Origin of the sequence: uncultured Sphaerochaeta sp. (genome assembly GCF_963676625.2) — a bacterium.
Lineage (GTDB): Bacteria > Spirochaetota > Spirochaetia > Sphaerochaetales > Sphaerochaetaceae > Sphaerochaeta.
The window spans coordinates 1-57,521 of sequence record NZ_CAXXYB010000001.1 but is presented as its reverse complement, the minus strand read 5'-3'; the positions used below and the strand labels follow the sequence as shown (position 1 = coordinate 57,521).

Sequence of the window (57,521 nt, the reverse complement as noted above, 5' to 3'; positions counted from 1 at the left end):
GGTTGAATCAAAGGATTTGATACCGATTGACTATTCATAAAAAAATAGAGACATTATATTTAAACGAAGTACGGGAGACTATTATGGCTGAAAAGAAAACTTCAACGCTTGGTAATGTGTATGCACGTGAACGCAGTATCATCAAGAATGTGTATCTTTGGATGACTGCAGGCCTTGGATTGACAGGCCTTGTAGCGTTTTTTATTGCAAGCAATCCTTCCTTGATGAAAGTTCTCATCGGAAACACGATGGGGTTCATCCTTCTGATAGTTGGTGAATTTGCCCTTGTGTTTTATTTAAGTGCCCGTTTGGATAAGATGAGCCAGACCAGCGCCATAGCTGCCTTTTTGGCTTATTCTGCCCTGACAGGAGTACTGCTCAGTACCATATTCGTTGTATATACGGGAGTTGTCATTTATAAGACGTTCCTGACTACTGCCTTGATGTTTGCCGGTATGAGCGTATATGCAATGACTACCAAACGGGATTTGTCCGGACTTGGGTATTATTTGCGAATGGGTCTTTGGGGGCTTATCATTGCCTCTGTAATAAACATGTTTTTTCGCTCAGCGGGAATGGACTATATCATCAGTTTCATAGGAGTGGCCGTGTTCCTTGGCCTTACTGCCTATGATACCCGCAAGATCATCCAGATGAACAACCAGTACGGAAGTTCCATGGATGAGGAAGAATTTACGAAAGTCAGTATACTCGGAGCTCTTTCCCTCTACTTGGACTTCTTGAATCTTTTCTTATATCTCTTGAGAATCTTTGGACGTTCAAGTAAATAATCTGATTGGAAGTTGATTAATCAAGTATAAACTGAGGCCAGTAATCTCTCGATTGCTGGCCTCAATGATGCAAGAGGGTATGTCCGAACCCGCAAGTAATATGTTAATCTGTCATGATAAACGGTTTTTTTATTACTTCTTAGCAGTTATGCAGCATTGCTAATACCTGTAAATTGCTGCAACACCTGTTGTGCTGGGCATCTTATCCTTAGGCAGAACCAATACATTGCCTTTTCTCATAAATGTCAGCTCAGCTAGATCATCCAGAATGTCGTCACAATCGAGATCATTTCTTGCCCCAGGTATCAATGTCCCCGTATCGTAATCGATTTTTCCAGGTACTATCCTGTTTTCCTCAAGCAGAATTGTTTCGACTCGACTGTCGAAAGCGGCTTTGGCAACCTGCACTAAATCTGAAGAACCCAATGATTCGGCCTCTGCTTTTTTATAGGATTCGGCTAAGATTTGTATCTTTTTCAAATTGATAGGTTTGATTATTTCCAATGCTTTCGTTTTAAGCTCATCTATTTTCAAGGAATCGTAAGAATTATGTATGCCTTCTTCAATTAAATAAGGATTGCTGCTTATATTTTTAAATTCTGTATGATATTCCATCAGCGAAACCAGAATCAGTGGCAATTTCGATGGTTTGGAATAATTTTCCATCACAAAGTGATCCACATACCTAAAATATTTCTCGGTATCGTTATCAATCTCTGGTTTTGCACCTCCGTGACCATGGTACACGGTATGGCCTCCTGTACCCCCAGATCCAGATGCTAAATATGGATCTGTCAGTTGTTTCCCCAAAACTTCCTCTAGGGTCCTTGGAGTATCCAAAGGCAGTACAATTTCTGAAAATCCATTTCTGTTACCTTGATAGAGAGTGAAATTAGTACGGCTCAATCCCAGCAATTGGTAACTTTCCATAGATTGAAAAGCCTTGATCAACGGCTTGATATGAAAACTATTGGCTACCGTGGTAAATTTTTTCACAATGCCTTGGAGATTATATATTATGCACTTGTCCTTACTTGCAAGGACAGCAATCCCCTCTGAAGTATTATTCCAGAAATATTCATCTTTCTCGAGTTCATAGAACGGTTTCATGATTGAAATTACGAAATCCTTTTCGTATTTCTGGCGCAAGGAATTCTCAATCACTCGAATTAAATTCTTGAACATTATTGGATCTTGTCTGTTTTCCGGAAAATGCCTATGGGTAGGTTGATAAAGTGAAATAAATGGGCCTTCTTCTTGATAAATAATATCATTTGGAAAACTATTTACAATTTCATATGCCATGATGAACTCCTTTTTTTCCTAAAGTATTCTTTTTTTAATAGACTTTAGACGTGCTTTTTCTGAATACGGTTAATCAGAATTCTATATTTCTTAACATAATGCTAATTGAGACCCAATTGCATTTCTTTATAACTTATATTTTTAGTATACTCTTTTATGCGAGATTAATATACCGGGGTCGCTACTTCTGCATACCTGGCTCATTCTTTTCGATCCTGTGGGCAGTTTTTTTGTCATGAAGAAATCCTCCTTCTTTGTTGCAGATGAGGAGGTTGCCAAATCAAAGTCGAAATCTTTTTTCGGAGGTAGGCTTGTTTGCAAAAGTAGGTATCAGTACTCGACGGAACATTACCTGCGATAGGTAACTTTTCCCGATTCAAGTGCCTGTTTGAGACCTGAATACGATAGTTCTTCCATTTCCAGATAACAGGCACGGCGTCCTACGTGTTGCAAGTAATGTGCATCTGAACCGGTCAAGATAGTTTTTCCGTGAGTATCGGACGCGACAGGCAATCTGATGGCCTCCAGGGCACTATAGGGAAGATCAGGAAGAAAACCCAGATTTGAGAGAGCACTGTTGGCACTCCTGTCTATGTGGGCTGGTATAACCAGGGCATCCCTGCTCAAGCCTTCCTCTATTACATCATTGAAGCTGATCCCGCTGGTAGAGATGAGTAATTTTTCTACCTTTCCCGTCACTTCTCCCTCCAGGTTGACAATGTGCTGGTTTCCGAAGAGATGGGGATCATTATTGATGGGGGGCAACAGAAATTCGATGAAGGATCCGAATTCCATTGCATCCTCAAGTTTAGCGAAAAGCACCAGGACATGGACATCCTCTATGGTATTCACTTCAATACCAAACAACGGGAATATCTCGCATAATTCACAAGCCTCGGCAAAGGCTGGAAGATTGCGTGCGCTGTTGTGGTCGGTCAAGGCAAGGATTTGGATTCCTTGTTCCATTGCCTCAACGGCCAAGAGGGCAGGAGTAAGGTCATCACTGCCACAAGGAGAAAGGCAAGAATGATTATGGAGGTCAATTTTTACGGTCATTGACCTTTCCAAGCAGTACCGCGACTTTGCAACTGGCTGCAAACTGGGAATCAGTAGTAGCGAAAACAGAAATATCTTCTTCTTTCGCGGCGATGAGCATATCATCGGGGGCTGTTCTTCCATTGCATATGACTATTGCATGTATTCCTGCCAATGAAGCGACCGCCACGGTATTCTTATGGGCCTGGATGGTAATCAATACACTATCGGAGGGGGCGTTGCCCATGACATCGCTGAGCAGATCGCCTGTATAGGCATCGGTAATCTCGACATTTACATTGTTCAAGGTCAGGGTCTTATAGCCCTGAAGTGTTGACAAGTCATTCACTTGCATTATTGTTCTCCTTTGGATGCAGTAATATGGTGGATATGACGGTGGTTCCGTTCATGTCACTATCGATGGAAAACTCATCGGAAACCGATTTTACATTGGGAAGCCCCATTCCGGCTCCAAATCCCAGGGATCTGATCCATTCGGAAGCCGTAGACCAGCCGGGAGTCATTGCGTTGGTGATATCAGGAATGCCCGGGCCACTGTCCCTTGCTGTAATCTGTACTGATTGCGGGGTGTATTCGGCAATCAACTCCCCGCCGTCGCTATGAACTACCAAATTCATCTCCAACTCATAGGACGCGATAGCTGCCCTGCGAATGACATGGGGCGCAATTCCCCCTTTCTTCAGTCTTTTCTTGATTTCCGTACTAGCATATCCTGCATTCTCAAAATCATTTTTCAATATTGAATAAGTATGGATTTCCCCATTCATTTCATCGCTGAGCGAAGACGTGCTGGTTCTCTTTTCCAGTTCCTCGATCTCCCTGTTGATTTCCACGAGCAAGGTACTGGTGATATCCCTGCTGGTTATCATGCCCACCAATTCCTTGTGCTTGTTCAGTACGGGGAAGCGATGGTAGGAAAACCGGTCAAAATAACTGATTGCAAATGATACAGGCATATCATCTTCCAGGACAATAAGGTTTCTGGTCATATGATCCTGGGCTTTTTCCTCGATATACCCTTTATCCAGTGCCTGTATGATATCGTCCATGCTGACGATACCTATCAATCGCTTTCCTTGCACTATGGGAAGTCCTGTAACCTGTTTTTCACGCATGATATGCTGAATTTTCCTGAGAGGTGTGTCCTTTGTGGCAGTCTCAAGGTCCTTCGTCATGACGTCCTTTACTTTCAGGCGATAGATAAGTTCCAAAATTACGTTGGGCGATGTATATGTGTTGATAGGTATTTCTTGCATGAAGTAAGTATACAATAGTAAACATCCCTTGGGAAGAAAACTTGCCTTCGGTTTTGTATTTTCCCAAAAGAGTAAAGTATGAAAGCAAGGAATCCTTTTTCGATTTTTAATGAACCTTTCGCGCTTTTTTGCTATATTGATAATATATGGAAAAAGACTTTACCCTTTCAGTTGTGCATGAGGATCCTGCTTTTCTTGTAGTCGATAAGCAAGCACTTTTACCTACTGTACCCCTAAAAGATGATGATCCAGGAAAACTGACCTTGCTTTCATTGGTTAGCAGACAATATCCTGAGGTCTTGGAAGCATATGGTCAGAATACTTGGGAGGGAGGGGTCCTGCATCGTCTTGACACAGCCACCAGTGGGCTTGTTGTCATCGCACGCACCCAGCAAGCCTATCAAGAGTTGAAACATGTCCAGAAATCAGATTTGTTCTGGAAGGAATATATAGCCCTTTCCTCAGCACATCGAGATACTCCTCTTCCTGGGTTTCCCCAGTTTCCCTATAGCGACCCGTATGCTTGTGGAGGAAAAGAAGTAACCATAGGAAGCCTTTTTCGACGCTATGGGGAAAATCGCAAGGAAGTCAGACCTGTTACCCTTGATAGTTCAAAACAACTTAGGGATAAGACCTCAGGGGCTTGGTACCTGACCAAGGTTTGTTTTAGTGGAAAAACTGAAAACGGCGCCAACCAATTTACTTGCAGGCTTTCCTCGGGGTTTCGGCATCAGGTACGGGTTCATCTTGCCTGGAGTGGCTGGCCTCTAGACGGTGATTTGGTTTACCAAGGCAAGGAAGCAGCAAACTTGGGGCTCAGGGCTGTTGCCGTACGGTTCTTGCACCCTACGACCCAAGAACAGATAGAAATTAGAATTCAATAAAATAAATAAATATAGAGGAAATTGTATGGCTGACCAAAGAGAACAAAAACTAGCCAGGTTGCTGGTAACCTATTCCGTTAATTTGCAGAAGGGCGAATCCTGCCTTATCAATGCTGTCGATGTGCCTGTCTCGATGACAGAAGCCCTGATAAGGGAGATTTATGCTGCAGGGGGATACCCTGTAGTAAATATTTGGAACCAACGGCTTGAACGCGCAATGACCGAAGGCGCAACGCAAGAGTCCCTGGATGTATGGGCCGATGTCGATACCTATCGTATGAAGAAGATGGATGCTTTCATTGGCATAAGGGGAATCGCGAACGTCCGAGAGTTGGCGACAGTCGGGGAAAAGGCAAATCTGGTAAGTTCATTTTACAATACTCCGGTCCATATGAAGACAAGGCTTCCTTTTACCAGGTGGGTTGTTCTTCGATACCCTACGGAAACCATGGCCATGCAGGCCGGGCAAGGGACCTTGGAATTTGAGGATTATTTTTATCGGGTTTGCACTGAAGTCGATTATCAAAAGATGGCAACGGCAATGAATCGTGCCAAGAAATATTTGGATACCGTTGATAAAGTCCGTATTCTTGCACCAGGTACCGATCTTTCTTTCTCTGTGAAGGGAATGGGATTCATTCCCTGTGCCGGACAAATGAATATTCCTGATGGAGAAATTTACTCCTGTCCTATCAAGGATTCGGTCAATGGTACCATACGATACAATTGCAACAGTACGTATCATGGTCATTGTTTCAGCAATATTTCCTTTGAGTTCAAGGATGGAAAAATAGTCGAAGCCCATAGCGATGATGACTCCTTGATAAACCAGATTCTCGACATCGATGATGGAGCGAGATATATTGGGGAGTTTGCCTTGGGGTGCAACCCTCAAGTGCTTTACCCCATGGATAACACTCTTTTTGATGAAAAGATTTCTGGGTCCATACACTTTACCCCGGGAAATGCCTACGATGATTGTGACAATGGAAATAAATCGTCAGTTCATTGGGATTTGGTTCAGATCCAACGCAAGGATTATGGCGGTGGTGAGATCTGGTTTGACGACCAACTCGTACGAAAAGATGGCGTTTTCCTTCATCCTGAGTTGCAGGCTCTCAATTTTGTAAAGGTTTGATTGCTAACTGAAAATATTTATTTACGTTTTTTATATTTTTAAGATGTTTTATATTAAGGATATATTTTATTTATATTTCTAATTCCATTACAAAATGCTTTTCTTGTGATTGACAAAAACATCGGTTTGCAGATATAAACTGAGCATACGTCAAAGGCGATGTGGACTATTGTTCACATCGCCTTTGCTATTTTTCCAAGCTTAATCAGCTTGGCGTACGAAGGCGTACGTGTTGGGAAACCAATTCGTGCGCCTTTTCGCATTTTTTCACCTGGGAGGGAGAAATATGTATTCATCAGTAGACACGATTTGGGTACTGCTAGGTGCCGTGCTGGTATTCTTCATGCAAGCCGGCTTCGCGATGGTTGAAACAGGGTTCACCCGAGCGAAAAACGCCGGTAACATCATTATGAAGAACCTGATGGACTTTAGCCTGGGAACCCCGGCTTTCTGGATCATTGGTTTTGGCTTGATGTTCGGCCAAACCAAGGGAGGGATTTCCTTACCCTTCATCGGTGTACCTGACTTTTTGGTCAGGGGCGATTATGGTGCCTCATATCCCACGTATGCCTTTCTGATTTTCCAGACGGTATTCTGTGCAACTGCCGCTACGATCGTAAGTGGTGCAATGGCTGAACGGACAAAGTTCATATCCTATTGTATCTACAGTGTGATCATCAGCGGATTGATTTATCCTATCAGCGGTCACTGGATATGGGGCGGCGGTTGGTTGGCTACCCTTGGATTCCATGATTTCGCAGGTTCCACGGCTGTTCATATGGTTGGTGGAGTCGCTGCCTTGGTTGGCGCGAAATTCTTGGGACCACGTATCGGCAAATTCGGAGCTGACGGCAAACCTCATGCCATTCCCGGTCACAGCCTGACTCTCGGTGCCTTGGGTGTATTCATTCTTTGGTTCTGTTGGTTCGGGTTCAACGGCGGCTCAACTGTCTCCATGACCGGAGATGACACGCTTGTTTCAGCTTCCAAGATTTTCGTAACGACAAACCTCGCTGCCGCTTGTGCTTCGATTGCAACCATGGTCTTGACTTGGTTCAGATACAAGAAGCCTGATGTATCAATGACTCTCAATGGTTCCTTGGCTGGCTTGGTTGCCATTACCGCTGGCTGTGATGCAGTTTCTCCTGCCGGTGCCGCCCTCATTGGTATCATTGCCGGTGTCGTCGTAGTCTTCTCTGTTGAGTTCTTTGAGAGAGTATTGAAGATTGATGACCCTGTCGGTGCTATTTCCGTGCATGGTATCTGTGGAGCTTTAGGAACTCTGCTTACGGGGTTGTTTGCCCTTGACGGCGGTCTCTTCTACGGTGGTGGATTCTCGATGCTTGGCGTACAGGCCCTTGGCGTAGTTGCTGTCATGGCATGGGTAGGAGTTACCATGACTGTTGTTTTCTATGTAATCAACAAGACTGTGGGACTTCGAGTCAGTGCAGCAGAAGAAATTGCTGGATTGGATATCGAGGAGCATGGATTGGTTTCCTCTTATGCTGATTTCATGCCTGTCGTAAATGGCTTTGTCACTGAGGATGCAAGTGCTTCAGTTGTTCCTGCAACGGCCACTGGTCCTGTATCGTTAGAGGATGCAATTCCTGTAAAGGCTGTCTCCACGGGAACTGGCAAGAAGGGTGAAGTCAAGATGACCAAGGTCGTCATTGTCAGTCGCCAGAGCAAGTTTACCGATTTGAAGAGAGCCCTCAATGATATTGGTGTAACCGGTATTACCGTAACTCATGTTATGGGCTGTGGGATGCAGAAAGGTCGCAGTGAATACTATCGTGGTGTTCCTGTCGATATGACCCTGCTTCCCAAGATGCAGGTAGAGACCGTAGTAAGTAAAGTGCCTGTACGTACCGTAATAGAAGCGGTAAAGAAAGCTCTGTATACAGGTCATATCGGTGATGGAAAGATTTTCGTCTTCGATGTAGAGAATGTAATCAAGGTCAGAACTGGGGAAGAAGGCTATGATGCACTACAGGACGAAGTAATCGCTGAATAGGAATATTTTGAATAATGCTCTGACAGAGAAGGCCTATTACGGGCCTTCTCTGTCGTATATGCATATATATGTTGAAAACCAAGGTTTTTGCGAGATAAAAAAACAAGAGCCCGTACGACTCTTGCTACTATATATCCAAGGATAGTTACCCTTATGTCTTGAAATGAAAACGCCTCAGCGTTCTACATCAAAGACAATTGTCCTGTTTTTCCAGATGATGATCCGGTTTTCAAGATGAGCCTGAACGGCACGAGCCAATACCCTTCGTTCTACATCCTTGCCAACATCCCTGAGACCATTGGGAGTCAATTCATGATTTACCCTCACTACGTCCTGTTCTATGATGGGACCTTGGTCCAAGTCCTCGCTGGCGTAATGGGCTGTCGCCCCAATCATTTTTACACCTCGTTCATATGCTTTCAAATATGGATTGGCACCTTGGAAAGCAGGAAGAAAGCCATGATGTATATTAATGATTTTGCCCTGCCAGGCATTGGTGAAGGCAGGAGAGAGTATTTGCATATACCTGGCAAGGACAACCAAGTCAATATCAAAACGATTGAGCAATGAGAGGACTTTTTCCTCTTGGCTCTCTTTTGTCTCGGCGGTTACCGGCAAGTAATAAAAAGGAATCCTGAACTGATTGGCGATCAATTCAAGATCAGGATGATTGGAGATTATCAAGGAAATCTCGCAATTCAAATCACCTTCATCCTTGCGTGCAATCAAGTCATACAAACAATGGCTGGTCTTGCTGACCATGATGGCGACTCGGGATTTGTAGTCGCTGTAGCAACATTTCCATTGAAGTTGGTTTTCTTTGGCAAATAAGGAAAATTCATCTTCCATCTCTTTGCGAGTGGTTTTCAAGTCTTTCATATCCAGCTCAATACGCATGAAATACTGGCCGACGTTATTGTCGGTGTGTTGTTGACAATGCAGAATATTATAGGAATGGGTATAAAACCAGGTTGCCGTAGATGCCAGGATCCCTTTTTTGTCCTCGCATTGGATGAGAAAAATAATTTTTTTCTGTGCTGATGCCATCTTATCGCCTCTATTAAAATTCGGTTATTTCTGCATTATCAGGGTTTTCGCCCAGTACGATTTCAACTTTTCTCTTGGCTTCGGAGAGGCTCTTTTCCAGTTTTCTGGATAAGTCCATTCCCTCTTCGAATAAGGTCAGGCTTTCCTCAAGGCTTGTATCGGAAGCATTGAGTTTTCTTGCAATTTCTTCGATCCTGGATACATCTGATTCAAAACTCATTTTCTACTCCTGTACGAGTACTTTTCGGTACCCATCTACAAATGTTATTTTTACAGAATCCCCCACCTTGGTTTCTTTCTTGCCACGGATGATGTTTCCGTCGAAATCAGTCACGACTGAATAACCTCGCGCCAGTATAGCAAGAGGGGAAAGGGCTTGCAACCTTCCTGTTGCCAGTTGAAATCGTTGGTCCTTTGTATGCAGAAGGAACTTTTCGGCTGTTTGAAGGGTATCTGTTGCATTGGCAAGCAAATATTCCCGCCTCTCCAATTGCAAGGAAAGTCCTCTGGTAAGGTTCTGTGGTCTTACTGTTGCCAGCTTCTGGGCAGCCAATTGTAAGCGATGTTCCATCGAAGTTTTGATATTCTTGGTAAGCAATCCTATGGTATTTGCATTGTCCAGATACCCTTGGCTCACCAGTTCCGCGGCAGCTGAAGGAGTAGGGGAACGCATGTCGGCTACGAAATCCGAGAGTGCCCAGTCTATTTCATGTCCAACAGCACTGACTACAGGAATGTCGGAAGCATGGATTGCCTCGATTACGCAGGGGTCGGAAAACGGAAGGAGATCCTCAAGGGAACCACCCCCACGGCCTACGATAAGGACATCGCAGAGCAAGAGTGCATTGGCCTGTTCAATTCTCATGGCAATGGTTCTTCCCGCAGTTTCACCCTGGACCGTTGCCGGCAAAACCAGTACATCCAGGGAAGGAGCCCTTCTCTCGAGTATTTGCAGGATATCCTGCAAGGCAGCCCCTGTCGGGCTGGTAACAACCCCGACTCGTTTTGGGTTTTTTGGCAAGGGTAATTTAGTATTTTCGTCAAAGTAACCCAAAGAAGCATAATACTGTTTCCTGTCTTCCAGCAATGCTAATATATCCCCGTTGCCGGAGCGTTCCATCGTCTCGCATTTGATCTGGTACGTGCCTCTTGATCCATAGACATCCAAGGAACCTTTTACCGTAACCCGATCACCTTCCTTGGGAGCAAAACCAACTTTCCAGGTACTTCCCTTGAACATTACAGCGGAAATGGCACATTGGTTGTCCTTGAGCGTAAAGAACCAATGACCGGTTGAAGAGGGCCGGAAATTGGAAATCTCACCTGTGACTTGCAACCCATAAAATCCTTCTTCCAAGGTTGCCTTGATAAGGTTGGTCAAATCTGATACGGTCAGTTCTCCCTGAAAGAGCAAATTCTCATTATTCATGGTTTTTTATACGTTCCTTTCCTTTCTGTATGGAATGGATTTGTGTAAGAATGCCCAGTGCAGTAAGGATAAGGGACCAAAAAATGAACATCCAGGTTGAAAGGTACCAGAAGCGAGTAATCAGATAACTGACCAGCAAACCTCCTGCAAGGGAAGTTTCGACGGCAAAGTAATAATCAAATCCCTTAAGACAGGCATAGAGTATGAAGATAAGGCAAATAGTTGCAAACAGAATACTTAAGGGAAGGCTGACCAAGGAACGTAATAACAGGAAAATAACCAAAGCCATGCTTAGTCCTGTAAGTATTTTGACAAGTTGCCCTATGTTGCTGTTTTGCTTTCGTGAAAAATAAAACAGCAGAAGCCCTCCCAGAGAAAAGCTCAAAAGATAGATTATGGGGAAGATGTACGTACCATTTGCCCAAAATAAACGCTCCAAAGCTCCGAAAGGATCGCTTTGTGCCAAAGAGACAAGAAGTGCTTGTCTATTGATTACGAGAAGTGCAAGCCCCAGACTGATAAAGGCACCGGAGAGAACACTTCTCAGGGGCAAAAGCCATTTCCTGGCGTAAGTGCCATAAAAGCAGAGAAAAAAGCCGATTGCCAAGCCAACGAACATAGTCGCAGCCCCTAGTGTAGGTAAATCTGTATTCATTAAACCTCTAATTTCAAAAAAAAAGAGACAGCCTGATACGCTGTCTCTCAACCTATGCGGTTTTTCTTACTCCTGAATGATGGCACCGGTCGGACAGACATCGGCACAAGTACCACAATCAACACAGGTAGCTGGATCGATTACATAGATGTCTCCCTCGGAAATAGCACCGGAGGGGCATTCTGACTGGCAAGTTCCACAAGCCACGCAAGCATCAGTGATTTTGTAAGCCATATTTATTGACTCCTTACTTCATTTTCGTTGTCTTAGACTATATACCGCAGGAGCTTGTGAGTCAAGAAAGATGGAGGGATTGTGGTATTTGGCGATAAATAGAGTTTTAAGAATACAATACCATAATGAAAAAAAATAATCCCTAAAACCTGATTATTGGTTGTTGTATCTTTATATATGCATAAAATAGAGCATTTTACTTGTTTTTGAAATTGCATATGAATGCAAAAATATCGAGAAGGTCTCAAGAACGAAGTGTGTTTTTATAGCTTATCAGAGAAATATACTGGGAATTGGTATCGCTGGACAAGTCCATTGATAAAAAAGATGCGTTATGTGTAAAAATGATGTTTTACAAGTAATTTCATTTCATCAAAAATAGATTTGTATTTGGATGATAATAAATAGGGTAGTTATGCAAAAACGATATGATGTAAAAGACTTTGGAGCCTTGGGAGATGGAAGAACCCTTTGTACGCAATCGCTGCAAAGGGCAATAGATACTGCTAGTGAAGCAAAATGTCCCGTATATATCAGTGAAGGGACTTTTTTGAGCGGTTCATTATTCCTCAGGGAAAATACGAGACTTGTATTTGAAAAAGACGCCATTCTTCTGGGATCCCAGGATCTTTCCGATTATGCCATTGAAGAAACTCGCTTCGAAGGAAGAATCTGTATCTGGCCAATTGCGTTGGTCAATGCCAAGAATGTGAACAATATTTCAATGGAAGGACAAGGGATCATCGATGGAAATGGATTGCCTTTTTGGACGCAATTCTGGAACCAAAGGGCTGCGGCTATCAAGCAGGATGAACCCTTTTCCAACCGTGACGTTATGCGGCCCCGTCTCTTGTTCTTTGAAAATTGCAAGAATGTATCAGTTTCTGGAATTACGTTGCAGAATGCTGCTTTTTGGCATTTTCATCTCTACCTTTGTCAGCATGTATGCATTGATTCCATAGCTGTAAGAGCTCCCCATAAGGGAGTTCGCGCTGCTAGTAGCGATGCAATTGATATTGATGCCAGTAGTGGGATAACAATCAAGAATTCATTTTTCGAAACTGATGATGATTGTATTTGCCTAAAAAGCGGTAAGGGACCAACCGCCCATCTTGTAAATCCTCCAACAGAACAGATAGTTATCGAGAACTGTATTTTTGGATTTGGACATGGAGTCGTTACACTGGGAAGTGAGGCTGCCCTGGTGAGAAATATTACCGTTAAAAACTGTCAGGTCGTGGGGGAAAACTCTCTTGTTCGTTGCAAATTCAGAACTGATACGAGGCAAGAATTTTCCAAGATTCTTTTTGATGGGATAACAATATCAAATGGTGGATGGTTGTTTGATGTAAGAACTTGGAATAGCCGTCAGGATGAAATACTTGCTCTTGGAAGACAGCCTTCCTTTCTGACAGATATGATAGTACGAAATATAATTGTAAAAGGTCTTGTGTCCCCCGGAATTCTTGGAGAACCTAATACTCTCCTTACCATGAAAGGCATTCTTTTGGAAAATATCAGTATCACGTGTTTAACCGATGGATCCTTGGGCCTGACACGCTCGGATTCCTTGGAACAACAAACAGGAGGTTTGCCTGGATGCCTAACCTATGATATCCAACAAGATATTTCGTTTACCAATGTCATGATAAATGGAAAACCGTTATGAATGGATTGTCGAAAAAGTATTTGAGAAAGATAAGGGCATTAAAATAGATTGTTTATGGGACAAGGAATACAATTATTTTTCAGAAATGAGCAAGGAGATAAATATTGCAACTAGTTCTTTCTCCTTAAGTTTTTTATTGGGATTCCCCCTTCTATGATATATTGGGTTCGAAAGGACGGGTTTTAGATTCCTGTCGTCTTATAAATAGGAGAAAGCATGAAAAAGTTGACAATGCGACAAAGGTTTTTTAGAAAAAACCTCATTGCTTTTTTACCTCTCCTTTTTATTCCTATCGTTCTTATGGGATATTCTTCTCTTTATCTTATTCAAAATTCATACAAGAAAAATCTGGAGAATGATTCTCATGTGCTTTTTGAACAAGTCATTGGAAAAGCTGATTTGGTAACTAGGGGATTCGCTCCTTTGATTTTATCTGCTGATATAGATGGTCAGACATCCTATATTGCAAAAAAATTACTTAATTCGGTTCAGTTGGATTATACCGATTTGTATTTATTGAATTCGATAAAGGATCAGCTTACCTCTATTCGTAATACTTGGGAGTATGTGCAATCCATCAATATTTATTATGAAAATGAAAATCAGTATTATCTTTCCGATATCGGGAAGCAGGTAATAACCACGCGTGATGATTTTTGGTTTAAATCTTACCTGCAAAACAGGAAAAAGGAAAAATCCTGGACAACCCTGACAGAACAGAGTCTTCCTGGAAATATGAAAAGATATATAGTTTCTCTTTTCTACATCCTAGGAAAAGGTGAGGGAGTAATTGTATTTAACTTACACAAGGACGAATTGGAAAAAAAATTATTGAATGATTCCATTACTCCTGGTCATACTATCGCGATTTTTAACAAGGATAATGATCTGATCTTGGGATCTTATCCTCCACATGTAGATGATTGGGAAAATTTATATTTAACCGAAACGTCTATCCATAAAGGTACTGGCTGGAGATATGTATTGTTTTCTGAAAAAAAAGTGGTATTCCAAGTGTACGATAGGATTTTTCTTTTAATATTTTTAATGCTAGGTCTTTCTCTTATTGTCGGAATACTTCTTTCAATTATACTTACAAAAAGAAGGACTCGACAGATATATGAAATAATAGATTCTATTAAAAAGGCGGAAAATAATGAAGCATTACCGATTATTCCCGATGGAGAATCGACAACCTATGCATATATAATCAAGAAAATTGTTGATTCATTTATTTCCCAAAGTTATCTAAAATCTCAACTTGAAGCAAGAAAATATAAAGAAAAAACAGCTCAGCTAATTGCTCTGCAAGCACAGTTAAATCCTCATTTTCTCTATAACACATTGGAAACACTTAATTGGAAAGCCTACCAACTCTATAATAAGCCGAATGTCATAAACGACATGATTAATAATCTTTCGGAATTGCTTCGTTATTCTTTGGATACAAAAGGGGATACTGTTAGTCTGAAAGAAGAGCTCTATTATATTGATTGCTATCTTTCAATTCAATTGTATCGGTATAAAAATAGATTCGATATTGTTTGGGATAATCCGCCAGAGTGCCAGAATGCACTCCTTCCGAGAATGGTTTTACAACCAATAGTAGAAAATGCAATCATTCATGGGATTGGTCCGTTATCAAAGAAAGGGGTTATTACACTTTCAAGTAGACTTGAGAAGGATTTTCTTTTTTTGACTATTACCGATGACGGAGTAGGACTTTCTGAAGATGAGCTTGAAAGTCTATTTATTGAGCTAGCAAAAACAAATTTTGATATGAATGAACATATAGGTCTCAGAAATGTTAATTCCAGACTTATTCTTCGCTATGGAATACCCCTTTCTATAAAGAGCCTTGTAGGAAAGGGTACTAGTATCATTATGAAAATCCCTCAATCTGGAGAAGAAAATGACGAATACCTTATTAATAGTTGATGATGAAGAAGAAATTCGTAATGGACTTTTTAATTATTCTTGGGAAAATCTTGGCTTTTCGGCTGTTGCCGCTTTATCTGATGGTAAGGAAGCTCTTACCTATTTATCAACTCATTCGGTAGATGCCGCTATCTGTGATATTCGAATGCCCGGAATGAACGGATTGGAACTTGCCCGGAAAATGAAAGAACTGAAAATTTCCACGCATATTGTTTTCCTTACAGGGTATAAAGATATGGAATATATCCGATCAGCGATACATGCAGAATGTTTTGATTATCTGTTAAAACCTACACATTTCAAGCAATTGGAAGAAGTCTTTGTTGCATTGAAGACCAGGCTTGAGCAAGAGTGGAAGGATAAATTTCTTGATAATTGCGATTTCCAGGATGCAGGAGATGATTTCTTTATTCAGGCAGCTCTTAAATATATTTCTTCACATTTATCAACTGCCAGTCTGGAAGTCGTATCTGAGTTCCTTAATATTTCCCCTAATTATTTCAGTAGAATTTTTAAGGCACGAACAGGAATTCTTTTTTCTGTATTTTGTCAGCAACAGCGTCTTGGAAGGGCAAGAGAATTATTGAAAGATCCAAATAATCAAATTCAAGATGTTGCCTTGCAGGTCGGATATAGTATTTCAACAAATTTCAGCAGAGCTTTTAAACTTGAATATGGAATGTCTCCAGGAGAATTCAGAAGCCATATCAATCATAGAAATTGATTCAAAAAGAAAAAAAATGAACATAGTTTCCTCCTGAACAATCAAGGATAATTATTTTGTGGAGTTCATTGATTCAAAAGGAGTAAACAATGAAAAAAAGTGTATTGGTGCTAATTGTCGTTTTGGTATTGTTTGCCAATCAGAGTGTATTCTCTGCAGGCAAATCTGAGGTCAAGGATAAGAAAGATGATCAGGTAACTCTTCGGTTCTCTTGGTGGGGAGGGGATAGTCGGCATGAAGCCTATATTGCGGCGGTTCAACGATATATGGAAATGAATCCAAACGTGAAGATCATCGTTGAGTATAGTGGTTGGGATGGTTATCGTGAGAAATTGTATACGCAATTAGCTGGTGGCAATGCTCCTCAGATTTTCCAGAATCACTATTCTTGGCTACTTGAACAATCTGAATGGGCAGGAAAGGAAGTTGTAAAGGATCTTTCCCAATATAAGGATTATTTGGATTTCTCCATATATCCAGAAAGTTTGCTAAAGGATAATGTAATATTTAATAATAAGATATTGGCCTTGCCTTCATCTATTAATGCCGATGCAATCGTTGCTAACAAGGCTCTATTGGATTCAATTGGTTTTGATTACGATAAACCCATGACTTTTGACGATTTCTTTAAATATAGCAAAAAATTAAAGGAAATAAGCCCTGATTCTTATTTTGAAAATGGGATGGCAGCCGTTGATATTCATATGTACTGGTTTCTGGCATATCTCGTACAGAAAACAGGAAAACCGTTTGAAACTGATTATACCCTGAACTATACGGAAGATGAGGTTACCGAAGCCTTTGCCTTTATCAAGAGATACTTTGATGAAGGAGTTGTTGAACCTCTTGGTACTTTGGAACTATATACCGGAAATTATGCCCAGAACCCTAAATGGGTCAATGGGAAGAGTGCCATTCTCTACGGCATGTTATCTACCATCGAAAACTATGTGAATGCCTTGGGTGATAATCAAAAAAATGCTACGGTGATTCCCTTGCCTGTGATGACCGGAGCAAAAGATCCCTTTTTCCAGACAAAAGTCGGACAGGTTTTCTCCATTGCTGCAACGGCCACTGATCAAGAGGCCATAGAAGCAGCAAAGTTCCTCAATTGGTTCAATACCGATAAGGAAGCAGGTACCTTACTTAAATTGTCGAGAGGAATTCCTGTAAGCCAAGTACAAAACAGTGCTTTGAGTGAAGCTGGACTTTTAAATCCATTGGTTGTAAAGGCCATGAACTATGCAACTCAGACCGGACAAGGCATCGGACAAGGTTCACTGATCAGGAATAATGAAATTTCCAGGATTGGGGCTGATTTGATCTCGATGATTGCGTTCAATAAAACCACCCCCCGTGAAGCAGCAAAAGAATATATCAAGCTTATAAATAAGAAATTACAAGAATTAAACCCTGTAAAATAATAAAAACAATTCTTTCCGGCAATGAATTCATTGCCGGAATATTGGGAATGATCATGAAAAAAAGAAAATCTCTCTCTGAAGGATATTATTATATCTTGCCATGGTTTATCGGGTTTTTAATCTTTGGTTTGTATCCGTTGGTATCATCACTTTATTTTTCTTTTACCGATTTTACTATGTTTAATAAGCCCAAATTAATAGGCTTTTCAAACTATGTTTATATGTTTACCAGTGATAGGGAGTTTTTTCCTTCTTTGCTGGTTACCTTCAAATATGTGCTTTTTTCCGTTCCGATGAAAATAGTATCAGCTTTGTTTTTCGCTGTGTTGCTGAATAGAAAACTAAGATACATCAATCTCTTCACAACAATCTATTATTTGCCCTCGATATTAGGAGCAAGTGTATCGATTTCAATTCTTTGGCGCTTTATGTTTTCTTTGTCAGGACTGGTGAATACAATTTTTTCAAAAATTGGCATGAAACCTATCCCCTTTCTGGAAGACCCCCGTTATGCTTTGTTCTCGATCAGTCTCTTGGTAGTATGGTCTTTCGGTTCTTCAATGGTAATTTTCCTTGCTGGTCTTAAGCAGATTCCAAAAGAGCTTTATGAAGCGGCAAGTATTGATGGAGCTTCAAAATTCAAGGAGTTTTTTTTAATTACATTACCTTTGTTGACTCCATCTCTATTTTTTAACCTGATAATGCAATTAATAAACTCATTTCAATCCTTTACAAGTGCTTTTGTAATAACTCATGGTGGTCCTATGAAATCTACTTATTTATATATGATGAAATTATATAATGAAGCTTTTTCAAATTTTAAAATGGGTTATGCCTCGGCACTATCCTGGTTTTTATTTCTTGTCGTTCTTTCCGTTACTTATACAATATTCAAGAAATCAGACAAATTTGTCTACTATATGGAATAGGAGTTTACTACTGTGTCAAATAAGAAAAATAGAATTGCAATCAAATCTTATATATTTCTTTCGCTTGTTGGCATAATAATGATTTATCCACTTATTTGGTTATTCTTTTCATCCTTTAAAACAAACCAGGAAATATTCAGTGGACTAAGTCTGTTTCCCAAGGAATTTAATATTTCGGGATATATAAAAGGATGGAAGGGTACTGGTCAATATTCATTTGGAACCTTTATGCTAAATACTTGCAAGATGGTTATTCCGACAGTTCTTGCAACAATGTTTTCAAGTACCATTGTTGCCTATGGATTTGCACGATTTGATTTTAAAGGCAAATCTTTTCTCTTTGCCCTGATGATATCTACAATGATGCTGCCCAACGCAGTCCTTATTATTCCCCGTTATTTATTGTTCAGGAATTTTGGGTGGCTTGATTCTTATAAACCCTTTATCATTCCACAAATACTTGCATTCACTGCTTTCTTTAATTATATGATGATTCAATTTATCAGGGGAATACCAAGGGAACTTGATGAGTCAGCTAAAATAGATGGGCTTGGTTCTTTTCGAACCTTGTTCCTTATTATTTTGCCTTTGTGCAAATCTGCTTTGTTTTCAGTCTTTATTTTTCAATTCATGTGGACTTGGAATGACTTTTTCAATCCGTTGATATATATAAATAGCATAGCTAAATATCCTGTATCCTTAGCATTGAGGATGTCGATTGATGCCCAGTCAGCTATTGAATGGAACAAGGTTCTTGCGATGTCCTTTGTCTCGATCTCTCCTATTGTCTTTTTATTCTTTTCAGCGCAGAAGTATTTTGTCGAAGGTATCGCAACGACAGGTTTAAAGGGATGATATGAATAGACCTAATATTGTTATTATAACGACAGATCAACAGAGATTTGATGCGCTTGGGGCCATGGATAATCCAATAATCAAAACACCTCATTTGGATAGGCTTGCAAGGGAAGGAGCTCTGTTTGAGTCGGCTGTAACGCCCTGTCCTCTTTGCATGCCTGCAAGAGCATGTCTTGTAACAGGACTTCCTGCCAGTGAATTAGGTATTTTGGAGAATGAAATACCATCAGGGGGTTACCAAAAGGATTCCATTCCTACTCGGTTGCATTCTTTGGGATATTGGTGCCAGGCAATTGGTAAGATGCATTTTTCCAATATCCCCTATGCCCAAACTTATGGAATGGATAATATGATTCTTTCAGAAGAAACAAGGGGCATCCGTCTTGCGAAGCATAAGAAAGATATCTGTCTGGATGACTATGATAGATTTCTCCATGAAAATAAAATGTGGGGTTGGGATAAACCCCCTGAAATTGGTTACAATGAAATAAAACCACTTTTAAATCCATTACCAAAAAAGTTTCATGTAACACAGTGGTGTGGTGATCAAACGGTCAGCTGGATAGAAAACGATAGACCAAGGGACAAACCATTTTTTCTGTGGTCTTCTTTTGTAAAACCTCATGTACCTTATGATTGTCCTGAACATTTAAAAGGATTGTATGATAATGCAGAATTTCAGGAGACGTGGGATCCTGATCAAGAGAGCAAGTCTGAAAATCCATATTTTGCTTCTTATAGGAAGGGGAAGGAGTTTGATCTTTATTCTAAACAAGCAAAAAGACAAGCTCTGGCAAATTATTATGCAAATATTACATTTATTGATGAACAGGTAGGCCGAATTCTGGATGTACTTGAGAAAGAAGGTCTTTCTGAGGATACACTGGTTATATTCACCTCTGATCATGGTGATTTGATGGGAGATCACGGATTATGGTATAAATCATTTGGATATGAAGGTAGCCTCCGTATTCCCTTGATTTTACGCTGGCCTGGGCATGTTACTCCAAACGCAAGGTGCAAGGAGATTGTTTCCCTCCTGGATATCTATCCGACTGTTTTATCAGCGGCAGGAATTGTGGTAGAGGAAACGAATAGAAAAGGACATAATTTATTTTCTTTGCTTGATGGGACAGAATCTTGTAATTTTGCCTTCTCCGAAGTAATGAATGCACCGTATTACATGGCCCACGTCAGAACAAAGGACTGGAAGTATTTATTTTATCAAAATGGAGGGTTTGAAGAATTATATCACCTTACCGATGATCCCGATGAACTTCTCAATTTAGTGAATGATTCTGGATATGAAGAAATAAAACTGAATCTTCGCAATCAGGCAGAAAAATATATTTTATTTCACGGGGATAATTGCAATGTCTTGGATACACATAAAAAACTGAAGGTTCTACCTTATAAAGATAGTCAGGAATCTACCGACAGGCCTTTTTCAAGAATGCCATGGGACACTCGAATTCCAAGAAGCTTAAGTAAAATGGAATCTCTTTTTTGGCAGAACGAGGATTGGGATTGGTTGGATGTACTACAATAACATTGTATATATGACTTTAACGTAAAGCAAAAAAATTCTTATTGTTTTTATCCCTTTCTAAGCAACCTATTGGAAAGGCTTCCTACCGGACAGGCTGCACACCAAAGTCTTGGCCTCCAGAGTCTCGAAAAAATGATTCCCAGTATTGTGGAACTGAGCATCAAAGAATAAAGCCTATAGGAGAGGTGCAGCAAAAAAGGCGGAGCTGATACCTGCAGGAGTTGAGGAAGTGGCCAGAGGGGGATGACAATGAACAATCGTACAAAGGCCATACTTTCCATCTTGCCCAAGGCTACCCTCATCGTCGAGCCTACTATGAACAGTAGATTTATTCCTAGATAGATCAGCATCCATCTTCGCATTGACCCATCGGTGAAGACCTTTGGAGGCTTTCTCCATTTTTTCTTGGCTCTTCCTGTGAGGCTGATCAAGGAAGCACGTGGACAATAATTCCGGCACCAGGTCTTCTCTTTAGTCTTGGCTAGGAGAATGAAGGGAAGCAGGATGCAGATAAAAGCTGATAAAGCCGAATAAATCGATACAAATCCAAGAGTGAAAAAAAGAAGTGGCCATATAAAAAGAGCGGGGATGATACCCCGCCTTGCATGTCTTGCATCAATCAACGTTATTTTTTCTCCATGGACAACGCCTTGAAAGCACAGTAATGGGAACATTTTCCGCAACTGGTGCATTTACTGTAATTGACGACAGGTGCTGCAAAGCCTTTCTGGGTCAAGGCACCACTGGGACATACCCGTACGGCAGGACATTTATGGCTCTGGGGGCAACGTTGGCTCTTTACGACAAGTGTTTTGACTCCACCGTCATCGGCATCACTTTTGCCTGTTAAAAATTGTAAAAGATCAAATGACATAGTTCATCTCCTTGGCTTGTTTCAAAGTAGAAACAGGTCGGTAGTATTGTTCGGATTTTCGTTCACTGCAGGGGAACTGTCGTTAATCTAGCAAAAAAACGGAAACAAGTCAAATAGTTGCTAATAACAAATAATATTTTTATTGTTTGTTTTGCATCATTTCTTCTTGATTCTCCAGATTCCCGAAATTTATTCATCTTGCTCCTTTGGTAGGGTTGAGGGTATAGTTTTGCTCAGGGGGACCATGAATTGAAGAAACTTGTTCTTGCTGAAAAACCTAGTGTGGGAAGGGAACTTGCCCGTGTGCTTGATTGTCGGATACGTGAGAAAGGATATTCCGAAGGAGAAGGGTATGTGGTGACCTGGGCACTGGGGCATCTTGTTGAACTGGCCCAACCAGCTACGTATAGTGAGCGTTATCGGCGTTGGTCACTTAGGGATCTTCCGATGCTTCCTGATACCCTGGAACAAGAGGTTATCAGCCAGAGCCAAGAACAATTTGCGGTGGTCAAAGCCCTTCTCAATAGAGATGATATCGATAGCTTGATAATTGCGACAGATGCAGGACGGGAAGGGGAATTGGTTGCCAGATGGATCATGAAGCTCAGTAATTTTACGAAACCTGCCCAACGTCTTTGGATCAGCAGCCAAACAGATGCCGCGATAAAGGAAGGTTTTTCCAATCTCAAGGATGCCTCTTTGTATGACAATCTCTTCTATGCCGCTGAAAGCAGGGCAGCTGCCGATTGGTATGTAGGCTTGAATGTAACACGTGCCTTGACCTGTCATTATGATGCGAAACTTTCCGCCGGTCGGGTACAGACTCCAACCCTGGCTCTGATGACGAATAGGGAAGATGAAATTGAAGCCTTTTCAGGCCAGTTCTATTGGACTTTGAAAGCTGACTTTGGATCTTTCAGTGCTTCCTGGTACAGTACGGAGGATTCCATTCGGATCTCATCCGAAAAACAGGCGCAGGAGCTTGAGGCTTTGCTTCCTGGCAAGACCGGCACGGTGACCAGTCTTGTTACTGCCGAGAAGGGCGAACAACCTCCTCTTGCCTATGACCTTACGGAATTGCAGAGGGATGCCAACATGTTACTGGACTTCAGTGCCAAGCAGACTCTCGATACGTTGCAACGCCTCTATGAACAATACAAGATAGTAACCTATCCTCGTACCGATAGCCGTTACATTACACATGATATCGTGGCCACGATTCCCCAACGTCTCAAGGCCTTGGCCTCCACCCCGTTTGGGTCCAGTGCCGCTGCCTTTGTCGAAAAGGGATTCCGAATCGATGAACAACGTTTTGTCCAGGATTTGCAAGTTACCGATCATCATGCAATCATCCCAACAGAACAGCGAGTTGATATCGCACGTCTTTCCAACGAAGAACGATCCCTTTGGGAATTGATAGTCATACGGTTTCTGGAAGTACTCTCTCCCGATTATGAATACCGTACGACAACGCTGGTAGCCGAGGTTGAAGGCCAGAAATTCCAGACCAGGCTTACCATTCCTACCAAGCAAGGGTGGAGGGATGTTGCCAGGATCATAGGCCGACGCAGTGCTGCCACCAATGTAATGGATGAGGGAGATTTCAACGCGTCCCTCGCTTCCCTTATTGAAGGAGCCCCTGTTCAGATACAGACAATAAAACTCAGGAAGATGACCACCAGTGCCCCTGAAAGGTATACGGAGGCTACCTTGCTTTCAGCGATGGAACATGCAGGACGTTTCGTTGATGATGCAACCTTGAAAAAAAGACTTTCCAATGGGTTGGGAACGCCTGCAACTCGAGCAGATATCATCGAAAAGCTTATCCAGAATAATTATGTCGAGCGAAAGGCAAAGGAATTGGTTCCCACGGCAAAAGGCAGGGAAGTGGTCCGTCTGGCACCTATGCAACTCCGTTCCCCTGAATTGACCGGACAATGGGAAGACAGGCTTGCAAAGATTGCGGAAGGAAAGGAAGCGAGTGGTCCTTTTATTGCAGATATAAAACAAAATACCCGAGATCTGGTCAAACAAGTAATCCAAAGCGGGGAAGTCTTTGCCCCCAAGTACACCAATATGAAGGTATGCCCTTTTTGCAAGGGTCCCATGATGAAGGTTGTCGATGAAATTGGTCAGGATCATTATGTGTGCCAGAGACTTTCCTGTTCCTATGAGGAAATGGAAGTCAAGAAACGCGTTCCGGTCAGTAAACCTCAGGTGGAAAAGAAAGAGAGTGCAGTTGCGCCCAAGACTGTGGTCAAGGTTGTTGCAAAAGCCAAACCGGTGACCGATTCTACTGGAAAGAAAAAGGTGTTGCTCGTAAAGAAGACCCTACCAAAGACTTCTCACCTTGAGTCTTTTTCCCTACCTGATGATAAGGTTGACAAGCAGGAAAGAACCTATACCTGGGAGACTGTTACTGAAGTGGTACGTCCCAGCAAGCTTGCCTATCGTGGGGAACAATACCAAAGGGAGTCGACAAGACCCCAGGCCAGGGAAGATCGTCCCTGGGGAAATAGTGGGAAGAGTACCTTGGAACCTGATGGTTCCACTGCTGCTGGAGGGACCTTTGCTGATTTTTTGAAGGCAAGCAAGGAAAGAAATAACCGTGAACATGAAAAGAAACGGAAATAAAAGTTTTAAATAATAAGTTTATGTTATAATAAAAACATTTTGTTATTGTGTAGACAGTGCTGTAGTTTTTCTGGTATCCTTCACTTGTATTTGGAGGAGATTATGCGAATCGCAATTGTTGGATATGGAAAGATGGGGAAATTGATCAGGACGGAAGCCCTTTCTTGTGGACATGAAGTGGTGGCCGTCATTGATCCCTGGTCCCCGGCTCCTGAGATTACTGCGTTGAATCTTGATGCCGCAACACTTGGAGGATGTGATGTTGCCATCGATTTTACCCATCCTGCGACCATAGTGGACGATATAGTCCTCTATGCTCGTCTGGGAATTCCCGCTGTCATTGGTACGACAGGATGGTATGACCGTCTCGATGAAGTCAAGGATACCGTAGAAGGTCTGGATTGTTCCATTATCTATAGCGGAAACTATTCGATGGGCGTGGCTGTGTTCTTGCAGATTGTAAAGAAAGCAGCCCTGCTGTTTGACCGGGTTGGAGGCTATGATTCCTTTATACAGGAAATACATCATGCACAGAAGGCGGATAGTCCTTCCGGTACAGCCTCCATGCTGGCTCAGATCTTGCTTGACAATAGTTCATCCAAACAGTCGATTGTCGCTGAAACCTTGCATCGTAAGCGTGAAGATGATGAAATACAGGTGGGCTCAATCCGTAGTGGCTATTACCCCGGGACCCACACCGTTTGTTTTGACAGTCCTGATGATACGATTGAATTGACCCATAGGGCACGTTCCCGTGAAGGCTTTGCCGTAGGGGCAGTAAAGGCAGCCCAATGGATCGCCGATGGCAGAAAAGGATTTTTTACCCTTTCTGATATGCTTGATGACGTATTTAAAAATATGGAGGATGAGTGATGGCTGAAAAACTCTTTCAAGGAGTGTTCACTGCAATGATCACTCCTTTTACCAAAAAGGATAATCTTGATGAGGAAGCTCTTCATCAAATCATCGAAAAGCAGATCGTAAGCGGTGTAGATGGATTGGTACCTTGCGGAACTACCGGAGAAAGCCCGACCTTAAGTCATGACGAACATGATCGAACCATAGCCTTGACAGTTAAATATGCAAATGGAAGAGTCCCTGTCATTGCCGGTACTGGTTCGAATGCGACCACTGAAGCCATAAGGCTTTCCAGACATGCCCAGGAAGTAGGGACCGATGCAGTACTTTTGGTCAATCCTTATTACAACAAACCCACTCAAAAGGGATTGTTCCTTCATTTCAAGGCTATTGCCGATAGTGTCGATATTCCCTGCATTCTCTACAATATCAAGGGAAGAACCGGAGTGAATATCGAGACCGATACGCTCATTGCCCTCAGTGAAGCTTGCCCCAATATCGTCGGGGTAAAGGAAGCAAGCGGAAGTATCGAACAGATTCAATCGGTAATTACCAGATCTCATTCAGAATTTACAGTGCTAAGTGGTGATGATAACCTTTCGCTTGATCTGATCGAGGCCGGTGGGGACGGGGTGATTTCTGTTGGCTCCAATATCTGTCCTGCCTATATATCAAAGATGATTCACCTTGCCCTCAAGGGAAATATGGTTGAGGCACGGCAAATGGAAAAGAATCTCAGTGGATTTTTCAGGGCCTGTTTTTTGGAGACGAATCCTATTCCCATTAAATCTGCCATGGGGCGCTACAATTGGTGCGAGGAATCATTCAGATTACCTATATGCACCTATGAAAACGAAGAGAATCGTACGCTTCTTTATGCAGAACTGGATAAACTTGATAGCCTTGGTGCAGTTGGGAGACGATAGAATGGCGACGATCAATCATAATTTTACAAAACTATCCAGTGGATATTTATTTCCCGAAATTGCCAGACGGACTGCTTTGTGGCAGAAAGCGCATCCTGAGGCAACTGTCTTGCGATTGGGAATAGGGAACACCACCGAAGCTTTGAGTCCTGCGGTCTGCAAGGTTTTGCATGACAAGGTTGATTTGCTTTCCCAACGTGATACCTATAGTGGCTATGGAGACGAACAAGGAGACACCTACCTCAGGGAAGCCTTGGTTACGTATTATAAGCAGCATGGAGTAGTTCTTGAACCCACTGAGTTTTTTGTAAGCGATGGGGCCAAGAGTGATGCGGCAAATATTCAGGACATCTTTGGACAGGACAATATTGTTGCCATCCAGGATCCAGCCTATCCTGTATATGTCGACAGCAACGTAGTTGGGGGTAGAACCGGGGAATTCAATAAAGAGCGACTTTGTTATGATGGCTTTGTCTATCTTGCCAGCAATGAAGGAAATGGTTTTGTTCCTGAACCCCCTACACAGAAAGTGGATCTCATTTATCTGTGCAGTCCCAATAATCCTACCGGGGCGGTTGCCTCCAGGGAGCAATTGAAGGCTTTTGTTGACTATGCCCTTGAAAACAAGGCTGTCATTATTTTTGACAGTGCCTATTGCGAGTATATAACCGAAGAAAATTATCCTCGTTCCATCTATGAAATCGCAGAGGCAAAAAAATGTGCCATAGAGATCAACAGCTTCTCAAAATTCTCGGGATTCACCGGGGTGCGACTTGGTTGGACAATCGTTCCCAAGGCTCTTGAATGTGAGGATGGACCTGCAGGATTGCTTAACCAGATGTGGAATCGCAGACAGTGTACTTTCTTCAACGGAGCAAGCAATATTGCCCAGGCCGGTGGCTATGCGGTCCTTTCTGGGGAAGGTTTGAAACAAAGTCAGGCCTTGGTTGCCTATTATATGGAAAATGCACGGATTATCCGAGAAGGGCTCTCCCAGGTAGGTTTGACGGTATATGGGGGAATAAACAGTCCCTATATTTGGGCACGAACTCCAAACGATATGCTCAGTTGGGATTTCTTTGACCTGTTGTTGGATTCTTGTCACGTGGTGGTAACTCCTGGTAGTGGATTTGGTCCTTCTGGAGAACACTATATTCGGGTCTCCTCTTATGGACATCGAGAAAACGTCGTAAAAGCCATGCAATCAATCGAGGAGAATCTGCAGATATGAGCGAAAAAAAATTACCGTTGTCATCTGAAAAATTGCTTGCCTTGGGGGCTGCCCTCCAAACCCCTTTTTATCTGTACGATGAAAAGGCGATCGTGGAGAACGCCCGCAATTTCCAGAAACTATTCAGTTGGGTTCCCGGGTTTTGTAATTACTATGCAGTAAAGGCTTGCCCCAATCCTACAATTCTTTCCATTCTTGGCAAGGAAGGTTTTGGTTCTGACTGCTCTTCCCTGCCTGAATTGTTGCTGAGCAAGGCAAGTGGAATCACTGGGGAACAAATCATGTTTACCAGCAATGATACGCCTGATGAGGAATTTATCGAGGCGTATGAAGAGGGTGCCATCATAAACCTCGATGACATTACTCACATAGAAGCCTTGGAACGGTCCATAAAAAAAGTTCCTGAGCTGATTTGCTTTCGGTACAATCCGGGTCCTGAGCGAACAGGCAATGCAATAATCGGCAATCCTGTCGAGGCCAAGTATGGAGTCACTGCCGACCAAGTAGTCGATTGTTACCGAATAATGAAGAAAAAGGGTGTGAAGCGATTTGGTTTGCATACCATGGTGGCTTCCAATGAGCTTGATGGCACCTATATCGTCGAGACTGCCAGGATGCTCTTTGAACTCTGTGTCCGTATCAAGAAAGAAGCTGGGGTCCGTATCGAATTCATTGATATGGGCGGAGGTATAGGTATTCCCTATAGACCTGAGCAAGACGGTATGAACTTGGAGAAGGTAAGTCTTGGCATGAAAGCCTTGTACGACCAGATTGTCGTTCCTGCTGGCTTGGACCCCTTGAAGATTGTGTTCGAATGTGGCCGTTGCATTACGGGGCCCTATGGATATCTCTTTAGCAGGGTCTTGCATGTCACTCAAAAATATAAGCACTATGTAGGACTTGATGCCTCAATGGCAGATTTGATGCGGCCAGCCCTGTATGGCGCGTATCATCATATTACAGTGGTGGGGAAGACAGAAAAGCCTCTTGACCATATCTATGATGTCACTGGTTCCCTATGCGAAAACAACGACAAGTTTGCCATCGATCGGAGTCTTCCCAAAATTGAGGAAGGCGATTTGCTTGCCATTCACGATGCAGGTGCGCATGGACATTCCATGGGATTCAATTACAATGCAAAATTACGCCCGGCAGAGTATTTGCTCAAAACCGATGGTTCGATAGTGATGATTCGACGAAGACAGACTTATGATGATTATGTTTCAACCCTTAGATTTGAGGGCGCTTTGGTGGAGGTTTGATGTTTCGATTTCCTATACGTGTGTATTACAGTGATACTGATTGCGGAGGTATAGTCTATCATGGACGATATCTGGACTTTGCCGAGCATGCACGAACAGAATTGCTCAGGCTTGTGGCAAAAACAGGGGACGAAGGCTCTCAGAGCCGACTGCTGGAGACCCAGGATCTGGCGTTTGTTGTCAAATCGATTGCCATTGACTATCAAAAGCCCGGCAAGTTGGATGACCAGCTTTTTGTTGAGACCTCTGTGCTGGAAGCAAAGCATTTTTCACTGACGTTTTTGCAGACAGTCTTGCGGGGTGAGGAGACGCTTTGCAGCATGCAAGTCAGGGTTGCCTCCATCAATACCAAGACGCTTCGGCCGGTTGTGTTGCCCCCTTGGTTATTGCCTGCCGTACAAGCTTTGTAATATTGCAAGGCATCTTGGTAAATTTTTTTGGTTCCGTAATTTACACTTTTCTACTTGGTTAGGGAGAAAAAACCAGTCGTTTCCTTGAACGGCTGGTTTTCACTATCTGCTGGGGGATGCCTATTTCTTCCAATTTTTTTACCTTTGAAGAGAAATACCCTCTTATTTAACAGGCATGCTTACCAAAATCGTTGAACTTCCGATACTGCCCAGAGCATCTGTTTTTACGATGATGTCGTATCGATGAGTACCTGGAGAAGGGACGCAAGTATAGCTAAACCCATTGGCAGGTAGAATATCTCCTTCACAATACCAGGTGGGTGTAATCGATTTTAATGTGAGTCCGGCAGGAAGATTTTCAACAGTGAAGGTCAGACAAACTTCTTGTCCTGCTTTCGGGACTTCTGGAACACACGTGACCGATCCTTTCAAAGGCATCATGGTCTCATTGATTATGGTAATCTTGAAAGTTGTCGAGAGGTCTCCTATTACCATATTCATTGATCCGAATGTGAGACTGTTCTCGATGATTCGCACTGCTTCCGCTGCGCCGCTTATTGCAATACCTTGGCTATACAGCTTTGCATAAAGCATATAGGACCCTGCCGGAAGGGATTTTAGGGCAAATGAGGCGGATCCTTGTGCCTTGTTTATAGTTAGTGCAGGCAGGGTAATGGTAGTTCCCTTCTGATTGACCAACGAAAGTTCAAGATTAGTATCATTTGCAACTTGCTCCGGATCCCAGGAAAATCCTACCGAAAGGCTACCGTCTCCTCCCAGTTCATCAAGAGTCAGTACAGCAGTTGCCGTGGATTTCGAAAGAATGGCAACAGAGGATCCTGTTGCCAGGATGTTTTTCTTGCTGTTCAAGGCCAGGGCTTTCAAGTTCCAGGTTCCGATGGCCAGATTACCCAACGTGATGGGACTCGAAGCAGAATCAATATGTATTGTGGCTCCGCAAGGACCTGTTCCATCAATATGATAGGAATCGATTTCCATGGTTTGTGAATCTGGCGACAGAGCTCGTTGAGTTGATGAGAGTGTATCGCAGGAAAGTTTCAATAGTAAGTTACCGACTTGTGGTCCCTGGCCATCGCAACTGGTAAAAAGCGTTAGCACACCGAGTAGGGTGAGTGCTATACAAAAGTCTTTTTTCATTTGATCCTCCTCTTGGATGTTTCTTCATAAGAGAGAGAATCTACATATTTACTTCAAACCCCGATTGGAAAATCCCCTCGTTGTCGGCTATACTGCTCGCGGAGGAAGGTATGGAAGAGCAGATGTTGGTACATGTCCCAAAAGCTGATATATCATGTGGGGTTCCTTTGTTGCTTGAACCTCAATGGAATGAACAGGAAGGTGTTCAGGTCTCCTTGAGACTTAGCCATGATGAACGATTTCTCTTGGTCAGGTTTTCAGTTGTTGAAAAACAATTGTTGCGGATGTGCACCAAGCAAAATGACCCTGTCTATACCGATAGTTGCGTTGAGGTCTTTCTTCAGAAAGAAGGCGAAGCGGACTATATAAATTTTGAATTCAGTGCCTCGGGAAACGCTTTGGTAGGAAAGGGAAAAGGCAGGCAGGGAAGAACTTTGTTCCCTGTGGAGGTAATTGACCAGATTCCCATTTCTGTAACTATCTTGGAGAACACCCTGGAGCAAAGCTTCTGGAAACTTGAAGCTTCCCTTGATTTGTTTAAATTTGGTCTTGCCATCGAGGGCCAGGCCCTGGATTCCCTTCGCTTGAAAGGAAATTTCTATAAATGTGGCGATAACTTGAAACAGCCTCATTATCTTGCCTATGGTCCGATTGGGACGGTCAAACCGGATTTTCATACGCCCTCTTTTTTTGTCCCTATCGTTTTGATGTAGTGTTGCTGACTGCTTCCCCATGGAGTAAATCTCCTCCAAGAATCTGGTCGAGGGCAATATGGGCAAGTGTCTGCCCAAAGATTGCGGTAATGGTGGGTAGGCTTCCCAGAATATTTCGTTTTCGTCCTTGTCTTTGCTCAAGATTGCTGGAATCCGGATCATATTCTTCTTGAGGATCCTGGTAGGTAAAACGGACTCTTTCTGGTGAAAATACGACTTTGATTCCAGTGCCCACCCCGAGTTTGCGAAGATTTGAGCGAACCTGTTTTGCCAAGGGACAGCCAAAAGTATCCATCAGGTCTGCTGTCCGTATCAGGGAAGGGTCCCTCCGTAAAGCAGCTCCCATGCTACTGACGATGGGAATGTGTTTTTCATAGGCTTTTTGCAGAAGCGAGCATTTTGGCCCCAGGGAATCGATTGCATCGACTATGAGATCCGTGGGGTTTTCCAAAAGGCTATCCAGGTTATCTTCCTGGACGAACATCTGGAGAAGCTCGACTTTGCAGTCGGGATTGATTGATTGTATGCGTTCCTTTGCTACCTCGGTTTTCTTTCTTCCCAAGGTTTCATAGGTTGCCAGTATCTGACGATTCAAATTGGTGATTCCCACAATGTCGAAGTCAACCAGTCTCACCTGTCCGATTCCACTTCGTACCAGCGATTCCATACAAGTTCCTCCCACAGCACCCAAGCCGACGATGGTAACTGTTTTTGTATGGAGGTTTTCTACGACCTCTTCACCGAGGAGTCGTGTTATTCGCAAGAATTGATCTGCATTCATAACCTTTCCTTATCAACTGCTCCACTGGTATTCCCAGCATGGAGGAAATGTTTTTGTATTGGTTTTCCAAAATTTGGGTATAGGGTAATGTACCTGGTCCTTCGTAATCGGTTTCTATAGCAAGGGGAAAGTCTTTCAGGGCAGAGAGGTGTTTGCCAATTCTTGTTTTTCCGATGGAAAGACCGAAAGAGAGGATACATCCTTTTCTTGATACTTCTCTGGCAGTTTCGATGCTACCGGTAAATCCATGCCAAAGGAGTCTGGGTAAACGGTTCCCGGCTGCCTTGATACAGGTAAGGGCCAGTCCATCTGCCTGGACAATATGCAAGGTAAGGCTTCTGTCCAGTTCGAAGGCCAGATCGAGGGTGGCGCTGAGAAAGGCTTCCTGACTGGCCATATCTGCAAACCTTCGGTCCAGTCCGACTTCCCCGATTTGGATGGTTGGATGGGAATGCAAAAAAGCCTGCAAGTCCTCCAGAATCGAAAGAGGGGTATTGCCCAAGGCTCCTGCAGCTCCAATTGCAATTGAGGAGAGAGAGTCCAGTACTTCCCATTCTTTTTTGCTTGAGGTGCAATACAGGGCATCGCTTGTTTTTTCCTGGGCTACAAAATGTCGGTGTGCATCGAACATATGGATATCCTAGATTTCCTTTCCCTGCAAGTCAAGTTACAAAAGAAGAACGAGGTAGGTTACCAAGACACTGGCAAGAATGGGAAATATCATACCACGTTTATAATAGGCAATTAAAAAAGAGGCCGCAATTCCAAGTAATCCTGCATACCATTGTCCATGGAAATCCGTTATGACTCCAGGAAAAATCAAGGCACCCAGTGCGGCGATGGGTAACAGACGTAAACATTTACCGATGAATCTTGGCAATCTGTCGAGAAACGAAGCATAATACGGTAAGGCACGCACCAAGAATGTAGCAAAGGCTGTCACAAAAATATATACGAATATAGGGATTTCTGTCGTCATGGTAATTCCTCGATATCTTGATCAGGCGAAACCAAGGCCCCAAATACTGCAGACAGAAGCATCGCAATGACAAAAGCCCAACCGGTCCCAAGATGAAACAGACAAACCAGAAGACTGTTCAGCAGTGCCGAGATACCTGCAATTGCCAATACCAAAATTCCCTTCTGTCGTAATTCCTGAGCAAAAAGGGAACTGAACATTGCATATAGGGTAACGCCCACTGCCAACTGAAGTTCATGGGGGAGTATCATTCCAATCAAGAAACCTACGATTGTTCCGCTTACCCAGCCAGTATAGGATGTCAGCTCCAAGGCAAGTAGGTAATTTGAAGAAAGCAATCCATTGTGAAGGATGGCCACAGAAAATACTTCATCGGTCGTTCCATGGGCGATCAGGATTCTTTTGATTCCCGTGATACCCGTATCAAGTTTTAAATTGAGTGCTGCGCCCATGAAGGAATACCGTATATTGATAAGAAGGACACTGATGAATATCTCGAATAGCAAGGCTCCCGAGGATAAGAGATTGATTGCGAGGAATTGTCCGCTTCCTGCAAAATTAGTCAGGGAGAAAAGTGCTGACTCTCCCAAGCTGAGTCCAATATTCCTGCAAATCAAACCGAATGCCATTGCCGTGGGAAAATAACCAATGAATATCGGAAAACCATCTTGTATTCCTTGTTTGGCAGTGAGATTCTCTATTTGTTTCTCAATTTGCATAGGTAGCCGATCATATCGTTTTGTTATCTTTCCCGCAAGTGGGGAATATGGTACACTGAGTCATCAGGAGATGAATGATGGCTGTTTATGTAGAAAATTCCGGTATGGGGTTCTTGGTGAAAGAGGGTTCACTCGACCAAGATAGATTATTGCAATGGTTCAAGGAATCTACACGCATTGCCGCTGTGCAAGGTGCTTATTATAGTAAGTTGTTCGATAGCGGATTGGAGATTCTGTTCAGAACCGTCAACCAGGGGGATGATCTTCAGATAGTGGGAGTTGATATGCACATGAGCGGTCGTTGCATATGGCAAGCGAAACCTCTTGCGACCGTAGGTCTGGGAGAACCACTTCTTGTATCGCTCTTGATGACAAATCCAGATGAGACTTGCGCTTTCATTGCCGATATCGTCCATGCCGCAACCATAGAGAAAATTGACGAGGATACTATTCTTTCTTTGCAAGTCTGCGCGTTTCCCCAGGCGATGGATGTCTATGACAGTCGTCAAGCGTACGAGCAAGCAACCCCAGGTCCATCCCTTTTGGAGGATCGTAAATTATTGCCGTTCAATTATATCATGGCACGGGATGAGAAACTGGAAGAAAAGAAACGAGAGGGTTATGAGGTACAGGAAAAGCTCATGTTGGCTTGTGGTCCTGTCCTGTCCGTGGATAAACGCTCTCATGGTACAGAGGACACGTCTTGCCTGGTAGCTACCATCAGCACCGAGATGGGGCATCTTGATTTGGTGTTTTCTCCTTCCCAGCTTGGAAAGGAATTGAAAAAAGGGGCATATGTAGTTGCCAGTTGCATCATCAGTGCAGATGTCATGGTTAAACAATCCTTATAGTCGAGGATTGTATTGTTTGTTGACAGAATAGATGGTGATATTCATAATGTGAATATGTCAAATGCATCGATTACCAAGGCAGCCTTGGCTCAGGCCATGAAAGAGTGTATGGCCACTACTCCGTTTGCAAAAATTTCCATTGGGAATATTTGCAACAAATGCGGCCTCAACAGGAAAAGTTTTTATTATCATTTTCGTGATAAATATGAATTGATCAATTGGATTTATGAAACTGAAATCGGACATACTGTCCGGGAAGAACTTTCAGACAAGCATACTTCTGAGCTGGCCCTTATGATTTGTGAGTATTTTGAGCAAAACAAGGTTTTCTATTCGAATGCACTTGAAGTAACTGGTCCCAACTCATTCAGGGATTATTTTGAACGAAATCTTGAACCCTTGGTTGTCCAGACTTTGCATGTTGACGGACCATCCCCCTTTGATAGCAAGGAACTGACAGCGGTTGTCAGTGACTTTTGCTTGTCTGCAATTCAACGTTGGTTGAAAAGCAATTCCAATATGGATTCCAAGCAATTTCTGGAAAACCTTACCACTGTAAGCATTAAATTGGCTGCACGTTTTCTGGAATTGTTGGGAAACTGAGAAATAGGAAAAAATCCACCCCATCTTTCCTCATCTGTCCCAAAACGGGACATTCCCAAGATATTGGGGCTGTCCTGCTACAAGGTCTCAGCATATCTTTGAATCAGAGAAGGGAAGAATAGACTGCTCATCCCTTCATCTTGAATTTTCAAGGGAGGTTGGAGATGAACAAGACCAAGAATCAGGTTACAGCCAGTCTTGCTGAAGTAGCCTTGGGCTATATAGGGGAAGATCCTGAGGCTAATCTGCCAAAATTACTGAAATGGGTGGACAGAATCGATTCAAAGGATGCCTATAAAGGGGCTCGTGATTTTTTGCGAGATATTCTGGATCATCCCCAGGGGAATTGGTACAAGTATATCATCGGGCTTTGGAATGACCTTGATGCAGAAGTCCGAAAGGTATTGTTCAAGAATTTTTTTGTGAATTCAGTTCTGATCGGTCGTGCAAATCAAAAAGATTTGGCAAAGACTCATGGTTGCAATCTTCCTTGGGCCATTCTTATGGACCCCACCAGTGCCTGCAATCTCCACTGTACAGGCTGTTGGGCCGCAGAGTATGGCAACAAACTGAATATGGATTATGCGACCCTGGATTCCATTATCCGGCAAGGAAAAGATCTGGGGACTTACATGTATATCTATAGTGGAGGGGAACCGCTTGTTCGCAAAAAGGATGTCATCAAGCTCTGTGAAGCGCATCCAGATTGTCAGTTCCTGGCATTTACCAACGGGACCCTGATTGACGAGGAGTTTGCAAAGGAGATGCTTCGGGTCAAGAATTTTATCCCGGCGATAAGTATCGAGGGATTCGAAAAAGAGACTGATTTCAGACGAGGCAAGGGAACCTATCAGGCCGTAGTCAAGGCAATGGAGATACTGAAAGAGCATCATTTGCCGTTTGGCATAAGTTGTTGCTATACCTCCCAGAATGTTGAGGTGATCGGAAGCGAACGTTATATCGACTCCATGATAGAAATGGGCGCTAAGTTTGCCTGGTTCTTCACCTATATTCCTGTAGGTGACAAAGCTGTTCCTTCATTGATGGCCAGTGCGGAGCAACGGAAATTCATGTATACCCAGCTTAGGGCGATGCGCAAGACAAAACCCATCTTTACCATGGATTTTTGGAATGACGGGGAGTTTGTGCAAGGGTGTATCGCAGGTGGACGGTGTTATCTGCATATCAATGCCAATGGGGATATAGAGCCTTGTGCCTTCATTCATTACAGTGATAGCAATATTCATGAGAAGACTCTCCTGGAAGCCTTCAAAAGCCCTCTCTTCATGCAATATTATAAAAATCAACCCTTCAATGAAAATCATCTCAGACCCTGTCCGCTTTTGGACAATCCTGAGAGATTACGATCCATGATTCATGCAACCCAAGCAGCCTCCACTGATCTTGAGCATCCTGAGGATGTTGATGATCTCACTGCAAAATGCGAATCCGCAAGTGAGCGATGGGCAAAAATAGCAGAGGAGCTTTGGGCCTGATCATCAGAATCGCTTGGTATAGGCATGGCAGTAGGGAAGGGTCCCTTTGTGCTCATAGTAATCTTGATGATACGCTTCTGCAGGATAGAATATTGATGCAGGTTTCAATGTCGTGGCAATAGGCAACCCTTTGGCTTCAAGTATTCTTAGAAGCTTGAGGGCAGTATCGAACTCATGTCGGTTTCGATAGAAGATGGCCGATAGGTATTGGTTTCCTATATCCGGTCCCTGGCCGTTGGTCTGGGTCGGATCATGAATCTCCAGGAAATACTTTGTCAACTCTTCAAAGGAAATTATTTTAGGGTTGTAAAGTACTTGTACCGCCTCAAGATGTCCTGTCGTATGTGTCAGGACATCTTGGTAGGTTGGGTTTTTCATTGTTCCCCCGGTATAACCGGAAATCGCCGAATATACGCCATCAAGCTTTTCAAAGAAAAATTCCACGCCCCAGAAACATCCCCCGGCAAATATTGCCTGGGCCACAGGAGGACCATCTTCCAATGCTAGGGAGAGTGAATTGACACAATGTCTTGTGTTTTTTTCAGTAAGATGCTCACCAAGAAATACATGTCCAAGATGTGCTTGACAGGTGGCGCAGGTTATTTCCGTACGAAAGCCATCGCTATCGGTATACCGTTCGACTGCAAAAGGGATCTCCAAGTCAAAGGAAGGCCAGCCACAATCTGACTGGAATTTGTCTTCGGAGGTATAGAGAGGAGCATTGCATTGACGGCAATAATAGGTACCGTCAGCTGTTGTATCGGTATATTTTCCGGTAAAAGCCCTTTCTGTTTCCTTGTTGAGCATTATCCTTGCCTCTGCAGGATTGAGAGGATTCAGTAATTCAGCGGAAATTGGCTGGAATTGAAATTCAATTTTTGATTTTGCTGACATGGCAATTTCTCCTTCGGTCTGTGAATTGGATTTGAAAAAAAATTCCAGACCAATGATACCGGTAATTATCAGTACCAAAAACAGGGTGATCAGAATGATAATCCCCAATTTTCCCATCTGGTGACCTCCCTCTTTACCTCATGGTAACATGGGGAAACGGTGATGCCTACTCCCTTACCAAGGGCGGAAGAGAATTGGCCAGGTGCTTTTTTTATATTCTTGGTATTGCGGATATTTTCCTGCGGTAATCTGTTCGGTAAAGCCTGTTGAACCTAAAAATAATAAAGTGAGCAGAATAGGACCCAACAGACTGGGACTCCACCATATTCCGTTTCCAAGTGCAGAAAAGATATAGAGGCTCCACCAAAATCCAAGTTCCCCGAGATAATTTGGGTGACGGGAACGAGCGAAAAGGCCGGAAGTTTTGAATCCTTTTTTATAATCGGCTTCAGATAAAGGGTTCGTCGGGAGAAGTCCATATTTTGCTTGTTGAAAGGAATATTGTTGTTGGTCTGCCAAGGTTTCAAGAACCAGAAAAGCAAACATGAAAACCAAAGCAAGTATCATCGTTATATTTAGCGGGGTATTATTCAGAAAATAGAGAGGAAGGGTGAAGCAGATAAATAAAACTTGTTGGTAGCAGGCAATGAAGAACAGGTTGAAGGCTTGCCAGCCGATCTTGGTGTGAATACGACTTTGGAGAATTGTCCATCTGTAATCCTGTTCCTGTGTATAGCCCCCTTTTCGTGCAAAGTTGGCAGTCAGGCGGATACCCCAGAGGGCAATCAAGAGAAAAGCCAGCCATCCCGTTGGATTTGCAGGATTCGAAGCGGCATAGATCCAGGAAAAACCTATGGGAACAATGCTCCATATTCTATCTGTCCAGGAATAGTCCCCGGTTTTCAGCCCAAACAAAAAGCTGATGATTATGTTGATGCCCGTAATCAAGAGGATGGTTTTCAATGGGTTGCTTGTTTTCACGGGATTGAAAATCATGACAATGAAAAAAGTGCCGATTACTAGTGCAAAGAATATAATAATGGAGTTTTTGGGTCTTTTCATAGGAAATACTATAGCCAAGTGTTAAGGACAATACAACAAGAAAACTTGGATATCTGAAACCCTTACCGTTTTTTTCCTAGCGTTTCCTTTTTCTTTTTTTGTGTTTGCAAAAGCTCTTTTATAAAGGAAGCCGGGAATTGATCCATGGAAAAAAGTTGGGCAAAGGCCAGACATGCCTGAACTATTCCCAAAAAGAAAAACAACCAATGCAAAAAGACAATGGATTGAATCATGATGCACTGAACAATAATCCAGATGATCAAGGCGCCTCCGGCTATTCCACTTGCATAACCTCTATAGCCCCATCTTTTTGCTACGAGGAATGCACAAAGAATATTTCCCAAACCAATAACGGAAAAGAGGAGAATTCCGGGAATGAGGAAGGTTGTAAAGGGAGAATTGCGTAGCATTTCTGACGGGGCTCCCAATGGATTCATTGGATTGAGAAGACAAGCTGATCCCCCGGCCATAGCTCCTATACCGATGAAAGTATGCAATATTAGTGACGTCCTATCCAGTTTTTTCATATAAACCTCTTATTGTCAGCTACGTTTTGATTTTGAAAGGATAATGACCCTTCGATACAACGCGGTAACCCTATCTGTGATAGAATCAACGGAATAATTTTTGACAAATTCCCTGCTATTGTTTGCCATTGTTTCCATCAATGGTTTGTCTTCAAGGAGTTTTCGCACGGTTTCAGCCCAGATATTAGTGCTTTCCGGTACTTTGTAACCATTGAAACCATCATGGATGACATCATAGACTCCACTGGATTGGATGGCTACCACGGGACAACCTCCTGCCATGGCTTCAAGCAAAACCATTCCCTGGGTTTCCGAAGTCGAGGCAAAAACAAACAGGTCTGCTGCCAGATAGCAACGAACAACCTCAGAAGGTTGCAATTTTCCCATAAATATAATGGAGTCCTGCATTCCCATTGACCTGACTTTTTCCTCGAGTCGTTTTTTTTGTGGTCCATCACCAATCAATAGGCAGGTGAAATGTGTTGAAGAGGTTTCCTTAAGTTTTTGAAGTGCTGCGATGAGGAAATCCAGATTTTTTTCCTCTGCAATCCTGGAAACACTTACCAAGAGATTCTCGTTTGGTTTTACATAGGTATCCCTGGTTTCCTGAACCTGTTCTTTTGACCACATTCCATAGGATTCAATATTTATTCCCGTGGGAATTGTTTCGATTATGGCGCTTACTCCGAGATTCCTCAGATATTCTTCAGTAGAGGCAGAGGGTGCGATGATGGCATCGCAATGATTCGAAAATTTCTTGATCATAAGATGAATAAGTAAATTCTTGATCATGGTCCCTGGTCCGAAAATATATTGGGTATATCGTTCAAGTCTTGTATGGTAGGTCATGACTACCGGGGTCTTGGTTCGCTTGGCAAACCAAAGGGCTGCCCATCCAAGCATGAAGGGATGGTGAACATGAATGATATCGGCCTTAAAACTTCTAAAAACCCTTCCGATCTCCTTATGCAGTATATTGACAGCCGGAAAATCGCCGTTTTTTGTATAAAATAGAACAGGACAACGGTATACGGAACCATCTGATGGATCATCCCAAGGTTGCAGGTAACTTGGGGCAATGATAAGGACTTGGTTTCCTTTTTTCAAAAGCCCTTTATGCAGGCGGTCTATGGACAGGGGAACTCCACCGATGAAGGGTAGATAGTTATTGGTGAACATGACAATGCGCAAGGATTTTCCTTGTTCAGCTTCCTCGTCGATATTGAAATCCCTATACAGGTGTTCCTGTTTGAGCATTTTGAAATAAAGCAATACTGAAATCAGTGCCAATACTCCGAGAATGACAAGTACATTGAATATACTCATATAAAAAAGGGAATGGAGATAGAGCCCCAAGGTTTCGATTTTCACTAAAAATGTGCTAAGTTTGTTTCTCGTAGAAATAGTGGTACATGAAAATCCCTCTGGATTTACATTGACCTTGACAAATTGATAGGGTTTTTCCTTATCGAGGAGTAACCCTCCACCTCCGCTGGATGTTACATAGAGTACTCCCTTGAGTTCCTTTTGTTCATTGGTATGATACCCAGTTGAAAATACAGCAGTTACCCCAAGTCTGGAAAATAAATTCTGAAGTATGTTGCTGGTTTCGGTGGGAACGGTGAGTTTCAAATTATTGGCTTTATCCAGATTCTCCTGTGGAAAAAGTGGACTGCCTAAAAATATAAATCTGTTTGGGTAGGCTTGTGCCGCTTTCAGTTCATTTTGCAACCAATGTATCTGCCATTTCCAGGAGGTTTGGCCTGTGGAATCCAAAAATATGAAATAGGCATTGTCCAGGTGAAAAGAAAAATAGTAGGGCCCGAAATGTTGATAGAAGTTATCGGCTCCGAAATCTGCAATTTCGTTGTGTCCCGGCACAAGAATGTAAGGAATCGGCAATTGTTTCAGGCTACGATATAGCAGTCGATACTTTCCTTCGGCTCCGTCATAGACTGCATTGCCCGCGGAAATCATGAAATCGACGTTTTGTTCTTTCATCAAAGGAGCAATCCTGTTATCAAAAATTCTCATGGAATTATCAATATTCCCGACGAGGGCAAATGAAAAGGAGTCCCTAGTTCTGAGTTTTGCTTCTATGTTATCGATGTTTTCGCCATTGAGGGACTGATAATCTTTCTCATAAATAAATAAATACACCCGATAGCCAATCAGTATTGCCAGAAAAATCAAGACAAGTACAAGGTATATCTTAAGTTTTTGTTTCTTGCTCACTTTGGCATTTCCTTCTTCATCTTGAAGAATTCACCTGCAAATATGAAAATTCCAATAATGACTCCAATGTAAATTGTAAGGAAGCGCCAGGAGAAGGTGAGAGCCAGGATATCCTTGTTTTGTACCAGCTGGGCAAACAATAAACCATAACCACCCTCTGCGATGCCTGTTGCCCCGGGAGTAGGGGCAAAATACATGAAAAAGGTTACCACAACCTGTACGGCAAGGATGGTGAGGAAGGGAATCGTGTATCCAAGGGCTTTGATGAGCACAATGGAAAAAGAGAACAAGAAAAACAAAAAGAGGATGGTACTTGCCACTGAACAGACAGCCCAAAGTCCGCCGAACCGGAAATAGTGTTTGAATCCTTTGGAAAAACTATCAATTTCCTTTCCTACTCTTTCATTGAAGGATTCCAAATGAATTGCTACTTTCCATTTCAAGGTCTTGGGAATGTACAGGATACCACCAAGGATATGTTTGATGACCTGGGGCCAGAAAGTAATCAATAACAGAAAGAATAGGACTGTGCAGGAAGCAATGGTGATGCCTAAAAGCATGTTTCTATTCATAAACATCTTGAATTGGTTCGGCTCTGCCCAGATGATTATCGGGGTGAGTGTAAATAAGATCATTGCCGAGAGAATGGTTCGTATGGAAGTGGCTGCCGTTGCCTCTCCGATGGTCATTCCTTTTTTGCTCATGAAATAAATCTGGACAAATCCTCCTCCCGTTGCAAAGGGGGTTACGTTGGAAATAAAGATGTTGATGAAAACCAGTTTGAAAATATATCGAAAAGGAACCTTGCATCCCATTGCCTTTATCACGCTATAGAGGCGTAAGGCGTCGGCAAGATAATAACAAAGAAGAAGACCGAGAAGGGAAGCGATGATAGGAAAGGAAAACAACTGTACGGGAATATTCAGCGATCCTCCGGAAAACTTTCGATGAAGAACATAGAAAGAACCGAACGAAAGAAAGAAGAAGAGAATTATCAATCCTATATATCCCAGGACTTTTTTTTTCGGTTCAGTTAGTTTTTCTTTGGGAGTGTTCATTGATTTTTCTCCTTTTACTCTTTTTGTGTACAAGGTTCTCTGCCTTTTCGCTAAGTGCCGTTATTTCACGAGAGGCAGTTTCCTCCCAAATCCTGACTTGGTTGGCCCTGAGATTGGGAGGGAGCTCTATCGGAGTGCCTATAATCAAATAAATTCTTGAGAAGGGAAGTGGAATTTCCCGATTATCCCATCGGTTTTTCAGGGTTATTTTTCTTCGTACCCCAACAGAGATTGGCAATAGGGAATATCCAAGAGCGGATGCTATGCGTACGACTCCGCTTTTCACTTGTTTTGCAGGGCCCAGGGGACCATCGGAGGCTGTCCCCGAGATTTTTTTGGAAGAAATGGCTTCTCTCAGGATTTTATAGGAATTACGATTGGTCTGATCAGGAATCTGGGCATTGACAAAGCCGAATTTTCTACAAATTTCCGTTATGACATTACCTCGTTCGGATTGATTGGTGATAACACAGGCGTCATACCCTTTCAGAAGGGGAAAAATTGGAATGTATTTCCCATGCCAAAAACAAATAAGACTGGATTTACCTTCACGGTACTGTTTGTCCAGGTTTTCTTTGCCTTCAATCGTGATATTCCAGGTTCTTTTCATGAGGACCAGGGCCCCATAGAAGAGAGCTCCCTGAATTCTTACTGGCAATGGTTGTTTTTCCATGATTCCCTGAATTCCATCCCTCTGAAGTCAGAAAAAACCAGCCATTCAGGTAGGAATTTGCTCCTTATCTCAAGATACTCTAAAGTAAGTACAAAATCCCGGATATCGAAAACATTTTCTCAATAATCGGGATGGTCGTAGATAACGAACGTAAACAGAATCTTTGAAAAGTCCATTGATCTACGAGATTTCAGTCGAGTGCACACTCTAGTTGAGCCAAGGATACGTCCTGGCTTACTTTCCAGTCAAGCCATTTCAAAGAGAATTGGATTTGTTCAAATTAGGAAAATGGAAAAAACAAGGTTATAAAATTTAAAAAATAAAACTTTTAGTTGCTAAATGGTTTGTCGAAAGATACTGTATAGTCCTGAAAAGAGGGAAAAATGGAAAAGCATAAACATAAACCACTATTGAAGATTGTGGATAGTATCATGACTTTGTTGAGTTTTGCTGGTTTAGGTCTTGTCCTGTGGATTGCCCTGGAAAAAAGAAATCTTGCCCTTTTTGCCTGGAATCCTATGTTTCGAAATTTTTATCTTGGTCTGGTAATTCTTGCAATTGTCATTCCTGTCTTGGTATTTCTTGACCTCAGGAGACATAAAAAACGAGAACAGAAGACTTCCTTGGGGTTGGTTTCCTATATTCTCGTCATTCTTGGGTTAGCCCTTGCCCTTGGTATTCCCGCGGCGGAAGGGACTTTTTCGACTCATGCGGATAAAGCTCCTCAATTGATGCTCCTTGGAAAATCTGATACCCAGGGAAATCCTGAGCTTGCCTTGGTTTGGTATACAAAAAAACCGGAAAAAGGGAAAGTATTCTATGGTCTGTCAGCTGAGCACTTGGAATATTCTGTTGAGGAAGAGAAACCGATGCAAAGTCACGGCTTGATACTTTCCGCTTTGCAAAGAGGGAAAACGTATTACTATTCTTCATCAGAAACTCCTGAAGTAAGGTCCTTCCGTTATTTCCCGCAATATGATGGAGGCCTGCGTCTCGCCATTAGCTCCGATGCCCATGTAGGGGCAGAAACCAACGATCTTGGTGCGACGGTGGATATCCTTCGCCAGGTGGTTGACCCCAAGAATGACTATTCACTTATTTGCAATCTTGGGGATGTCGTGGAATTGGGAAATAAAGACAGTCAGATTGCAGCTCAGGTTGAATTGTTTTCGCATTTTACCGATTCCCTTCCTTTGATACAAGTTCTGGGAAACCATGATGGTTGGTTTGGTGGTTATGCAAATTGGGCTCAAACATATTATCCGAAGAGTTTGCAAGAAGAAGCTCAATTATATCATCGGTTTGATATAACTGACTCTATTCATATTATTACCTTGGATCTCGAATGGGGTACGGAATCTTACGATGCAAAACAGAAAGCTTGGCTTTTGAAGCAACTTGATTCCCTGGATCCCAACGATGTGATAATTATCATGGATCATGCCTATTTCTTTGGATCAAGTACCGAGTACCAAGGGGTCCCTTGGTATGATAACCAGCAGATGATAACTACTTTTCACCAGTTGTTTGTAGATCATGGGGTTGATTTGGTGTTTTCTGGCCATGACCATCAGTTTGAGCATATTTTACAAGATGGTGTAAACTATTTCATAGTAGGAACTTTTGGCGGAAAGTTCGATGATAGTCCGACCTATATTTCCCCTGGCTCGATTTTCAGGGACTTTTCCCATCATGGTTATGCGGATGTCCTGGTCAAGGAGCATGAAGTTTCTGTCACTTTCCGGCAACCTGATGGAACAGCCCTGTATTCTTGGGGTAAGAACTTGTAGAGGCTTTTTCGCAACAATTGGAACTGTTAGCCAATCTTTTTGATTTTGACAAAAAAAATGGGAGCTGAATTTCAGCTCCCATTCTACTATCGGGCTGGACGGATTTGAACCGTCGACCCCTAGTCCCCCAGACTAGTACGCTAAACCCCTGCGCTACAACCCGAAATATATCGGCTATCCGACAGGAAGGAAACATAGCATAGTTGTTCTTTTGTGTCAATAAAGAACAGAAATAGGCTAAAAAAACGGCTAAGAGCAAAACTTTTTCTCTACATAGATAGTCGCTAAGCCTAAAAATCTGTAATCTATGAATTGTTGCTAAAAGGAGAACTCTATGGCTCAGATGACTAAATTGGCGTTGGCTCAATCGCTCCGGCAATTAATGCAAGAACGTACCCTTGATAAAATAACTGTCAAGGAAGTAGTTGAACGATGTGGTGTCAATAGGCAGACTTTTTATTATCATTTTAGGGATATGTATGACTTGCTTGATTGGATGTTTGCCTATGATGGTGAGGAATTTGAAAAAAAATATCCTGGGATTCATATTGATGATGACGGGCAGAACACGATGCGTGCCCTATGTGAAAGTCTTCAAGAAACTGCAAAAATTACTTTAAATATATATCATAGCTTGGGCTACGAGCGATTGGGACGTTACCTTCATAAGAGATATTTTAAACTGCTTAGTGAGAATCTGATGATGAAAGGACAGAAATATGGGACTTCCCACGAAGATTGTATTCTATTGGCGAATTTTTATACTCATGCATTTGTAGGCATTACCATGGATTGGGTCCAGGAGGGTCTTTCTGGTGATGTTGAAGGTATAGTTGCAAAATTTCATCCCATACTATGCGGAACCTTGGATTTAGCTTTGATGAAAATGGCAAAAGAGTGTTAAATCCATATTTCTTGTCCTTGTTAATTCTAGTCTTGATGAATTGTTTGCTATAGCGTACACTATTGCAAATAGCTTATGAATAAAGAGAGCGTATAATGAACACTAGAAAAATAAGTAGACAACGGGTTTTGATATTTGTTGCGCTATTGCTCGTTTTTATTTCTGGCAATCTTTTTGCCTATCAATTTTCGCCACTTGAGCAAGTGTTTGGTCCGACTGGAGCAGAAAGCACCAAAACATATACCATCCTTAATGATGGTGATGATTCAATTGCCATTGAGATTTCTGCTTTGTTTCGTGATCAGGACGCTTCAGGAAGTGAAATTAATAAGGCTGCAACTGCTTATTTTTCCATTGTCCCCAATAAGGTGATTGTCAGTCCTCAAAGTAGCCAAATCGTAAGAGTCCAGTATCGCGGACCCAAAACGGTAACCAATGAGTTGTCATTCAGACTTAAAGCTGAACAGATCCCCTACTCAAAGGGAAAGGACAGTACTGAGAAGGGAATGTTCAATTTCTTGTATATCTATACAACAAGTTTGTATGTATCGCCTACGAAGGCAATAGAAAAGGTTGCTGTAAAATCAGTTGCTCCTGAAGTAGCTGAGGATGGTACCCGGACTTTGGCTGTTACTGTTGCGAATTTAGGCAATGTCCATCAGTTGCTTATTGCTAGTGTTCTGGAAGTTTCCGATAGCAAAGGCAATTCAGTAGTCTTGGAGGGTTCTGAGGAGCTTGCTGGGTTTGATGGCATGAATATTCTGGCAAAGAAGACAGTTACCAAGCAAATTCCCTGGCCAGAGACCCTTTCCCAGGAATCAGGGGTGACCTATCAGGCAAAATTAAAGTATACGAATAACTAAATAGGTTTTTCCGTTGTTTTGTGAGAAGGAATTATTATTGCATGAAAACTAAAAGGATTATACATAGCATAGTGTTGTTACTTCTTACTATGCTGGTAGTCCTTTTTTTATCTACTTTTCTTGTCACCTGTTTTACCAGTAAACAAGTAAACGAGCCTTCTGAAGAGGCTCCGTCTGTAGTGACAGCAAGTCCCGAAATCATTCTTGTTCAAACACCCGCTCTGGATTCTGGAGACAAACAAGAAACACCTGGCGTTCAAGCTAGTGAAATAGCTCAAAAAATTCCTGAAAAAGGCCAAGTAAGTGTTGCTCCCCCAAACTCTGAATCTATCGATAGGGTTTCGACGCAGCCCATTGCTGCACAGGAAGTGACAAATGTTACGCCAACACTCCTTAAGGGGAAGATCCCAGAATTACCACAGTTTACCAAGGTTTTTTCCAGAGCCAGTGTTCCCCTGGCCCCTACATTTTTTGAACCTTCCGTATATACAGTTGATGATTATAATAAATTTGTAGCTCCTAGTCAGGAATCTGCTCCTGATACGCAAAAAGATCCTTTTGCCGACTTCTTTGTTTCAGGGGATGATGCCACTGCCAGCTTTGAGAATGGTCTGTATTATCTTGGACTGTTTGTCAATGATGAGTATATCGGTGATATCGAAGCTAATTTTCTTGATGGAATTCAGAGCTTGAACACCTCTGAATTGGCTATGTTTGTGGGCGATTATATAACCAAGGATACCTATGACCGGTTATTTTCAGATGGTCTCAGCTATATTTCAATCGACGAACTTAATAAACGTGGTATTGAAACAGCTTTTGATAGCACTAATTTTACGGTTTCAATGAAATTCGGAGTTTCGGAAATGCCCGTAAAAACTCTTAGCGTTACAGCTAGTTCCGTCAACAGGAGAGAAGCCTATTCGCTTAGTGGCGCCATAAAGCTCAAAAGTGCGAAATTCTCGGTTGTCACTTCTCTGGGGTTCTATTCCAATATCACCTATGCTACAGATTTTTCTAGTCTGGATACCCGATTGTTTTCTCTCTCAGTAGTGCATAAGGTGGCTTTTTGGGATCTTGGAATAGATATTTCCTATTCACTTTCTTCAAACAGTCCCTATTTTAATTTTGGTTCCTGGAGCGGATTCTACGATTTTGTGGAGACTAGTCAACGTCTATCTTTTGGAAATGTAGGTTCTGATCTAAGTTCGGTCAAAACCATCTCCGATGATGTTTCCAATGTTGGTATATCCTTGGAAAAAAACTATTCCTACGGTACTGAATCTGCACTTGGCAACCAGTTTGAATATAATATTGTTTTGGTTGAGGATTCGACAGTAGATATAACCATCAATAATGACTCGGTATATAGCCGCCAACTTTCAGCGGGCACCTATCGGCTAAAGGATTTTGTCTTTACCCAAGGCGTAAACATGGCTAAAGTCACAATTACTCCTGTTTCAAGGCCAGCCGATTATATCGTACAATATTTTGATTTGGGGTATGATTATCGTCTCATGGGTAAAGGCGATAGCCTGTATGGGCTTACTCTTAGCGTACCTCGAACTTTGGGAACTGCCAGGGAAGGCATGTTGAGTATCCCTTGGCTGGATGGAAAATACCTTTCTTATTATTTAGGAAATTGGACTGCCACCTATCAACAACAGACAGGTATAACCAATTCATTTACTTTCTCTACTGATCTCTCTGTTACCCCAGGAATCTTTAGCGGTACCTTCAGTGGTGTGTATGCTTCATTGATTGGTACTACCCAGTTGCAAATGACGCTGGGGTTGGATACCGAGGATTCAGGGCCCTCTTTTACGGGTTCCATAAGTCACCGTTTCAATACTGTTTCAGGAAGCAGATTAGGTTCTCTGAGCATTGGATTCAGTTATACGAATCCTGCTGTTGAATTGAATTCAACTTCAAGTTCAGATCCTTATTATACAGCTAATTTTTCTTACTCAGGTTTTTTCACGAAAACTATTCGTTATACGCTTACTGGATCCCTTACCAAGGTTGCTTCCAAGGCTGGCCCTTCCTGGACAACCACTTTGTCCTCTGGTTTCTCTCCTTTCAAGAATTTCTCGGTAAGTGGTTCCGTTACGGCTTCTGCTTCAAATTCTGATCCCTTGAATCCAACCATAACAGGACAAATAAGTGGCAATTATTCTTTTACTCCTAAACTGAACAGCAATGTTTCTTCTACGTTCAAGACCACTTCCGTAGGAATGTCCTATCGAGCATCGCAGAATGACAGCTTCAATGCTTCTCTCAATGGTGTGAATTTCCAGGACACAAGCAATCAGTCATTACTTGCAACTTGGTCGCATAGTGGTGAATTTGCCTCCTTTACCTTAAGACAGCAGGCCTACGATTCCTATCAAAAGATGTCTACCCTGTTCTCCGCAAACACCAATATTGCCTACGCAGACGGGGCTTTTGCCTTGGCTAAATCGGTCAATGAAGCTTTCCTGTTGATAAAGCCAATAGGAGAGATGAAAAATTCAGAGATTTCCATAGCCAGAAGTCTGGACTCTTCTCCTGAATATTTGCGAAGACCTTTGGGAAGTGCAATGTATAATAATATTTCAACTAATTCTCGCAATAGCGTAGTTGTGTTTGGATCGGGCTCCTCCCTGTTTGGTGCAGGATCCTCTTTTGTATATGATATTGTACCTCGAAGCCGTCAAGCTTTTGTTGCTACGGTTGATATGGCTGCGACCTATACGGTAAGCGGAAGGCTGTTCAAGCCAGACCATACTCCTTATTCCCAGTATTCTTCACCAGTCTATGATGTTACCATAGATTCTCAAGGAGGGGAGGTGTTGACTCCTGATGAATCCCTCTACTTGTTCACTGATGTCGATGGACGTTATATTCTTTCCGATGTCACTCCCGGGAATTATCTGTTTGACTTGGAAGTCGGGGACCTTTGGTATGCAGTTCGATTCAAAATTCCTGAAATGGTTAAGGGCGCAGCAGGAAAAGAACGTGTTTTGGCTCTGGAGGATTTTTGGGTATCCGATCCTCAGATTCAACAACGTCTGGTTGTTCGTGATATCCAAGGTAATCAGGTAAAAGAAACGCAGGATGTCTTTGGAACAGTATTGGCTACCGGATATGATGCCTCAATAACCTTGAAAATCGAAAAGCACATGGATGAAGATTCTTTTTGGGCCGAGGTTTTCCCGACCTTTGGAGCAGACCAGTCATCTGATGGCAATACCATCGTTGAAGCACAGCCCATTTCTAATGTAGCTCCTTAGTTTGAATGGATGGATTTAGGGGCTTCTTTTGTGTTTTTCCATCTTACTTGACAGTAAATCACAAAAGTTAGAGTATGGGAGTTGCAATTGAATTTCCATTAAGGGAGCATCAAGATGCGAAGCAATATTATAAATGAAGTGCTTACAGTGGAGGATTCTGCTCAAAAAATCATCAATGATGCAAATACACAAAGTCGTAAGTTGATTATTGAGGCCCAATCGAAAGCAACTGCAGTGGTTCGCGATTCTTTGAAAACGGTGCGGGAACAACATAAATTGGAAGTTGCAAAGGCAGAGGAAGAAGCGGCCAAACTTCTGGAAGAAACCGAGGCGAATTTATCTAGTGCTATTGAAATGAATGATAAGAGGCTGGATGAGGTAGCCGATAAAATTGTTTCGTTGGTTTCCAAGACGGAAATGTTTGGGGATAGAAAATAACTATGTCCAAAAATCCAACTTCCCAATATGAATTCATCAATGCAAAACTGCGTGCCAGAATTGGTTTGATGAGAGAATCCCATTTAATTGATGACTTGATGAAAGCCAATTCCGTTGTGGAAGCCGTGAGGTCCTTTCGGGACGGTCCCTATGCGGATGTTGCGAAGGTCTATGATGAAACAGGAGACCTCCAACAAATAGAATTGGTTTTATTGAACAAAGAAATTGAAATGTATCAAGGTATTGTGAGACTTCTTCATGGTGAACCGTCTGATTTTGTAACAATACTTTTTGAGAAAATAGAAATAGAAAACCTTAAGAATGCAATGCGTCTCTGGTTTAGTAGTGTCATTCGTCTTCATTCGATCAGGTTTCGTAGTGAATATCTCTACAAGGACAAGATCGTCTCCGATATTAACTGGACCGGTCTTATCAATGCGATGACTTGGGATGGAGTCGTAAGTGCTCTTGGAAATAGTCCCTATACTGTGATTTTTAAACGTTTTAGCCAGCAGGATATTACCGAGCAGGGAGTTTTTTATCTGGAAAATGCTTTGGATCGGTTGTGGTATGAACAGATTCAGGAAGTTTCTGAAACCTTGGTCCCCGATGACAGGGAAATTGTGCGAAGTATTTTTAAAGTAGATATTGATCTCAATAATATTTTGATTTTGGTTCGTTTTGGGTGGTATCACAAACTTGACCAAGAACATCTTTCTTCCCTTTTGCTTCCTTGGGGGAAGATTTTTCGAAGCAATGAAGCAAAAGCTTTTCTTGCGATGCCAGAAAAAGATCGTGATCCTACAGTTTTATTGAAACAGAAATATCCTGAGTTGGTGACGGCCATCCAAAAGGTTTCCAGTGAAAGCAAGGAGGGTTTTGGCTCAAATGAACTATTGGCCAGGGCTACTCTTAAGATTGAACATTATCTTCAACAGAAGCGGAGCACGGAGTATCATGCTCTTTTAGCAGGCAATCCGTTTTCCATTGGGATTTCCTTGGCTTATTTCTTTCTCTATACAAATGAGGAATCGATGATAAAAGCTATTTTGAACGGAAAATACTATGGGTATAGCGAAGAATACATCCGGGGGGTGCTGGCATGAACCTTTTTACCAGACCAATGAAATTGCTTACGGCAGTAGTATTGGAGCAAATGAGTGATGAAGTTATCAAGGCATTGCTTGAATTGGGAGTAATGGATTTTGTCAGTATAAAGAAAATCGATCCTCGCCAGATGGAAAGGCTTAGCTCGAAACCTAGTTCAATCAGCAAGGCAGTCCTTGAGGATATGCGTCACAGGGTCGAGGCTGTATTGAGGCAAGGACATTGCTTGCTTCCCTCCAGTGACATGCTTGATGTCAAAAATCTTGAGAAACCCGATATTGACTTATATCGGAACAAGCTTGACGCTCTTGGCAAGCAATTGATTGTGCTCAAGGATGAGCAAAAAAATGTAAATCAGCAATTATTGGGTTTGCAAGAATTAAAACGATATATTGAAGAAGATAAGCTTGAATATCTGGATTTGAGAGTAGGTGTAGTAGGACATGGAAAGATAGAGGATCTTGCCGAGAAGCTTATTTCCGTTGGAGGGATATTACATAAGTCTTCAGAAGGAGATACGTGTATCATTTTGGCCTTGCACCGAGATGTTGCCCAGATTTCTCCTCTTCTTGATAAATTTGGCTGGACAGAGACGAGTAGTTCGGAATTACAGAGAAATGCCTTGATAGATATTTCTTCCCGAATTGATAAAGAGTATCTGGAGGTTTCAGGCCAACTTAAACAAGTTGAAGAAAAAGTTGACGAAATAATCAAACAACAACAAAGCCCCTTGGACGCGATGTGGTGCAATCTTCGGTTAAATGAACTTTGCAACCAGATTCGTTCCTATTTTGCCTATACACGAAATACTACCTTGTTTTCTGGATGGGTCCCTACTGATCAGAGTGATTCCGTGACTGAAGCAATTTCCAGGGCAAGCAATGGGCAATGTGTCATTGAATGGACAGGAGCTGAAGAGATGCCACGGGAAGAGATTCCTGTTTCCATTGCTACCCCCAAAGCTTTTTCTCCTTTCAAAAAAATGGTAGATAATTACAATACTCCTGAATATGGGTCCGTTAATCCAACCCTGTTCGTGATGATTGCCTACCTGGTAATGTTTGCCCTTATGTTTGCTGATGTGGGGCAGGGATTCATTTTGTTGCTTATCGGTTTCTTGGGGCGTATCGATTATAAACGGAATCCGATGAAACCCGATAGCATGATAAGCAGAAATCTTTGTGACTTGTTGTTATACCTAGGCGTTGCTTCCATGATTGGCGGAGTTCTTTTTGGTTCTTATTTTGGTTTTTCCCTCTTTCCTGCCATTTGGTTCAATTATGATCATGTCGTGAACGGGGTAGCGACGGGCGGCGTCATCAATGATGTATATGCCATTCTCGGGTTGACTGTTAAGTTTGGTATTGTAATAATATATCTTGGTTTAGTAATAAATTGGGTAAATCTATTCAGAAAAAAAGATTGGCTCAAGTTGATATTGGATAAAAACGGATTGGTAGGTGGTTGGCTTTTTGCAATAGGCCTCTATCTTGGGTATGGCTATGTAGCCGCCGAATATAGAAGTTTTCCTTCAGCTCCCTGGATAACCCCTGCACTGGCCATTCCTCTCTTTCTTTTATTATTGCCTGGTTTTATTGAGTATCATCAAGCAGTAAAGAAGGGAGGAAAAAAGCGTCCTATCATGTCTTTGATAACGGAAACTGTTTTTGAATGGATGTTGAATATATTGGAGATTTTCATCGGATACCTTTCCAATACGCTCTCTTTTATGCGGGTAGCTGGACTTGGAATTGCCCATGTAAGTCTCATGTCGGCTTTTAAGGAACTCTCCGTTTCGGCGGGAGGTGGCTTTTGGGGATTGGTAATATTCCTCTTCGGAAATGTACTAGTCATTGCCTTGGAGGGCTTGAGTTCAGGGATTCAGGCACTCAGGTTGAATTATTATGAATTCTTTAGTAAATATTTTACAGGAAAAGGAATCGCGTATGAGCCAGTTGGCCTTCGGTCTCCATTTTCTGTAAATAAATAAGATAGTGAATAATCTAGGAGGGTCAAGATGACCAGTATCGCATTTAAGAGAAAAATTTTTGCAACTTTTTTGGTTACCGCATTGATGCTCCTTGCATCAGGTTTCGTATTTGCCCCCAAGGCTTTTGCAGCCACTACAACAGCTGTTGCAAGTGGAGCGAACTCGAATCTTGCTTGGATATGCCTTAGTGCTGCAATAGCCTTTGGAATGGGTGCTCTTGCCGCTGGACTTGCTATTGGAAAGATAGGTAGTGCAGCCATGGGTGCTATCAGTGAACGACCTGAGATTGCTTCCCAGGCATTGATTTTTATTGCTTTGGCAGAAGGTTTGGTAATCTTTGGATTCATCACTGCTTTGATGCTTCTCGGAAAGGCTTGAGTTATGCAATATTTTGTCATCGGTGACGAAGAAACTGTCCTGGGGTTTTCCTTGGTCGGTGTTTTTGGCATGCAGGCGACAAATGCCGAACAGGCTCAAAGATCTTGGGACAAGGCGCTTGAAGACCCAGAGAACGGGATTATCATCATTACGGAAAATGTGGCGGATATGATTCGCCCTGTAGTCGATCGATATCTGTTTTCAGAATCATTTCCCCTTGTTGTCGAAATTCCGCAAGCTCATAGTGATGGTAAGCAAAAGGATTTGCGTGCACTGGTCAACCAAGCAATCGGTGTTTCGCTTTAGGAAGGTTTCATATGGAAAATTCGGACAATCGCTTGCTTAAGGGCATCATTGGTGAAGCACAAGCACAGGCAGACAAAATTATGGCTGATGCAAATGTGCAATGTGCCCAAATTCAAGCCGACGCCCAAAAACGAGCGGAACATGAAATTGAACTGGAGCAACATCTTCATGAACAGAAATTGCGGCAGGTCGAACTGAAGTTGCAAGCCAATCTGGAAGTGCCAAGAGACGAGCTAGTTTAAAAAAGATAGATGCAAGTTTTCAGGAAATTATGCGTAGGGTACGCGTGAAGCTGAACGTACTGGTCAAGTCCAAGGATTTTGAGCCATATCTGGCAGAATGGATTGCAGAGGCTGCCGTTGGACTTGATTTGAAAGAGGCAAAGGTATCCTTCAATCCCTTGTGCCCAGTCACGGAAGATATCCTTGCACAAGCAACTACCTTGGTAAAGAAATTTACTGGTTCCGATATTCTTTTGAGTTTGGATCCCAAGCCTACCCGGTCCCTTGGGGTTGTGCTCTCTTCGTTGGATGATAAGGTATCATACAACAATCAGGTTGATATCCGTCTCAGACGGTTCGACCGCGAAATCAGGACTTTGGTACAGGAATATACATGGAAGGCAGAATAGTAGGAAAAATCAAGCGGGTCAACGGTCCTGTCATTACGGTAAAAGATGTCTCCGATGCCATGATGATGGAAATGGTCCGTATTGGTGAACAACAGCTTATCGGCGAAGTCGTTAAGCTCAATAATGGACAGGCTACCGTACAGGTTTATGAAGATGCTACGGGTCTCAGTCCTGGCGAAAATGTATATGGAAGTGGCATGAGTCTCAGTGTAGAACTGGGACCCGGTCTTATCGGAACCATCTATGATGGTATTCAGAGACCACTGGAAAAAATGATGGAAACCTCTGGTGCCTTTATTTCCAGGGGACTCTCTTTTCCGTCCATTGACCATGAGAAATTATGGCATTTTGTTCCAAGTGTAAAAGAAGGAGACTCTCTTTCTGCAGGAATGGTGCTTGGTACCGTTCAGGAAACTGCACGAATACTTCAGCATATTCTCGTCCCGCCACTTTTTGAAACGGTTATTGTTTCCTCGGTCGTGAAGGAAGGCGACTATACGGTCATTGATGAAATAGTGACAGTCGTACTTCCCAGTGGAAAACAGGAAAAACTGACCATGGCCCAGCATTGGCCCATCAGAATTCCCCGGCCTGTAAAGGAACGGTTACCGCTGAAACAACCGCTGGTTACAGGTCTTAGGGTCATTGATACACTTTTCCCCCTTGCCAAGGGAGGTACTGTTGCCATTCCGGGTGGTTTTGGAACAGGGAAAACCATGACCCAGCATTCGATTGCCCAGTGGTGTGATGCTGATATCATTGTATATATCGGTTGCGGTGAACGGGGAAATGAAATGACTGATGTTCTAAGGGAATTTCCCTTGCTGGTCGATCCTCGTACTGGTCAATCCTTGATGGAACGGACGATATTGATAGCAAATACTTCAAATATGCCAGTATCTGCACGTGAAGCAAGTATCTATACAGGTATTTCCATGGCAGAATATTATCGGGACCAGGGTTACCATGTAGCTATAATGGCTGACTCTACCAGTCGTTGGGCAGAGGCTTTGAGGGAATTGAGCGGACGAATGGAGGAAATGCCAGCTGAAGAAGGTTTTCCTGCATATCTGCCAACTCGTATTGCCCAGTTCTATGAACGTGCCGGATATATGAAGGCTCTCAATGATGAAGAAGGCTCCGTATCGATCATAGGGGCTGTCAGCCCTCCCGGCGGAGATTTTTCGGAACCGGTAACCCAAGCCACCAAACGTTTTGTTCGTTGCTTCTGGGGACTGGATCGAGGACTTGCAAGTAGTCGTCATTATCCTGCCATCAGTTGGATTGATTCCTACAGTGAGTATCTTGGCGATGTCCGTCAGTGGTGGAGCGATCATAGTGATGGCACTTGGTATGATCATCGCAATCAGATTATGGAATTATTACAAAAGGAAATCCGTCTTCAGCAGATTGTAAAACTCGTTGGACCGGATGCGCTTCCCGATAGCCAGAATTTTATTCTGGAGGTATGTTCTTTGTTCAAGACAGCTTTTCTGCAACAGAATGCCTTTGATGAAATCGATAGGTTTTGCTCGATTGAGAAACAAGTGAAGATGCTTGCCACCATTCTGGAATATTACCAAAAAGGTTCCGAGGCTATTGCCAAGGGCGTTCCCATGGTGAAATTGAGAAGGTTGCGTTCTGTCCAGGATATGGCCAGGATGAGGTTCTCGATTTCCAATGATGATGTACAGGCATTGGATAAAATCCAGCTGAATCTTGACCGTTCCATTGACCAGTTGGGAGGTATCTATGAAGACTAATGAATCCTTGCTTGCAAGTACCGACCGTCATTTGCTTTCTGGTCGTGAATACCGGGGAGCTTCAAGAATTGACGGACCTTTGGTCTATATGCGAAATACCCATCCTGTTGGTTATGGAGAACTTGTTGAGGTTACGGCTCCTGATGGAACTCGACGGGCCGGACAGGTTCTCGATACTTCCGATGAAGCTGTGGTAGTGCAGGTCTTTGAAGGTACCGATGGTTTGTCCCTTCCAGAGACCGGTATGCGTTTCATGGGTGAACCCCTGACTTTGCCAGTTTCTGAGCAAATGCTGGGAAGAGTCATGAATGGATTGGGCAAGAGCCGTGATGGCGTGCCCCTTCCTCCCGGGGCCTTTGAACGAGATGTAAATGGGCTTCCTATCAATCCGACTGCCAGAGAATATCCCAAGGATTTTATTCAGACGGGAATCTCGGTAATCGATGGCATGACTACGTTGATCCAAGGACAGAAACTTCCTATCTTCAGTGGAAACGGTTTGAACCATAATGAACTCGCGGCCCAGATAGCACGTCAGGCAAAAGTGAGAGGTGCAGAAAGCAATTTCTGTATTGTCTTTGCTGCCATGGGAATCAAACATGACGTAGCAAGGTTTTTTACTGACAGTTTTGAACAATCGGGTGTCTTGGATAAAGTTGCCTTGTTTTTCTCGCTTGCCGATGACCCTTCCATTGAAAGAACCATTACTCCCAAGACAGCCTTGACGCTTGCAGAGTATTTGGCGTTTGACAAAGGTAAAGAGGTGTTGGTCATCATGACTGATATGACCAACTATTGTGAATCCCTGCGTGAGATAGGGACTATGCGTGGCGAAATTCCTTCCCGAAAAGGATACCCTGGGTATCTATATTCCAGCTTGGCTGAATTATATGAACGCTCGGGTAAGATTATCGGAAGGAAAGGTTCGATCACCCAGTTGCCGATTCTGTCGATGCCGAATGATGATATCAGCAATCCTGTCCCTGATTTGACTGGCTATATTACTGAAGGGCAGATTGTTTTTGATAGAGGTATGCAAGCCAGGGGAATCTATCCTCCAATCAATTGTCTTCCTTCGTTATCCCGATTGATGAAAGATGGCATCGGTGAAGGAATGACCAGAGCTGACCATCCCCATCTATCCAACCAGTTGTTTGCTTGCTATAGTCATGTCAAGGATGTACAGAATCTTGCTTCGGTCATTGGAGAAGAGGAGCTTACGCCCCTTGACCATC

General features: G+C 42.7%; 56 protein-coding genes and 1 tRNA gene. 34 read left to right on the top strand and 23 right to left on the bottom strand.

The features are described 5' to 3' along the window. The first annotated feature begins 83 nt into the window (after positions 1-83). Positions 84-791 (top strand): Bax inhibitor-1/YccA family protein, encoded by a 708-nt coding sequence (locus ACHZBG_RS00285; RefSeq protein ID WP_320127436.1) that lies wholly within the window; start codon positions 84-86, stop codon positions 789-791. A gap of 159 nt (positions 792-950) precedes the next feature. Here the strand turns inward: ACHZBG_RS00285 and ACHZBG_RS00280 are convergent, their stop codons facing one another. From ACHZBG_RS00280 to ACHZBG_RS00265, 4 genes are all read right to left on the bottom strand, one after another. Next, positions 951-2,096 (bottom strand): hypothetical protein, encoded by a 1,146-nt coding sequence (locus tag ACHZBG_RS00280; RefSeq protein WP_320127435.1) that lies wholly within the window; start codon positions 2,094-2,096, stop codon positions 951-953. Between the two features lie 348 nt (positions 2,097-2,444). Next, complete coding sequence (locus ACHZBG_RS00275) at positions 2,445-3,152, bottom strand: PHP domain-containing protein (protein WP_320127434.1); 708 nt, start codon at positions 3,150-3,152, stop codon at positions 2,445-2,447. Continuing rightward, the gene (locus ACHZBG_RS00270; RefSeq protein ID WP_320127433.1) at positions 3,136-3,486 is read right to left on the bottom strand and encodes an iron-sulfur binding hydrogenase; all 351 of its coding nucleotides are present in this window, start codon (positions 3,484-3,486) and stop codon (positions 3,136-3,138) included. The genes ACHZBG_RS00275 and ACHZBG_RS00270 overlap by 17 nt, the downstream gene beginning before the upstream one ends. After that, complete coding sequence (locus ACHZBG_RS00265; protein WP_320127432.1) at positions 3,473-4,408, bottom strand: CBS domain-containing protein; 936 nt, start codon at positions 4,406-4,408, stop codon at positions 3,473-3,475. The genes ACHZBG_RS00270 and ACHZBG_RS00265 overlap by 14 nt, the downstream gene beginning before the upstream one ends. Positions 4,409-4,554: 146 nt before the next feature. On the opposite strand from ACHZBG_RS00265, the gene ACHZBG_RS00260 reads away from it, so the two are divergent. The 3 genes from ACHZBG_RS00260 to ACHZBG_RS00250 all read left to right on the top strand — a co-directional run bounded on the left by ACHZBG_RS00260 (position 4,555) and on the right by ACHZBG_RS00250 (position 8,444). Then, positions 4,555-5,292 (top strand): pseudouridine synthase, encoded by a 738-nt coding sequence (locus tag ACHZBG_RS00260; protein WP_320127431.1) that lies wholly within the window; start codon positions 4,555-4,557, stop codon positions 5,290-5,292. 25 nt (positions 5,293-5,317) lie between these two features. After that, positions 5,318-6,430 carry an aminopeptidase gene (locus ACHZBG_RS00255; protein WP_320127430.1) on the top strand — a complete coding sequence of 371 codons (1,113 nt, stop codon included), beginning with the start codon at positions 5,318-5,320 and terminating at the stop codon, positions 6,428-6,430. A gap of 286 nt (positions 6,431-6,716) precedes the next feature. Next, complete coding sequence (locus tag ACHZBG_RS00250) at positions 6,717-8,444, top strand: ammonium transporter (RefSeq protein ID WP_320127429.1); 1,728 nt, start codon at positions 6,717-6,719, stop codon at positions 8,442-8,444. A 174-nt stretch (positions 8,445-8,618) separates the two neighbouring features. On the opposite strand, the gene purU is transcribed toward ACHZBG_RS00250, so the two are convergent. The 5 genes from purU to ACHZBG_RS00225 form a co-directional block, all read right to left on the bottom strand. Next, positions 8,619-9,491: a formyltetrahydrofolate deformylase gene (gene purU / locus ACHZBG_RS00245; RefSeq protein WP_320127428.1), complete on the bottom strand. Its 873-nt coding sequence runs from the start codon at positions 9,489-9,491 to the stop codon at positions 8,619-8,621. Positions 9,492-9,504: 13 nt separating this feature from the next. Beyond that, a complete protein-coding gene (gene xseB, locus ACHZBG_RS00240) occupies positions 9,505-9,711 on the bottom strand; it encodes an exodeoxyribonuclease VII small subunit (protein WP_320127427.1) in 207 nt (68 codons plus the stop codon). 3 nt (positions 9,712-9,714) lie between these two features. Further along, positions 9,715-10,920 (bottom strand): exodeoxyribonuclease VII large subunit, encoded by a 1,206-nt coding sequence (gene xseA / locus ACHZBG_RS00235; RefSeq protein ID WP_320127426.1) that lies wholly within the window; start codon positions 10,918-10,920, stop codon positions 9,715-9,717. Next, positions 10,913-11,575: a hypothetical protein gene (locus tag ACHZBG_RS00230; protein WP_320127425.1), complete on the bottom strand. Its 663-nt coding sequence runs from the start codon at positions 11,573-11,575 to the stop codon at positions 10,913-10,915. The genes xseA and ACHZBG_RS00230 overlap by 8 nt, the downstream gene beginning before the upstream one ends. Before the next feature lie 66 nt (positions 11,576-11,641). Beyond that, on the bottom strand, positions 11,642-11,809 hold the full coding sequence (locus ACHZBG_RS00225; protein WP_320127424.1) for a 4Fe-4S binding protein: 168 nt from the start codon (positions 11,807-11,809) through the stop codon (positions 11,642-11,644). A gap of 415 nt (positions 11,810-12,224) precedes the next feature. On the opposite strand from ACHZBG_RS00225, the gene ACHZBG_RS00220 reads away from it, so the two are divergent. The 7 genes from ACHZBG_RS00220 (at position 12,225) to ACHZBG_RS00190 (ending at position 20,900) form a co-directional block, all read left to right on the top strand. Then, on the top strand, positions 12,225-13,478 hold the full coding sequence (locus ACHZBG_RS00220) for a glycosyl hydrolase family 28 protein (protein ID WP_320127423.1): 1,254 nt from the start codon (positions 12,225-12,227) through the stop codon (positions 13,476-13,478). Between the two features lie 216 nt (positions 13,479-13,694). Beyond that, a complete protein-coding gene (locus ACHZBG_RS00215; protein WP_320127422.1) occupies positions 13,695-15,416 on the top strand; it encodes a sensor histidine kinase in 1,722 nt (573 codons plus the stop codon). Further along, entirely contained in the window at positions 15,391-16,140 is a 750-nt protein-coding gene (locus ACHZBG_RS00210; RefSeq protein ID WP_320127421.1) for a response regulator, read from the top strand. The genes ACHZBG_RS00215 and ACHZBG_RS00210 overlap by 26 nt, the downstream gene beginning before the upstream one ends. A gap of 89 nt (positions 16,141-16,229) precedes the next feature. After that, on the top strand, positions 16,230-17,564 hold the full coding sequence (locus ACHZBG_RS00205; protein ID WP_320127420.1) for an ABC transporter substrate-binding protein: 1,335 nt from the start codon (positions 16,230-16,232) through the stop codon (positions 17,562-17,564). 53 nt (positions 17,565-17,617) lie between these two features. Further along, complete coding sequence (locus ACHZBG_RS00200; protein WP_320127419.1) at positions 17,618-18,493, top strand: sugar ABC transporter permease; 876 nt, start codon at positions 17,618-17,620, stop codon at positions 18,491-18,493. A 228-nt stretch (positions 18,494-18,721) separates the two neighbouring features. After that, positions 18,722-19,348, top strand: coding sequence for a carbohydrate ABC transporter permease (locus tag ACHZBG_RS00195; RefSeq protein WP_394699281.1), 627 nt, complete (start codon positions 18,722-18,724; stop codon positions 19,346-19,348). 1 nt (position 19,349) lies between these two features. Then, the gene (locus tag ACHZBG_RS00190; RefSeq protein WP_320127417.1) at positions 19,350-20,900 is read left to right on the top strand and encodes a sulfatase-like hydrolase/transferase; all 1,551 of its coding nucleotides are present in this window, start codon (positions 19,350-19,352) and stop codon (positions 20,898-20,900) included. A 47-nt stretch (positions 20,901-20,947) separates the two neighbouring features. On the opposite strand, the gene ACHZBG_RS00185 is transcribed toward ACHZBG_RS00190, so the two are convergent. Together ACHZBG_RS00185 and ACHZBG_RS00180 are read right to left on the bottom strand one after the other, a co-directional pair. After that, positions 20,948-21,523 carry a 4Fe-4S binding protein gene (locus tag ACHZBG_RS00185; RefSeq protein WP_320127416.1) on the bottom strand — a complete coding sequence of 192 codons (576 nt, stop codon included), beginning with the start codon at positions 21,521-21,523 and terminating at the stop codon, positions 20,948-20,950. A 2-nt stretch (positions 21,524-21,525) separates the two neighbouring features. Beyond that, on the bottom strand, positions 21,526-21,774 hold the full coding sequence (locus ACHZBG_RS00180) for a 4Fe-4S binding protein (protein WP_320127415.1): 249 nt from the start codon (positions 21,772-21,774) through the stop codon (positions 21,526-21,528). 249 nt (positions 21,775-22,023) lie between these two features. Here ACHZBG_RS00180 and ACHZBG_RS00175 point away from each other — a divergent pair, with 249 nt between their 5' ends. The 6 genes from ACHZBG_RS00175 to ACHZBG_RS00150 all read left to right on the top strand — a co-directional run bounded on the left by ACHZBG_RS00175 (position 22,024) and on the right by ACHZBG_RS00150 (position 29,095). Next, positions 22,024-24,408, top strand: coding sequence for a DNA topoisomerase 3 (locus ACHZBG_RS00175; RefSeq protein WP_320127414.1), 2,385 nt, complete (start codon positions 22,024-22,026; stop codon positions 24,406-24,408). Positions 24,409-24,510: 102 nt separating this feature from the next. Beyond that, positions 24,511-25,281 carry a 4-hydroxy-tetrahydrodipicolinate reductase gene (dapB, locus tag ACHZBG_RS00170; protein WP_320127413.1) on the top strand — a complete coding sequence of 257 codons (771 nt, stop codon included), beginning with the start codon at positions 24,511-24,513 and terminating at the stop codon, positions 25,279-25,281. Beyond that, on the top strand, positions 25,281-26,192 hold the full coding sequence (gene dapA / locus ACHZBG_RS00165; RefSeq protein ID WP_320127412.1) for a 4-hydroxy-tetrahydrodipicolinate synthase: 912 nt from the start codon (positions 25,281-25,283) through the stop codon (positions 26,190-26,192). The genes dapB and dapA overlap by 1 nt, the downstream gene beginning before the upstream one ends. A 1-nt stretch (position 26,193) precedes the next feature. Next, entirely contained in the window at positions 26,194-27,423 is a 1,230-nt protein-coding gene (locus ACHZBG_RS00160) for an LL-diaminopimelate aminotransferase (RefSeq protein WP_320127702.1), read from the top strand. Continuing rightward, entirely contained in the window at positions 27,420-28,685 is a 1,266-nt protein-coding gene (gene lysA / locus ACHZBG_RS00155; protein ID WP_320127411.1) for a diaminopimelate decarboxylase, read from the top strand. Before ACHZBG_RS00160 ends, lysA begins: the two co-directional genes overlap by 4 nt. Beyond that, positions 28,685-29,095, top strand: coding sequence for a YbgC/FadM family acyl-CoA thioesterase (locus tag ACHZBG_RS00150; protein ID WP_320127410.1), 411 nt, complete (start codon positions 28,685-28,687; stop codon positions 29,093-29,095). Before lysA ends, ACHZBG_RS00150 begins: the two co-directional genes overlap by 1 nt. Positions 29,096-29,257: 162 nt before the next feature. Here the strand turns inward: ACHZBG_RS00150 and ACHZBG_RS00145 are convergent, their stop codons facing one another. Further along, positions 29,258-30,253, bottom strand: a complete 996-nt coding sequence (locus ACHZBG_RS00145; protein WP_320127409.1) for a hypothetical protein — start codon at positions 30,251-30,253, stop codon at positions 29,258-29,260. A 110-nt stretch (positions 30,254-30,363) separates the two neighbouring features. Here ACHZBG_RS00145 and ACHZBG_RS00140 point away from each other — a divergent pair, with 110 nt between their 5' ends. After that, positions 30,364-30,966, top strand: a complete 603-nt coding sequence (locus tag ACHZBG_RS00140; protein WP_320127408.1) for a carbohydrate-binding family 9-like protein — start codon at positions 30,364-30,366, stop codon at positions 30,964-30,966. Here the strand turns inward: ACHZBG_RS00140 and ACHZBG_RS00135 are convergent. From ACHZBG_RS00135 to ACHZBG_RS00120, 4 genes are read right to left on the bottom strand one after another with little or no spacing between them, the layout of a single operon-like run. Beyond that, entirely contained in the window at positions 30,950-31,747 is a 798-nt protein-coding gene (locus tag ACHZBG_RS00135; protein WP_320127407.1) for a tRNA threonylcarbamoyladenosine dehydratase, read from the bottom strand. The genes ACHZBG_RS00140 and ACHZBG_RS00135 overlap by 17 nt on opposite strands. Continuing rightward, complete coding sequence (locus ACHZBG_RS00130) at positions 31,704-32,378, bottom strand: TatD family hydrolase (RefSeq protein WP_320127406.1); 675 nt, start codon at positions 32,376-32,378, stop codon at positions 31,704-31,706. Before ACHZBG_RS00130 ends, ACHZBG_RS00135 begins: the two co-directional genes overlap by 44 nt. 36 nt (positions 32,379-32,414) lie before the next feature. Next, positions 32,415-32,726, bottom strand: a complete 312-nt coding sequence (locus tag ACHZBG_RS00125) for an AzlD domain-containing protein (protein WP_320127405.1) — start codon at positions 32,724-32,726, stop codon at positions 32,415-32,417. Next, entirely contained in the window at positions 32,723-33,445 is a 723-nt protein-coding gene (locus ACHZBG_RS00120; protein ID WP_320127404.1) for an AzlC family ABC transporter permease, read from the bottom strand. Before ACHZBG_RS00120 ends, ACHZBG_RS00125 begins: the two co-directional genes overlap by 4 nt. A 77-nt stretch (positions 33,446-33,522) precedes the next feature. Between ACHZBG_RS00120 and ACHZBG_RS00115 the strand changes: the two genes are divergently transcribed. The 3 genes from ACHZBG_RS00115 (at position 33,523) to ACHZBG_RS00105 (ending at position 36,395) form a co-directional block, all read left to right on the top strand. Beyond that, positions 33,523-34,296 carry a hypothetical protein gene (locus ACHZBG_RS00115; protein WP_320127403.1) on the top strand — a complete coding sequence of 258 codons (774 nt, stop codon included), beginning with the start codon at positions 33,523-33,525 and terminating at the stop codon, positions 34,294-34,296. Between the two features lie 54 nt (positions 34,297-34,350). Beyond that, a complete protein-coding gene (locus tag ACHZBG_RS00110) occupies positions 34,351-34,899 on the top strand; it encodes a TetR/AcrR family transcriptional regulator C-terminal domain-containing protein (protein ID WP_320127402.1) in 549 nt (182 codons plus the stop codon). Positions 34,900-35,063: 164 nt separating this feature from the next. Then, a complete protein-coding gene (locus ACHZBG_RS00105; protein ID WP_320127401.1) occupies positions 35,064-36,395 on the top strand; it encodes a radical SAM protein in 1,332 nt (443 codons plus the stop codon). A 3-nt stretch (positions 36,396-36,398) separates the two neighbouring features. On the opposite strand, the gene ACHZBG_RS00100 is transcribed toward ACHZBG_RS00105, so the two are convergent. The 6 genes from ACHZBG_RS00100 to ACHZBG_RS00075 form a co-directional block, all read right to left on the bottom strand. Continuing rightward, a complete protein-coding gene (locus ACHZBG_RS00100) occupies positions 36,399-37,406 on the bottom strand; it encodes a bifunctional methionine sulfoxide reductase B/A protein (RefSeq protein ID WP_320127400.1) in 1,008 nt (335 codons plus the stop codon). 57 nt (positions 37,407-37,463) lie between these two features. After that, positions 37,464-38,351, bottom strand: coding sequence for a DUF1295 domain-containing protein (locus tag ACHZBG_RS00095; RefSeq protein ID WP_320127399.1), 888 nt, complete (start codon positions 38,349-38,351; stop codon positions 37,464-37,466). A 62-nt stretch (positions 38,352-38,413) separates the two neighbouring features. Then, positions 38,414-38,878, bottom strand: a complete 465-nt coding sequence (locus tag ACHZBG_RS00090) for a hypothetical protein (protein ID WP_320127398.1) — start codon at positions 38,876-38,878, stop codon at positions 38,414-38,416. 15 nt (positions 38,879-38,893) lie between these two features. Next, positions 38,894-41,113 (bottom strand): glycosyltransferase, encoded by a 2,220-nt coding sequence (locus ACHZBG_RS00085; RefSeq protein ID WP_320127397.1) that lies wholly within the window; start codon positions 41,111-41,113, stop codon positions 38,894-38,896. Next, a complete protein-coding gene (locus ACHZBG_RS00080) occupies positions 41,110-42,171 on the bottom strand; it encodes a lysylphosphatidylglycerol synthase transmembrane domain-containing protein (protein WP_320127396.1) in 1,062 nt (353 codons plus the stop codon). The genes ACHZBG_RS00085 and ACHZBG_RS00080 overlap by 4 nt, the downstream gene beginning before the upstream one ends. Further along, positions 42,143-42,844 (bottom strand): hypothetical protein, encoded by a 702-nt coding sequence (locus ACHZBG_RS00075; protein ID WP_320127395.1) that lies wholly within the window; start codon positions 42,842-42,844, stop codon positions 42,143-42,145. Before ACHZBG_RS00075 ends, ACHZBG_RS00080 begins: the two co-directional genes overlap by 29 nt. A 383-nt stretch (positions 42,845-43,227) precedes the next feature. Here ACHZBG_RS00075 and ACHZBG_RS00070 point away from each other — a divergent pair, with 383 nt between their 5' ends. After that, the gene (locus tag ACHZBG_RS00070; protein WP_320127394.1) at positions 43,228-44,634 is read left to right on the top strand and encodes a metallophosphoesterase; all 1,407 of its coding nucleotides are present in this window, start codon (positions 43,228-43,230) and stop codon (positions 44,632-44,634) included. 89 nt (positions 44,635-44,723) lie between these two features. Here the strand turns inward: ACHZBG_RS00070 and ACHZBG_RS00065 are convergent. Beyond that, positions 44,724-44,797, bottom strand: a tRNA-Pro gene (locus ACHZBG_RS00065). 171 nt (positions 44,798-44,968) lie between these two features. Here ACHZBG_RS00065 and ACHZBG_RS00060 point away from each other — a divergent pair. The 12 genes from ACHZBG_RS00060 to ACHZBG_RS00005 form a co-directional block, all read left to right on the top strand. Next, a complete protein-coding gene (locus ACHZBG_RS00060; RefSeq protein WP_320127393.1) occupies positions 44,969-45,538 on the top strand; it encodes a TetR/AcrR family transcriptional regulator C-terminal domain-containing protein in 570 nt (189 codons plus the stop codon). Positions 45,539-45,633: 95 nt separating this feature from the next. Next, a complete protein-coding gene (locus ACHZBG_RS00055; protein WP_320127392.1) occupies positions 45,634-46,401 on the top strand; it encodes a fimbria/pilus periplasmic chaperone in 768 nt (255 codons plus the stop codon). 41 nt (positions 46,402-46,442) lie between these two features. Further along, positions 46,443-49,673, top strand: coding sequence for a hypothetical protein (locus ACHZBG_RS00050; protein ID WP_320127391.1), 3,231 nt, complete (start codon positions 46,443-46,445; stop codon positions 49,671-49,673). 114 nt (positions 49,674-49,787) lie between these two features. Further along, positions 49,788-50,111: a hypothetical protein gene (locus ACHZBG_RS00045; protein WP_320127390.1), complete on the top strand. Its 324-nt coding sequence runs from the start codon at positions 49,788-49,790 to the stop codon at positions 50,109-50,111. A 2-nt stretch (positions 50,112-50,113) separates the two neighbouring features. Then, entirely contained in the window at positions 50,114-51,217 is a 1,104-nt protein-coding gene (locus ACHZBG_RS00040) for a V-type ATPase subunit (protein WP_320127389.1), read from the top strand. Continuing rightward, entirely contained in the window at positions 51,214-53,208 is a 1,995-nt protein-coding gene (locus ACHZBG_RS00035; protein WP_320127388.1) for a V-type ATPase 116kDa subunit family protein, read from the top strand. Before ACHZBG_RS00040 ends, ACHZBG_RS00035 begins: the two co-directional genes overlap by 4 nt. A gap of 27 nt (positions 53,209-53,235) precedes the next feature. Then, on the top strand, positions 53,236-53,586 hold the full coding sequence (locus ACHZBG_RS00030; protein ID WP_320127387.1) for an ATP synthase subunit C: 351 nt from the start codon (positions 53,236-53,238) through the stop codon (positions 53,584-53,586). Positions 53,587-53,589: 3 nt separating this feature from the next. Further along, positions 53,590-53,892 (top strand): V-type ATP synthase subunit F, encoded by a 303-nt coding sequence (locus tag ACHZBG_RS00025; RefSeq protein ID WP_320127386.1) that lies wholly within the window; start codon positions 53,590-53,592, stop codon positions 53,890-53,892. Between the two features lie 11 nt (positions 53,893-53,903). Further along, positions 53,904-54,134 (top strand): hypothetical protein, encoded by a 231-nt coding sequence (locus tag ACHZBG_RS00020; RefSeq protein ID WP_320127385.1) that lies wholly within the window; start codon positions 53,904-53,906, stop codon positions 54,132-54,134. Positions 54,135-54,178: 44 nt separating this feature from the next. Continuing rightward, a complete protein-coding gene (locus tag ACHZBG_RS00015) occupies positions 54,179-54,523 on the top strand; it encodes a hypothetical protein (RefSeq protein ID WP_324292068.1) in 345 nt (114 codons plus the stop codon). Beyond that, complete coding sequence (locus tag ACHZBG_RS00010) at positions 54,508-56,286, top strand: V-type ATP synthase subunit A (protein ID WP_320127384.1); 1,779 nt, start codon at positions 54,508-54,510, stop codon at positions 56,284-56,286. The genes ACHZBG_RS00015 and ACHZBG_RS00010 overlap by 16 nt, the downstream gene beginning before the upstream one ends. Further along, on the top strand, positions 56,276-57,521 hold a 1,246-nt coding region (locus ACHZBG_RS00005; RefSeq protein ID WP_320127383.1), incomplete at its 3' end, for a V-type ATP synthase subunit B. The genes ACHZBG_RS00010 and ACHZBG_RS00005, both read left to right, overlap by 11 nt.

Coding starts and splice junctions, on each gene's coding strand:
- ACHZBG_RS00285 (WP_320127436.1), top strand. CDS start 84: ATGGCTGAAAAGAAAACTTCAACGCTTGGTAATGTGTATGCACGTGAA.
- ACHZBG_RS00280 (WP_320127435.1), bottom strand. CDS start 2,096: ATGGCATATGAAATTGTAAATAGTTTTCCAAATGATATTATTTATCAA.
- ACHZBG_RS00275 (WP_320127434.1), bottom strand. CDS start 3,152: ATGACCGTAAAAATTGACCTCCATAATCATTCTTGCCTTTCTCCTTGT.
- ACHZBG_RS00270 (WP_320127433.1), bottom strand. CDS start 3,486: ATGCAAGTGAATGACTTGTCAACACTTCAGGGCTATAAGACCCTGACC.
- ACHZBG_RS00265 (WP_320127432.1), bottom strand. CDS start 4,408: ATGCAAGAAATACCTATCAACACATATACATCGCCCAACGTAATTTTG.
- ACHZBG_RS00260 (WP_320127431.1), top strand. CDS start 4,555: ATGGAAAAAGACTTTACCCTTTCAGTTGTGCATGAGGATCCTGCTTTT.
- ACHZBG_RS00255 (WP_320127430.1), top strand. CDS start 5,318: ATGGCTGACCAAAGAGAACAAAAACTAGCCAGGTTGCTGGTAACCTAT.
- ACHZBG_RS00250 (WP_320127429.1), top strand. CDS start 6,717: ATGTATTCATCAGTAGACACGATTTGGGTACTGCTAGGTGCCGTGCTG.
- purU (WP_320127428.1), bottom strand. CDS start 9,491: ATGGCATCAGCACAGAAAAAAATTATTTTTCTCATCCAATGCGAGGAC.
- xseB (WP_320127427.1), bottom strand. CDS start 9,711: ATGAGTTTTGAATCAGATGTATCCAGGATCGAAGAAATTGCAAGAAAA.
- xseA (WP_320127426.1), bottom strand. CDS start 10,920: ATGAATAATGAGAATTTGCTCTTTCAGGGAGAACTGACCGTATCAGAT.
- ACHZBG_RS00230 (WP_320127425.1), bottom strand. CDS start 11,575: ATGAATACAGATTTACCTACACTAGGGGCTGCGACTATGTTCGTTGGC.
- ACHZBG_RS00225 (WP_320127424.1), bottom strand. CDS start 11,809: ATGGCTTACAAAATCACTGATGCTTGCGTGGCTTGTGGAACTTGCCAG.
- ACHZBG_RS00220 (WP_320127423.1), top strand. CDS start 12,225: ATGCAAAAACGATATGATGTAAAAGACTTTGGAGCCTTGGGAGATGGA.
- ACHZBG_RS00215 (WP_320127422.1), top strand. CDS start 13,695: ATGAAAAAGTTGACAATGCGACAAAGGTTTTTTAGAAAAAACCTCATT.
- ACHZBG_RS00210 (WP_320127421.1), top strand. CDS start 15,391: ATGACGAATACCTTATTAATAGTTGATGATGAAGAAGAAATTCGTAAT.
- ACHZBG_RS00205 (WP_320127420.1), top strand. CDS start 16,230: ATGAAAAAAAGTGTATTGGTGCTAATTGTCGTTTTGGTATTGTTTGCC.
- ACHZBG_RS00200 (WP_320127419.1), top strand. CDS start 17,618: ATGAAAAAAAGAAAATCTCTCTCTGAAGGATATTATTATATCTTGCCA.
- ACHZBG_RS00195 (WP_394699281.1), top strand. CDS start 18,722: ATGCTAAATACTTGCAAGATGGTTATTCCGACAGTTCTTGCAACAATG.
- ACHZBG_RS00190 (WP_320127417.1), top strand. CDS start 19,350: ATGAATAGACCTAATATTGTTATTATAACGACAGATCAACAGAGATTT.
- ACHZBG_RS00180 (WP_320127415.1), bottom strand. CDS start 21,774: ATGTCATTTGATCTTTTACAATTTTTAACAGGCAAAAGTGATGCCGAT.
- dapB (WP_320127413.1), top strand. CDS start 24,511: ATGCGAATCGCAATTGTTGGATATGGAAAGATGGGGAAATTGATCAGG.
- dapA (WP_320127412.1), top strand. CDS start 25,281: ATGGCTGAAAAACTCTTTCAAGGAGTGTTCACTGCAATGATCACTCCT.
- ACHZBG_RS00160 (WP_320127702.1), top strand. CDS start 26,194: ATGGCGACGATCAATCATAATTTTACAAAACTATCCAGTGGATATTTA.
- lysA (WP_320127411.1), top strand. CDS start 27,420: ATGAGCGAAAAAAAATTACCGTTGTCATCTGAAAAATTGCTTGCCTTG.
- ACHZBG_RS00150 (WP_320127410.1), top strand. CDS start 28,685: ATGTTTCGATTTCCTATACGTGTGTATTACAGTGATACTGATTGCGGA.
- ACHZBG_RS00145 (WP_320127409.1), bottom strand. CDS start 30,253: ATGAAAAAAGACTTTTGTATAGCACTCACCCTACTCGGTGTGCTAACG.
- ACHZBG_RS00140 (WP_320127408.1), top strand. CDS start 30,364: ATGGAAGAGCAGATGTTGGTACATGTCCCAAAAGCTGATATATCATGT.
- ACHZBG_RS00135 (WP_320127407.1), bottom strand. CDS start 31,747: ATGAATGCAGATCAATTCTTGCGAATAACACGACTCCTCGGTGAAGAG.
- ACHZBG_RS00130 (WP_320127406.1), bottom strand. CDS start 32,378: ATGTTCGATGCACACCGACATTTTGTAGCCCAGGAAAAAACAAGCGAT.
- ACHZBG_RS00125 (WP_320127405.1), bottom strand. CDS start 32,726: ATGACGACAGAAATCCCTATATTCGTATATATTTTTGTGACAGCCTTT.
- ACHZBG_RS00120 (WP_320127404.1), bottom strand. CDS start 33,445: ATGCAAATTGAGAAACAAATAGAGAATCTCACTGCCAAACAAGGAATA.
- ACHZBG_RS00115 (WP_320127403.1), top strand. CDS start 33,523: ATGGCTGTTTATGTAGAAAATTCCGGTATGGGGTTCTTGGTGAAAGAG.
- ACHZBG_RS00110 (WP_320127402.1), top strand. CDS start 34,351: ATGTCAAATGCATCGATTACCAAGGCAGCCTTGGCTCAGGCCATGAAA.
- ACHZBG_RS00105 (WP_320127401.1), top strand. CDS start 35,064: ATGAACAAGACCAAGAATCAGGTTACAGCCAGTCTTGCTGAAGTAGCC.
- ACHZBG_RS00100 (WP_320127400.1), bottom strand. CDS start 37,406: ATGGGAAAATTGGGGATTATCATTCTGATCACCCTGTTTTTGGTACTG.
- ACHZBG_RS00095 (WP_320127399.1), bottom strand. CDS start 38,351: ATGAAAAGACCCAAAAACTCCATTATTATATTCTTTGCACTAGTAATC.
- ACHZBG_RS00090 (WP_320127398.1), bottom strand. CDS start 38,878: ATGAAAAAACTGGATAGGACGTCACTAATATTGCATACTTTCATCGGT.
- ACHZBG_RS00080 (WP_320127396.1), bottom strand. CDS start 42,171: ATGAACACTCCCAAAGAAAAACTAACTGAACCGAAAAAAAAAGTCCTG.
- ACHZBG_RS00075 (WP_320127395.1), bottom strand. CDS start 42,844: ATGGAAAAACAACCATTGCCAGTAAGAATTCAGGGAGCTCTCTTCTAT.
- ACHZBG_RS00070 (WP_320127394.1), top strand. CDS start 43,228: ATGGAAAAGCATAAACATAAACCACTATTGAAGATTGTGGATAGTATC.
- ACHZBG_RS00060 (WP_320127393.1), top strand. CDS start 44,969: ATGGCTCAGATGACTAAATTGGCGTTGGCTCAATCGCTCCGGCAATTA.
- ACHZBG_RS00055 (WP_320127392.1), top strand. CDS start 45,634: ATGAACACTAGAAAAATAAGTAGACAACGGGTTTTGATATTTGTTGCG.
- ACHZBG_RS00050 (WP_320127391.1), top strand. CDS start 46,443: ATGAAAACTAAAAGGATTATACATAGCATAGTGTTGTTACTTCTTACT.
- ACHZBG_RS00045 (WP_320127390.1), top strand. CDS start 49,788: ATGCGAAGCAATATTATAAATGAAGTGCTTACAGTGGAGGATTCTGCT.
- ACHZBG_RS00040 (WP_320127389.1), top strand. CDS start 50,114: ATGTCCAAAAATCCAACTTCCCAATATGAATTCATCAATGCAAAACTG.
- ACHZBG_RS00035 (WP_320127388.1), top strand. CDS start 51,214: ATGAACCTTTTTACCAGACCAATGAAATTGCTTACGGCAGTAGTATTG.
- ACHZBG_RS00030 (WP_320127387.1), top strand. CDS start 53,236: ATGACCAGTATCGCATTTAAGAGAAAAATTTTTGCAACTTTTTTGGTT.
- ACHZBG_RS00025 (WP_320127386.1), top strand. CDS start 53,590: ATGCAATATTTTGTCATCGGTGACGAAGAAACTGTCCTGGGGTTTTCC.
- ACHZBG_RS00020 (WP_320127385.1), top strand. CDS start 53,904: ATGGAAAATTCGGACAATCGCTTGCTTAAGGGCATCATTGGTGAAGCA.
- ACHZBG_RS00010 (WP_320127384.1), top strand. CDS start 54,508: ATGGAAGGCAGAATAGTAGGAAAAATCAAGCGGGTCAACGGTCCTGTC.